The organism is Ideonella alba (assembly GCF_018069875.1).
Classification (GTDB): Bacteria; Pseudomonadota; Gammaproteobacteria; order Burkholderiales; family Burkholderiaceae_C; genus Ideonella; species Ideonella alba.
The window spans coordinates 169,312-226,167 of sequence record NZ_JAGQDF010000002.1 but is presented as its reverse complement, the minus strand read 5'-3'; the positions used below and the strand labels follow the sequence as shown (position 1 = coordinate 226,167).

51 protein-coding genes and 2 tRNA genes (2 of these 53 cut by a window edge) are annotated in these 56,856 nt (G+C 69.8%); 44 read left to right on the top strand and 9 right to left on the bottom strand.

What is annotated here, in order from left to right; genetic code table 11:
- A protein-coding gene (murI, locus tag KAK07_RS04000) for a glutamate racemase (protein ID WP_210853847.1) crosses the window boundary here: on the bottom strand, positions 1-302 show its start. It extends 508 nt beyond the left edge of the window; the window shows 302 of its 810 coding nt (coding positions 1-302); its start codon is at positions 300-302; the stop codon falls past the left edge of the window.
- 240 nt (positions 303-542) lie between these two features.
- Between murI and KAK07_RS03995 the strand changes: the two genes are divergently transcribed.
- From KAK07_RS03995 to KAK07_RS03980, 4 genes are all read left to right on the top strand, one after another.
- Positions 543-1,292, top strand: coding sequence for an electron transfer flavoprotein subunit beta/FixA family protein (locus tag KAK07_RS03995; protein ID WP_210853848.1), 750 nt, complete (start codon positions 543-545; stop codon positions 1,290-1,292).
- 1 nt (position 1,293) lies between these two features.
- Positions 1,294-2,226, top strand: coding sequence for an electron transfer flavoprotein subunit alpha/FixB family protein (locus KAK07_RS03990; RefSeq protein WP_210853849.1), 933 nt, complete (start codon positions 1,294-1,296; stop codon positions 2,224-2,226).
- Positions 2,227-2,325: 99 nt separating this feature from the next.
- Positions 2,326-4,116: an acyl-CoA dehydrogenase gene (locus KAK07_RS03985; protein WP_210853850.1), complete on the top strand. Its 1,791-nt coding sequence runs from the start codon at positions 2,326-2,328 to the stop codon at positions 4,114-4,116.
- Complete coding sequence (locus KAK07_RS03980; protein ID WP_210853851.1) at positions 4,116-5,069, top strand: NAD(P)H-dependent flavin oxidoreductase; 954 nt, start codon at positions 4,116-4,118, stop codon at positions 5,067-5,069. The genes KAK07_RS03985 and KAK07_RS03980 overlap by 1 nt, the downstream gene beginning before the upstream one ends.
- A gap of 13 nt (positions 5,070-5,082) precedes the next feature.
- Here the strand turns inward: KAK07_RS03980 and KAK07_RS03975 are convergent, their stop codons facing one another.
- Positions 5,083-5,424, bottom strand: a complete 342-nt coding sequence (locus KAK07_RS03975; RefSeq protein ID WP_310738549.1) for a hypothetical protein — start codon at positions 5,422-5,424, stop codon at positions 5,083-5,085.
- A 256-nt stretch (positions 5,425-5,680) separates the two neighbouring features.
- Between KAK07_RS03975 and KAK07_RS03970 the strand changes: the two genes are divergently transcribed.
- The 4 genes from KAK07_RS03970 (at position 5,681) to zapE (ending at position 12,588) form a co-directional block, all read left to right on the top strand.
- Positions 5,681-8,536, top strand: coding sequence for a 2-oxoglutarate dehydrogenase E1 component (locus tag KAK07_RS03970; protein ID WP_210859181.1), 2,856 nt, complete (start codon positions 5,681-5,683; stop codon positions 8,534-8,536).
- A 112-nt stretch (positions 8,537-8,648) separates the two neighbouring features.
- The gene (gene odhB / locus KAK07_RS03965) at positions 8,649-9,902 is read left to right on the top strand and encodes a 2-oxoglutarate dehydrogenase complex dihydrolipoyllysine-residue succinyltransferase (protein WP_210853853.1); all 1,254 of its coding nucleotides are present in this window, start codon (positions 8,649-8,651) and stop codon (positions 9,900-9,902) included.
- A gap of 66 nt (positions 9,903-9,968) precedes the next feature.
- Entirely contained in the window at positions 9,969-11,396 is a 1,428-nt protein-coding gene (lpdA, locus tag KAK07_RS03960) for a dihydrolipoyl dehydrogenase (RefSeq protein ID WP_210853854.1), read from the top strand.
- Between the two features lie 94 nt (positions 11,397-11,490).
- The gene (zapE, locus tag KAK07_RS03955) at positions 11,491-12,588 is read left to right on the top strand and encodes a cell division protein ZapE (RefSeq protein WP_210859179.1); all 1,098 of its coding nucleotides are present in this window, start codon (positions 11,491-11,493) and stop codon (positions 12,586-12,588) included.
- Between the two features lie 28 nt (positions 12,589-12,616).
- Here the strand turns inward: zapE and KAK07_RS03950 are convergent, their stop codons facing one another.
- Positions 12,617-13,387 (bottom strand): PP2C family protein-serine/threonine phosphatase, encoded by a 771-nt coding sequence (locus KAK07_RS03950; protein ID WP_210853856.1) that lies wholly within the window; start codon positions 13,385-13,387, stop codon positions 12,617-12,619.
- 44 nt (positions 13,388-13,431) lie between these two features.
- Between KAK07_RS03950 and KAK07_RS03945 the strand changes: the two genes are divergently transcribed.
- Both KAK07_RS03945 and yoaA read left to right on the top strand, forming a co-directional pair.
- The gene (locus KAK07_RS03945; protein ID WP_210802412.1) at positions 13,432-13,635 is read left to right on the top strand and encodes a YdcH family protein; all 204 of its coding nucleotides are present in this window, start codon (positions 13,432-13,434) and stop codon (positions 13,633-13,635) included.
- Positions 13,636-15,612 (top strand): DNA repair helicase YoaA, encoded by a 1,977-nt coding sequence (gene yoaA / locus KAK07_RS03940; RefSeq protein WP_210859178.1) that lies wholly within the window; start codon positions 13,636-13,638, stop codon positions 15,610-15,612. It begins immediately after the preceding gene.
- 27 nt (positions 15,613-15,639) lie between these two features.
- Here yoaA and KAK07_RS03935 read toward each other — a convergent pair whose 3' ends face one another.
- Entirely contained in the window at positions 15,640-16,446 is an 807-nt protein-coding gene (locus KAK07_RS03935) for an outer membrane protein assembly factor BamD (protein WP_210859177.1), read from the bottom strand.
- Between the two features lie 43 nt (positions 16,447-16,489).
- Here KAK07_RS03935 and KAK07_RS03930 point away from each other — a divergent pair, with 43 nt between their 5' ends.
- From KAK07_RS03930 to KAK07_RS03835, 20 genes are all read left to right on the top strand, one after another.
- Positions 16,490-17,437, top strand: a complete 948-nt coding sequence (locus KAK07_RS03930; RefSeq protein WP_375141212.1) for an RluA family pseudouridine synthase — start codon at positions 16,490-16,492, stop codon at positions 17,435-17,437.
- Positions 17,438-17,697: 260 nt separating this feature from the next.
- Positions 17,698-18,411, top strand: a complete 714-nt coding sequence (gene scpB, locus KAK07_RS03925; protein WP_210853859.1) for an SMC-Scp complex subunit ScpB — start codon at positions 17,698-17,700, stop codon at positions 18,409-18,411.
- Complete coding sequence (locus KAK07_RS03920; protein WP_210859176.1) at positions 18,408-20,354, top strand: pseudouridine synthase; 1,947 nt, start codon at positions 18,408-18,410, stop codon at positions 20,352-20,354. The genes scpB and KAK07_RS03920 overlap by 4 nt, the downstream gene beginning before the upstream one ends.
- 89 nt (positions 20,355-20,443) lie before the next feature.
- Positions 20,444-20,869: a nucleoside-diphosphate kinase gene (gene ndk, locus KAK07_RS03915; protein ID WP_210802224.1), complete on the top strand. Its 426-nt coding sequence runs from the start codon at positions 20,444-20,446 to the stop codon at positions 20,867-20,869.
- Positions 20,870-20,894: 25 nt separating this feature from the next.
- Positions 20,895-22,073: a dual-specificity RNA methyltransferase RlmN gene (gene rlmN / locus KAK07_RS03910; RefSeq protein WP_210859175.1), complete on the top strand. Its 1,179-nt coding sequence runs from the start codon at positions 20,895-20,897 to the stop codon at positions 22,071-22,073.
- Positions 22,073-22,888, top strand: coding sequence for a type IV pilus biogenesis/stability protein PilW (gene pilW, locus KAK07_RS03905; RefSeq protein WP_210853862.1), 816 nt, complete (start codon positions 22,073-22,075; stop codon positions 22,886-22,888). Before rlmN ends, pilW begins: the two co-directional genes overlap by 1 nt.
- Positions 22,881-23,756 (top strand): helix-turn-helix domain-containing protein, encoded by an 876-nt coding sequence (locus KAK07_RS03900; RefSeq protein WP_210853863.1) that lies wholly within the window; start codon positions 22,881-22,883, stop codon positions 23,754-23,756. The genes pilW and KAK07_RS03900 overlap by 8 nt, the downstream gene beginning before the upstream one ends.
- 10 nt (positions 23,757-23,766) lie before the next feature.
- Positions 23,767-25,032 (top strand): flavodoxin-dependent (E)-4-hydroxy-3-methylbut-2-enyl-diphosphate synthase, encoded by a 1,266-nt coding sequence (gene ispG, locus KAK07_RS03895; protein ID WP_210859174.1) that lies wholly within the window; start codon positions 23,767-23,769, stop codon positions 25,030-25,032.
- 49 nt (positions 25,033-25,081) lie between these two features.
- Complete coding sequence (gene hisS, locus KAK07_RS03890; protein ID WP_210853865.1) at positions 25,082-26,377, top strand: histidine--tRNA ligase; 1,296 nt, start codon at positions 25,082-25,084, stop codon at positions 26,375-26,377.
- Positions 26,378-26,431: 54 nt separating this feature from the next.
- Positions 26,432-27,109: a YfgM family protein gene (locus KAK07_RS03885; RefSeq protein WP_210853866.1), complete on the top strand. Its 678-nt coding sequence runs from the start codon at positions 26,432-26,434 to the stop codon at positions 27,107-27,109.
- On the top strand, positions 27,106-28,230 hold the full coding sequence (gene bamB, locus KAK07_RS03880) for an outer membrane protein assembly factor BamB (protein ID WP_210853867.1): 1,125 nt from the start codon (positions 27,106-27,108) through the stop codon (positions 28,228-28,230). The genes KAK07_RS03885 and bamB overlap by 4 nt, the downstream gene beginning before the upstream one ends.
- Positions 28,231-28,234: 4 nt before the next feature.
- The gene (gene der / locus KAK07_RS03875) at positions 28,235-29,572 is read left to right on the top strand and encodes a ribosome biogenesis GTPase Der (RefSeq protein ID WP_210853868.1); all 1,338 of its coding nucleotides are present in this window, start codon (positions 28,235-28,237) and stop codon (positions 29,570-29,572) included.
- 97 nt (positions 29,573-29,669) lie between these two features.
- Positions 29,670-29,912, top strand: coding sequence for an RNA chaperone Hfq (hfq, locus tag KAK07_RS03870; RefSeq protein ID WP_210802209.1), 243 nt, complete (start codon positions 29,670-29,672; stop codon positions 29,910-29,912).
- Positions 29,913-29,982: 70 nt separating this feature from the next.
- Complete coding sequence (gene hflX / locus KAK07_RS03865; RefSeq protein ID WP_210853869.1) at positions 29,983-31,188, top strand: GTPase HflX; 1,206 nt, start codon at positions 29,983-29,985, stop codon at positions 31,186-31,188.
- 14 nt (positions 31,189-31,202) lie between these two features.
- Positions 31,203-32,477, top strand: a complete 1,275-nt coding sequence (gene hflK, locus KAK07_RS03860) for an FtsH protease activity modulator HflK (protein ID WP_210859173.1) — start codon at positions 31,203-31,205, stop codon at positions 32,475-32,477.
- 24 nt (positions 32,478-32,501) lie between these two features.
- On the top strand, positions 32,502-33,395 hold the full coding sequence (gene hflC / locus KAK07_RS03855) for a protease modulator HflC (protein WP_210853871.1): 894 nt from the start codon (positions 32,502-32,504) through the stop codon (positions 33,393-33,395).
- The gene (locus KAK07_RS03850; protein ID WP_210859172.1) at positions 33,392-33,598 is read left to right on the top strand and encodes a DUF2065 domain-containing protein; all 207 of its coding nucleotides are present in this window, start codon (positions 33,392-33,394) and stop codon (positions 33,596-33,598) included. The genes hflC and KAK07_RS03850 overlap by 4 nt, the downstream gene beginning before the upstream one ends.
- Before the next feature lie 102 nt (positions 33,599-33,700).
- Entirely contained in the window at positions 33,701-34,864 is a 1,164-nt protein-coding gene (locus KAK07_RS03845; protein WP_210853872.1) for an ATP phosphoribosyltransferase regulatory subunit, read from the top strand.
- 50 nt (positions 34,865-34,914) lie between these two features.
- On the top strand, positions 34,915-36,297 hold the full coding sequence (locus KAK07_RS03840) for an adenylosuccinate synthase (RefSeq protein WP_210854026.1): 1,383 nt from the start codon (positions 34,915-34,917) through the stop codon (positions 36,295-36,297).
- A 38-nt stretch (positions 36,298-36,335) separates the two neighbouring features.
- Positions 36,336-36,857, top strand: a complete 522-nt coding sequence (locus KAK07_RS03835) for a phosphoribosyltransferase (RefSeq protein WP_210802197.1) — start codon at positions 36,336-36,338, stop codon at positions 36,855-36,857.
- Between the two features lie 423 nt (positions 36,858-37,280).
- Here the strand turns inward: KAK07_RS03835 and KAK07_RS03830 are convergent.
- Positions 37,281-37,365: transfer RNA gene (locus KAK07_RS03830), tRNA-Leu, on the bottom strand.
- Between the two features lie 309 nt (positions 37,366-37,674).
- Positions 37,675-37,759 (bottom strand) — tRNA-Leu (locus tag KAK07_RS03825).
- A 112-nt stretch (positions 37,760-37,871) separates the two neighbouring features.
- Here KAK07_RS03825 and rnr point away from each other — a divergent pair.
- Positions 37,872-40,103: a ribonuclease R gene (gene rnr / locus KAK07_RS03820; protein WP_210859171.1), complete on the top strand. Its 2,232-nt coding sequence runs from the start codon at positions 37,872-37,874 to the stop codon at positions 40,101-40,103.
- Positions 40,104-40,148: 45 nt separating this feature from the next.
- Here the strand turns inward: rnr and KAK07_RS03815 are convergent, their stop codons facing one another.
- From KAK07_RS03815 to KAK07_RS03805, 3 genes are read right to left on the bottom strand one after another with little or no spacing between them, the layout of a single operon-like run.
- A complete protein-coding gene (locus KAK07_RS03815; RefSeq protein WP_210859162.1) occupies positions 40,149-41,663 on the bottom strand; it encodes an NAD(P)H-hydrate dehydratase in 1,515 nt (504 codons plus the stop codon).
- Between the two features lie 10 nt (positions 41,664-41,673).
- Positions 41,674-42,969 (bottom strand): FAD-dependent oxidoreductase, encoded by a 1,296-nt coding sequence (locus KAK07_RS03810; RefSeq protein WP_210859160.1) that lies wholly within the window; start codon positions 42,967-42,969, stop codon positions 41,674-41,676.
- Position 42,970: 1 nt separating this feature from the next.
- Positions 42,971-44,389: an amidase gene (locus tag KAK07_RS03805; protein ID WP_210859152.1), complete on the bottom strand. Its 1,419-nt coding sequence runs from the start codon at positions 44,387-44,389 to the stop codon at positions 42,971-42,973.
- A 209-nt stretch (positions 44,390-44,598) separates the two neighbouring features.
- Here KAK07_RS03805 and rpsB point away from each other — a divergent pair, with 209 nt between their 5' ends.
- The 13 genes from rpsB to lpxA form a co-directional block, all read left to right on the top strand.
- Positions 44,599-45,345: a 30S ribosomal protein S2 gene (gene rpsB, locus KAK07_RS03800; RefSeq protein ID WP_210853877.1), complete on the top strand. Its 747-nt coding sequence runs from the start codon at positions 44,599-44,601 to the stop codon at positions 45,343-45,345.
- Between the two features lie 132 nt (positions 45,346-45,477).
- A complete protein-coding gene (tsf, locus tag KAK07_RS03795) occupies positions 45,478-46,371 on the top strand; it encodes a translation elongation factor Ts (RefSeq protein ID WP_210853878.1) in 894 nt (297 codons plus the stop codon).
- Between the two features lie 85 nt (positions 46,372-46,456).
- The gene (gene pyrH, locus KAK07_RS03790) at positions 46,457-47,167 is read left to right on the top strand and encodes a UMP kinase (protein ID WP_210853879.1); all 711 of its coding nucleotides are present in this window, start codon (positions 46,457-46,459) and stop codon (positions 47,165-47,167) included.
- Between the two features lie 11 nt (positions 47,168-47,178).
- Positions 47,179-47,739, top strand: coding sequence for a ribosome recycling factor (frr, locus tag KAK07_RS03785; RefSeq protein WP_210853880.1), 561 nt, complete (start codon positions 47,179-47,181; stop codon positions 47,737-47,739).
- A gap of 34 nt (positions 47,740-47,773) precedes the next feature.
- Positions 47,774-48,472 carry a polyprenyl diphosphate synthase gene (gene uppS / locus KAK07_RS03780; RefSeq protein WP_310738552.1) on the top strand — a complete coding sequence of 233 codons (699 nt, stop codon included), beginning with the start codon at positions 47,774-47,776 and terminating at the stop codon, positions 48,470-48,472.
- A 22-nt stretch (positions 48,473-48,494) separates the two neighbouring features.
- Complete coding sequence (locus KAK07_RS03775) at positions 48,495-49,337, top strand: phosphatidate cytidylyltransferase (protein WP_210859150.1); 843 nt, start codon at positions 48,495-48,497, stop codon at positions 49,335-49,337.
- Positions 49,338-49,351: 14 nt separating this feature from the next.
- Positions 49,352-50,539 (top strand): 1-deoxy-D-xylulose-5-phosphate reductoisomerase, encoded by a 1,188-nt coding sequence (locus KAK07_RS03770; RefSeq protein ID WP_210853882.1) that lies wholly within the window; start codon positions 49,352-49,354, stop codon positions 50,537-50,539.
- Between the two features lie 7 nt (positions 50,540-50,546).
- On the top strand, positions 50,547-51,899 hold the full coding sequence (gene rseP, locus KAK07_RS03765; protein ID WP_210853883.1) for an RIP metalloprotease RseP: 1,353 nt from the start codon (positions 50,547-50,549) through the stop codon (positions 51,897-51,899).
- Between the two features lie 8 nt (positions 51,900-51,907).
- Entirely contained in the window at positions 51,908-54,211 is a 2,304-nt protein-coding gene (bamA, locus tag KAK07_RS03760) for an outer membrane protein assembly factor BamA (protein WP_510602682.1), read from the top strand.
- Positions 54,212-54,225: 14 nt separating this feature from the next.
- Positions 54,226-54,720 carry an OmpH/Skp family outer membrane protein gene (locus KAK07_RS03755; protein WP_310738553.1) on the top strand — a complete coding sequence of 165 codons (495 nt, stop codon included), beginning with the start codon at positions 54,226-54,228 and terminating at the stop codon, positions 54,718-54,720.
- A 14-nt stretch (positions 54,721-54,734) separates the two neighbouring features.
- Complete coding sequence (gene lpxD / locus KAK07_RS03750) at positions 54,735-55,790, top strand: UDP-3-O-(3-hydroxymyristoyl)glucosamine N-acyltransferase (RefSeq protein ID WP_210859145.1); 1,056 nt, start codon at positions 54,735-54,737, stop codon at positions 55,788-55,790.
- Positions 55,787-56,239, top strand: coding sequence for a 3-hydroxyacyl-ACP dehydratase FabZ (gene fabZ, locus KAK07_RS03745; RefSeq protein ID WP_210859138.1), 453 nt, complete (start codon positions 55,787-55,789; stop codon positions 56,237-56,239). The genes lpxD and fabZ overlap by 4 nt, the downstream gene beginning before the upstream one ends.
- 4 nt (positions 56,240-56,243) lie before the next feature.
- A protein-coding gene (gene lpxA / locus KAK07_RS03740; RefSeq protein ID WP_210859137.1) for an acyl-ACP--UDP-N-acetylglucosamine O-acyltransferase crosses the window boundary here: on the top strand, positions 56,244-56,856 show its 5' portion. 164 nt of this gene lie beyond the right edge of the window; the window shows 613 of its 777 coding nt (coding positions 1-613); it begins with the start codon at positions 56,244-56,246; the stop codon falls past the right edge of the window.

Here is a 56,856-nt window from a genome sequence, read left to right as displayed (position 1 = left end):
ACGCCGACCAGGGGCAGCTGCGGGTAGCGCTGCCGCAGTGCGTCGATGGCCCAGGCGGTGGCGGTGTTGCAGGCCACGACCAGCATGGCCGCGCCATGCGCCAGCAGGTGTTCGGCCAGGCGCAGGCTGCGCTGGGCGACGAAGGCTGGATCGCGGTCCCCATAGGGTGCGTGGGCCGAGTCCGCGAGGTAATGCAGCGGGTGCTCGGGTCGCAAGCGGTGCAACGCACGCAGCACCGACAGGCCACCCACCCCCGAATCGAAGACGCCGATGGTGCGGGGCAGGGTGGGCAGGACGGACATGGCGGCCGGCAGTCTAACCGCTGGCAGCGCACCCACGGGTTTTCACCAGGATGGCTTGCGGTGGTGGCTGGCGGACCCTTAAAATAGCACGAACGTTCGATTTAAAAGAGTCAGCCTGAGGGCCGCATTCAGCGAGTTTCCACGAGGGCAACGCCTGCGGAGCGCGCATCGCCCCTAGAATCACTTGGTTTACGTTAACGTCAATTCAACAACCTCGACATCCGACAGGAGCAACGCAGCATGAAGGTACTGGTACCCGTCAAGCGCGTCGTCGACTACAACGTGAAGGTTCGCGTGAAGTCCGACGGCACGGGGGTGGACATCGCCAACGTCAAGATGAGCATGAACCCCTTTGACGAGATCGCCGTCGAAGAGGCGGTGCGCCTGAAGGAAAAGGGCGCCGTGACCGAAGTCATCGCCGTCTCCTGCGGCGTCACGCAGTGCCAGGAAACCCTGCGCACCGCGATGGCCATCGGCGCCGACCGCGCCATCCTGGTCGAGACCGATGCCGAGCTGCAGCCGCTGGCCGTGGCCAAGCTGCTCAAGGCCCTGGTCGACAAGGAGCAGCCGGGCCTGGTGATCCTGGGCAAGCAGGCGATCGACGACGACTGCAACCAGACCGGCCAGATGCTGGCCGCGCTGGCCGACCTGCCGCAGGCCACCTTCGCGTCCAAGGTCGAGGTGGCCGATGGCGCCGCCACCGTCACCCGCGAGGTCGACGGCGGCCTGGAGACGCTCAAGCTGTCCCTGCCGGCGGTGATCACCACCGACCTGCGCCTCAATGAGCCGCGCTACGTCACGCTGCCCAACATCATGAAGGCCAAGAAAAAGCCCCTGGAGACGGTCAAGCCGGCCGACCTGGGGGTGGACGTGACCCCGCGCATCAAGACGCTCAAGGTCTCCGAGCCGCCGCAGCGCGGCGCCGGTGTGAAGGTGCCCGATGTGGCCACCCTGGTGAGCAAGCTGAAGAACGAAGCGAAGGTGATCTGAGATGAGCGTCCTCGTCATTGCTGAACACGACAACGCCAGCGTCAAGGGCGCCACGCTGAACACCGTGACCGCCGCTGCGGCCTGCGGTGGGGATGTGCATGTGCTGGTGGCCGGCCACAACGCCGCCGCCGCTGCGGCTGCGGCCGCGCAGATCGCCGGTGTGGCCAAGGTGCTGCACGCCGATGGTGCGAGCCTGGGCGACCAGCTGGCCGAGGCCGTGGCCGCGCAGGTCCTGGCCATCGCTTCCGGCTACAGCCACATCCTGTTTGCCTCCACCGCCAACGGCAAGAACGTCGCGCCGCGTGTGGCCGCCAAGCTGGACGTGGCGCAGCTGTCCGACGTCACCAAGGTGGTGTCGGCCGACACCTTCGAGCGTCCGATCTACGCGGGCAACGCGATCGCCACGGTGCAGAGCGCCGACGCGGTCAAGGTGATCACGGTGCGCACCACCGGCTTCGACGCTGCTGCGGCCACGGGTGGCTCGGCGGCCGTCGAGACCGTCGCCGCGACCGCCGCCGCGCCCAGGAGCAGCTTCATCGGCCGCGAAATCGCCAAGAGCGACCGCCCCGAGCTGACCGCCGCCAAGATCATCGTCTCGGGTGGCCGCGCGATGGGCAGCAGCGAGAAGTTCAACGAGGTGCTGACGCCGCTGGCCGACAAGCTGGGCGCCGCACTGGGCGCCAGCCGCGCCGCGGTGGACGCCGGCTACGCACCGAACGACTGGCAGGTCGGCCAGACCGGCAAGATCGTCGCGCCGCAGCTCTACATCGCCTGCGGCATCAGCGGTGCGATCCAGCACCTCGCGGGCATGAAGGACTCCAAGGTGATCGTCGCGATCAACAAGGATCCGGAAGCGCCGATCTTCAGCGTCGCCGACTACGGCCTGGAGGCCGACCTGTTCGCCGCCGTGCCCGAGCTGATCAACGCCCTCTGATCCGCGCCTGAGGGGCCGCAGCGCGGCCCTCGCCAACACAGCAAGGGCGCCCGTCGTGGCGCCCTTTCTTTCGCCCCCTGCCTTTCCCGGAGACATCCCATGAGCTACCGCGCCCCCGTCAAGGACATGCTGTTCGCGATGAAGGAACTCGCCAACATCGACGCCATCGCCCAGTTGCCCGGCTTCGAGGACGCGGGCTATGACACCGCCCAGGCCGTGCTGGAGGAGTGCGCCAAGCTCAACGAGGATGTGGTCGCGCCGCTGAACTGGGAAGGCGACATCAATCCCTCGCACTTCAGCGACGGCAAGGTCCACGCCACGCCCGGTTTCAAGGCTGCTTTCGACCAGTACACCCAGGGCGGCTGGCAGGGCCTGCACCACCCGGCGGATGTGGGTGGCCAGGGGCTGCCCAAGCTGATCCACGCCGCCTGCCAGGAGATGGTCAATGCGGCCAACCTGAGCTTCGCGCTGTGCCCCCTGCTGACCGACGGCGCGATCGAGGCCCTGCTGACCGCCGGCTCCGACGAGCAGAAGGCCACCTTCATCCCGAAGATGATCGACGGCACCTGGACCGGCACGATGAACCTGACCGAGCCGCAGGCCGGCTCCGACCTGGCCGCGGTGCGCACCCGTGCCGAGCCGCAGCCCGACGGCAGCTACCGCATCTTCGGCACCAAGATCTTCATCACCTGGGGTGAGCACGACATGGCCGAGAACATCGTCCATCTGGTGCTGGCCCGCGTGGTCGGGGCGCCGGAAGGCGTCAAGGGCATCTCGCTGTTCATCTGCCCGAAGTTCCTGGTCAACGCCGACGGCTCGCTGGGCCCGCGCAACGACGTGCACTGCGTCAGCATCGAGCACAAGATGGGCATCAAGGCCAGCCCCACCGCGGTGCTGCAGTTCGGTGACAACGGCGGCGCGGTGGGCTACCTGGTGGGCCAGGAGAACCGCGGCCTGGAGTACATGTTCGTGATGATGAACGCGGCGCGCTTTGGCGTGGGCGTCCAGGGCCTGGCGGTGTCGGACCGCGCCTACCAGCGCGCCGTGGCCTATGCCCGCGACCGCGTGCAGTCGCGTCCGGTGGACGGCTCGGTGCCGGGCGCTGCGGCCATCATCCACCACCCCGACGTGCGCCGCATGCTGCTGACGATGCGTGCCACCGCCGAGGGCTGTCGCGCGATGTCGCTGGTGGCCGCCGCCGCCTATGACGCCGCGCACCACCACCCCGACGCGGCCGTGCGCCAGCAGAACCAGGCCTTCTACGAGTTCATGGTGCCCCTGGTCAAGGGCTACTCCACCGAAACCAGCCTGGAGGTCACCAGCCTGGGCGTGCAGGTGCATGGCGGCATGGGCTTCATCGAGGAAACCGGCGCCGCCCAACACTACCGCGACGCCAAGATCCTGACCATCTACGAAGGCACCACCGCGATCCAGGCCAACGACCTGATCGGCCGCAAGACCGCGCGCGACGGCGGCCAGACCGCCAAGGCCATCGCGGCGCAGATCGCGGCCACCGAGGAAGCCCTGGCTGCGCGTCCCAGCGCCGACGCGAAGGCCTTCGCCAGGCGCCTGGCCGCCGCGCGCGCCGATTTCCTGGCGGTGGTCGACTTCGTCGCCGGTCAGACCAAGGCCAGCCCCAACGCCGTGTTCGCTGGCAGCGTGAACTACCTGATGCTGGCCGGCAACCTGATGGCCGGCTGGCAGATGGGGCGGGCACTGATGGCGGCCGAAGACCGCCTGGCCGCGGGTGATGATGTGGCCTTCATGCAGGCCAAGATCGCCACTGCGCGCTTCTACGCCGACCACCTGCTGACCCGCACCGCCGGCCTGCGCGAAAGCATCGTCGACGGCCACGCCGGTGTCACCGCCATGGCGCTGGAGGCCTTCTGATGAGCCGCCTGCCTGCCGCGCTGCAACGCGTGCGTCTGCCGGTGATCGGCTCGCCGCTGTTCATCATCTCCAACCCCCAGCTGGTCATCGCCCAGTGCCAGGCCGGCATCATCGGCTCGATGCCGGCGCTCAATGCGCGTCCGGCCTCGCAACTGGATGAGTGGCTGGCCGAGATCACCGAGACCCTGGCGGCCTGGGACAAGGCCCACCCCGACACGCCGGCCGCGCCCTTCGCGATCAACCAGATCGTGCACAAGAGCAATGACCGGCTGGAGCACGATCTGGAGGTCTGTGCGCGCTACAAGGTGCCCGTGGTGATCACCTCGCTGGGCGCGCGCACCGACGTCAACGAGGCGGTGCATGCCTGGGGCGGCGTGGTGCTGCACGACATCATCAACAACGCCTTTGCGCACAAGGCCATCGAGAAGGGCGCCGACGGCCTGATCGCGGTGGCGGCCGGCGCCGGTGGCCATGCAGGCGTCAAGAGCCCGTTCGCGCTGGTCCAGGAGATCCGCCAGTGGTTCGACGGCCCGCTGGCGCTGTCGGGCTCGATCGCCAGCGGCGGCGCCATCCTGGCCGCGCAGGCCATGGGGGCCGACTTCGCCTACATCGGCTCGGCCTTCATCGCCACCGATGAGGCGCGCGCGGTGGACGCCTACAAGCAGTGCATCGTCGACAGCAGCAGCGACGACATCGTCTACTCCAACCTGTTCACTGGGGTGCATGGCAACTACCTGAAGCCGTCGATCCGCGCCGCCGGCCTGGACCCGGAGAACCTGCCCGAGAGCGACCCCTCGAAAATGAACTTCGGCGGCGACGCCAAGAAGGCCTGGAAGGACATCTGGGGCTGTGGCCAGGGGATCGGCGCGATCACCCGTGTCCAGCCGGCCGCCGAACTGGTGGCGCAGCTGGCGCGCGAGTACGCCGCGGCACGCGCGCGCCTGCTGGGCTGAGTGGTCCGGCCGATCAGGCGGCGCGTTCGGCCGCCAGATCGGCATCGCAGCCGCTGGCAGCCCAGATCCAGCGCGCCGCCAGCCGGCGCAAGGCCGGCTCGGCCCAGCGTGGCCACCAGGGCCACACCCGGCGCGGCTGGCTGACCATCGCGCAGCGGTACAGGCGCTGCGCCGCATCCCAGCGCAACGCGCGGCAGCGCCCCTGGCGCCGCCCGCTCACCACGATGCCCAGAGGGCAGGGCGCCCAGGCGCAGCACACCCCGCAGCCATTGCAGGGCTGGCCGATCGCGGGCATGGGCGGGGCCTCGGACCGCAGGCGGATCACGCGTGGCGTGGCGCGGGGGTGGGAATTCACTGACGCATTTTTCGTCCGGACGACCGATTTGTCAGGAAAGTAAAGGGTTTGCGGGCGCGTAATACAGCCCACAACAACAAGTCACGGCGGTGGTACAGTCCCGAATGTGACTTGAACGGTCCTTCTGTGTCCCCTTGCTGGTTATCGAGACAAACCGAGCAAGGCGGGTCGCAATCCGCCAACCGGTGAAGCCGGGCCGCGGAAGGTTGATCAACCCATCGGAGTCCTGGCAACCGGGGCGAAAGGTGAGCGAAAGATGATGCAGCAATACAGGTCGAACTCGTACCTGTTCGGGGGCAATGCGCCCTATGTCGAGGAGATGTACGAAGCCTACCTCGACAACCCGGGCTCCGTGCCCGACAACTGGCGCGCCTACTTCGACGCGCTGCAACACGTCCCCGCCACCGACGGCACCGAAGCCCGCGACGTCGCCCATGCGCCGGTCGTCGAGTCCTTCGCCCAGCGCGCCAAGGCCAACGCCTTCGCCGCCAAGGCCAGTTCGGCCGATCTGGCCGTCGCCCGCAAGCAGGTCCATGTCCAGTCGCTGATCGCCGCGTACCGCAACGTGGGCGCCCGCTGGGCCGACCTGGACCCCCTCAAGCGCACCGAGCGCCCCAAGATCCCCGAACTCGAGCCGGCGTTCTACGACCTGACCGAGTCCGACATGGACATCTCGTTCTCGGCGGCCAACAGCTATTTCAGCAAGGCCGAGAACATGACGCTGCGGGAGATCCTGCAGGCCCTGCGCGAGACCTATTGCGGCACGCTGGGCGTCGAGTTCATGCACATCACCGACCAGACGCAAAAGCGCTGGTGGCAGGAAAAGCTGGAATCGATCCGCTCCAAGCCCAGCTTCACCCCCGAGAAGAAGAAGCAGATCCTCGAGCGCCTGACCGCGGCCGAGGGTCTGGAGCGCTTCCTCCACACCAAGTACGTCGGCCAGAAGCGCTTCTCGCTCGAAGGCGGCGAGAGCTTCATCGCCGCGATGGACGAGGTCGTCCAGCGCGCCGGTGAGCAGGGCGTGCAGGAAATCGTCATCGGCATGGCCCACCGTGGCCGCCTGAACGTGCTGGTCAACACCCTGGGCAAGATGCCCAAGGACCTGTTCGCCGAGTTCGACCACACCGCGCCCGAGGAACTGCCCGCTGGCGACGTGAAGTACCACCAGGGCTTCAGCTCCGACATCGCCACCGCCGGTGGCCCGGTCCACCTGAGCCTGGCCTTCAACCCCTCGCACCTGGAAATCGTCAACCCGGTGGTTGAGGGCTCGGTGCGCGCCCGCATGGACCGCCGCGGCGACAAGGTCGGCGCCCAGGTGCTGCCGGTGCTGGTGCACGGCGACTCGGCCTTCGGTGGCCAGGGCGTCAACCAGGAAACGCTGATGCTGTCCGAAACCCGTGGCTATTCCACGGGCGGCACGGTGCACCTGATCATCAACAACCAGATCGGTTTCACCACCTCGGACCCGCGTGACCTGCGCTCCACGCTGTACTGCACCGACATCGTCAAGATGATCGAGTCGCCGGTGCTGCACGTCAACGGCGACGATCCGGAAGCGGTCGTGCTGGCCACCCAGCTGGCGCTGGAGTTCCGCATGACCTTCCGCAAGGACGTCGTGGTGGACATCATCTGCTTCCGCAAGCTGGGCCACAACGAGCAGGACACGCCGGCGCTGACCCAGCCGCTGATGTACAAGAAGATCGCCCAGCACCCCGGCACGCGCAAGCTGTACGCCGACAAGCTGGCTGCGCAAGGCCTGGGCGAGACGCTGGGCGACGACATGGCCAAGGCCTACCGTGCCGCCATGGACGCTGGCCGCCACACGGTCGATCCGGTGCTCAGCAACTTCAAGAGCAAGTTCGCCGTGGACTGGCTGCCCTACCTGGGCAAGAAGTGGACCGATTCGGCCGACACCGCGATCCCGCTGACCGAGTGGAAGCGCCTGTCCGAGCGCCTGACGACGATCCCCGAGACCGTCAACATGCACCCGCTGGTCAAGAAGGTCTACGACGACCGCGCGGCCATGGGCCGTGGCGAGATCAATGTCGACTGGGGCATGGGCGAGCACATGGCCTTCGCGTCGCTGGTGGCCGCCGGTTACCCGGTGCGCCTGTCCGGCGAGGACTGCGGTCGCGGCACTTTCACCCACCGCCATGCGGTCATCCATGACCAGAAGCGCGAGAAGTGGGACGAAGGCACCTACATCCCGCTGCAGCACGTGGCCGACAACCAGGCGCAGTTCACCGTCATCGATTCCATCCTGTCCGAAGAGGCGGTGCTGGGCTTCGAGTACGGCTACGCCTCGGCCGAGCCGAACACGCTGACGATCTGGGAAGCCCAGTTCGGCGACTTCGCCAACGGCGCCCAGGTGGTGATCGACCAGTTCATCGCCTCCGGCGAGGTCAAGTGGGGCCGCGTCAACGGCCTGACGCTGATGCTGCCGCACGGCTACGAAGGCCAGGGCCCCGAGCACAGCTCGGCCCGCCTGGAGCGCTTCATGCAGCTGGCGGCGGACACCAACATGCAGATCGTGCAGCCCACCTCGGCCAGCCAGATCTTCCACCTGCTGCGCCGCCAGATGGTGCGCCCGCTGCGCAAGCCGCTGGTCATCTTCACGCCCAAGTCGCTGCTGCGGAACAAGGACGCCACCTCGCCGCTGACCGACTTCACCCGCGGCGAGTTCAAGACCGTGATCGGCGAGCAGAACGAGGCGATCGACAACGCCAAGGTCAAGCGCGTGATCGCCTGCTCGGGCAAGGTCTACTACGACCTGGTCAAGAAGCGCGAGGACAAGAAGGCCACCGACGTCGCGATCCTGCGCGTCGAGCAGCTGTACCCGTTCCCGCACAAGGTGTTCGGCGCCGAGCTGAAGAAGTACCCCAACGCCACCGAGATCGTGTGGTGCCAGGACGAGCCGCAGAACCAGGGCGCCTGGTTCTTCATCCAGCACCAGATCCACGAGAACATGCTTGACGGCCAGCGCCTGGGTTACGCCGGCCGCCCGGCCTCGGCCTCGCCCGCGGTGGGCTATGCCCACCTGCACCAGGACCAGCAGAAGGCGCTGCTGGACCAGGCCTACGGCAAGCTCAAGGGTTTCATTCTCAGCAAATAAGCACGACGGCGGACGCCCTCAGGGCGCCGCCGAAGTCCTGGCCTGAGGCGCCTCGCCCGGGCCGGGGCTGGCGGATGCACAGCGTCCCCCGCACCGACACGAAAGACACATCATGGCAATCGTAGAAGTCAAGGTCCCCCAACTGTCCGAGTCCGTGGCCGAGGCCACCCTGCTGCAGTGGAAGAAGAAGCCCGGTGAAGCCGTGGCCATGGACGAGATCCTGATCGAGATCGAGACCGACAAGGTCGTGCTCGAAGTCCCGGCGCCGGCCGCCGGCGTGCTGGCCGCTCACGTGGTGGGCGACGGCGGTACCGTGGTCAGCGACCAGGTCATCGCGCAGATCGACACCGAGGGCAAGGCCGGCGCTGCCGCTGCGCCCGCCGCCGCCGCCCCGGCGCCTGCTGCCGCCCCCGCGGCCGCGCCCTCGGCCGACAAGTCCGGCGTGGCCATGCCCGCCGCCGCCAAGCTGATGGCCGACAACAACCTGGCCGCCGGCTCGGTGGCCGGCACCGGCAAGGACGGCCGCGTCACCAAGGGCGACGTGCTGGGTGCCGTGGCCTCGGGTGCCAAGGCCGCGGTGCCGACCCCGGTGGCCGCGCCGGTGAATGCCGCCGTCGCCAAGCCGCTGCCCGCGGTGGCCGCGCCCACGCTGCAGAACCTGGCCGACCGCCCCGAGCAGCGCGTGCCGATGTCCCGCCTGCGCGCCCGCATCGCCGAGCGCCTGGTGCAGTCGCAGTCGACCAACGCCATCCTCACCACCTTCAACGAGGTCAACATGGCCCCGGTGATGGAGATGCGCAAGAAGTTCCAGGACAAGTTCGAGAAGGAGCACGGCGTCAAGCTGGGCTTCATGAGCTTCTTCGTCAAGGCCGCGGTGGCTGCGCTCAAGCGCTACCCGATCCTGAACGCCTCGGTCGACGGCAACGACATCGTCTACCACGGCTACTTCGACATCGGCATCGCGGTGGGTTCGCCCCGTGGCCTGGTGGTGCCCATCATCCGCAATGCCGACCAGCTGAGCTTCGCCGACATCGAGAAGAAGATCGGTGAATTCGGCCAGAAGGCCAAGGACGGCAAGCTGGGCATCGAGGAGCTGTCGGGCGGCACCTTCTCGATCTCCAACGGCGGCACCTTCGGCTCGATGCTGTCGACCCCGATCATCAACCCGCCGCAGTCGGCCATCCTGGGTGTGCACGCCACCAAGGACCGCGCGGTGGTCGAGAACGGCCAGGTCGTGGTGCGCCCGATCAACTACCTCGCGATGTCCTATGACCACCGCATCATCGACGGCCGCGAGGCCGTGCTGGGCCTGGTCGCGATGAAGGAAGCGCTGGAAGACCCGGCCCGCCTGCTCTTCGACATCTAAGCACTGCCCCCTGATTGAAGCGCCCCGTCCAACGGGGCGCTTCTTCCAAGCTCACCAGGAAGATTCATGTCCAAGCAATTCGACGTCGTCGTGATCGGCGGCGGCCCCGGCGGCTACATTGCCGCCATCCGCGCGGCCCAGCTGGGCTTCAACGTGGCCTGCATCGACGAGTGGAAGAACGCCGCTGGCGGCCCGGCCCCGGGCGGCACCTGCACCAACGTCGGCTGCATCCCGTCGAAGGCGCTGCTGCAGTCGTCCGAGCACTTCGAGCACGCCAGCAAGCACTTCGCCGAGCACGGCATCTCCACCGGCAAGGTCGAGATGGACGTGGCGAAGATGATCGCCCGCAAGGACGGCGTCGTGAAGCAGAACAACGACGGCATCCTCTACCTGTTCAAGAAGAACAAGGTCAGCTTCTTCCACGGCCGCGGCTCCTTCGTGGCGGCCAAGGACGGCGCCTACGAGATCAAGGTCGCCGGCGCTGCCGAGGAAGTGATCGTCGGCAAGCAGGTGATCGTGGCCACGGGCTCGAACGCCCGTCCGCTGCCGGGCGCCGAGTTCGACGAGGTCAACATCCTCTCCAACGACGGCGCGCTGCGCGTGGGTGCGGTGCCCAAGAAGCTGGGCGTCATCGGCTCGGGCGTGATCGGCTTGGAGATGGGCTCGGTCTGGCGCCGCCTGGGCGCCGAGGTCACCATCCTCGAGGCCCTGCCCACCTTCCTGGGCGCCGCTGACGAAGGCGTCGCCAAGGAGGCCTTGAAGGCCTTCACCAAGCAGGGCCTGAAGATCGAGCTGGGCGTGAAGATCAGCGAGATCAAGAACGGCAAGAAGGGCGTCACCGTGTCCTACGCCGACGCCAAGGGCGCCGCCCAGGAACTGGCGGTGGACAAGCTGATCGTCTCGATCGGCCGCGTGCCCAACACCACGGGTCTGAACCCCGAGGCGGTGGGCCTGCAGCTCGATGAGCGCGGCGCCATCGTGGTGGACGGCGACTGCCGCACCAACCTGCCCGGCGTCTGGGCGGTGGGCGACGTGGTGCGTGGCCCGATGCTGGCGCACAAGGCCGAGGAAGAGGGCGTGGCGGTCGCCGAGCGCATCGCCGGCCAGCACGGACACGTCAACTTCGCCACCGTGCCCTGGGTCATCTACACCAGCCCCGAGATCGCCTGGGTCGGTCGCACCGAGCAGCAGCTCAAGGCCGATGGCGTGGCCTACAAGGCCGGCCAGTTCCCGTTCCTGGCCAACGGCCGGGCGCGTGCGCTGGGCGACACCACCGGCTTCGTCAAGATCCTCGCCGACGCCGCGTCGGATGAGATCCTGGGCGTGCACATCGTCGGCCCGATGGCCTCCGAGCTGATCGCCGAGGCGGTGATGGCCATGGAGTTCAAGGCCAGCAGCGAGGACATCGCCCGCATCTGCCACGCCCACCCGTCGCTCTCCGAGTCGACCAAGGAAGCGGCGCTGGCCGTTGACAAGCGCACCCTGAACTTCTGATGCGTCTTCGCCAAGGGTTTGGCGCGGATCCGGCTCTGCCGGTCCGCAGCCAAAGCCCCCTTGGGGGGCAGCGACCGCCAGGGAGCGTGGGGGCATGACGGTTACCGAGCTGTATCACGAGACCCTGGCCGAGCGCGGCTACCAGAGCGACCCGGCGCAGCTGCGCGCCGTGGCCGCGCTGCAGCGCTGCCAGGACGAGTGGGCGGCCTACAAGGCGCGGCGCAGCAATGCCATCACCAAGGCCCTGGTGCGCCCGCCGATCCCGCGCGGTGTGTACATGTACGGCGGTGTGGGGCGCGGCAAGAGCTTCCTGATGGACGCCTTCTTCCAGGCGGTGCCATTGACCCGCAAGACGCGCCTGCACTTCCACGAGTTCATGCGTGAGGTGCACCGCGAACTGCAGGACCTCAAGGGCCTGCAGAACCCGCTGGACGAACTGGGCAAGCGCATCGCCCGGCGCTACCGGCTGATCTGCTTTGACGAGTTCCATGTCGCCGACGTCACCGACGCGATGATCCTGCACCGGCTGCTGGAGTCGATGTTCGCCAACCGCGTGTCGATCGTCACCACCTCGAACTTCCACCCTGATGGCCTGTACCCCAACGGCCTGCACCGCGACCGCATCCTGCCGGCGATCGCGCTGCTGAAGGACAAGCTGGAGGTCATCAACGTCGACAACGGCACCGACTACCGTCAGCGCACGCTGGAGCATGTGCAGCTCTACCACACGCCGCTGGGCGAGGTGGCCGACCAGGCGATGACCCAGGCCTTCGAGGAGCTGGCCGAGGCGCGTGATGAGTCGCCTGTGCTGCACATCGAGCACCGCGAGCTGCGCGCGCGCCGGCGCGCCGGCGGCGTGGTGTGGTTCGACTTCCAGACGCTGTGCGGCGGCCCGCGCTCGCAGAACGACTACCTGGAGCTGGCCAGCCAGTTCCACACGCTGCTGCTGTCGGACGTGCCGCAGATGCCGGTGCGCATGGCCTCGGAAGCGCGGCGCTTCACCTGGCTGGTGGACGTGCTCTACGACCGCCGCGTGAAGCTGATCCTGTCGGCCGCGGTACCGCCCGAGCAGCTCTACCTGGAAGGCCCGCTGGCGCATGAATTCCCGCGCACGGTCTCGCGTCTCAACGAGATGCAGTCGAGGGAGTTCCTGTCGCTGGAGCGGCGCGAGGTGGACACGCGCCTGACCTGAGCGCCCCGCGTGGGCGTCGGTCGGTCTACTACTTGATCGGCTCGACCCGCACCAGCGCCAGCGACAGGTTGTCGCCGGTGCCGCGGGCACGCTGGCGGGCCTTGCTGATCAGCATCTCGCTGGCCTCGCGCGGGTTCAGCGCGTTGACGATGGCGCCAAGTTCCTTGCCACTCAGGTAGTGCCACAGGCCGTCGGAGCAGGCCAGCAGCGCATCGCCCTGGTCGAGGCGCTCAATGCGCTGGATCGCCACCGGCGGGTCCTGCTGGGTGCCCAGGCAGCCGGTCAGCAGGTTGGACTGCGGATGGGTGTTGGCCTGGGCCTCTGTGATCTTGCCCTCGTCGATCAGGCGCTGCACGTAGGAATGGTCGATCGTGCGCCGCACCATCTCGGCGCCCCGGAAGTGGTAGACGCGCGAATCGCCGGCATGCACCGTCCAGGCGCTGCGGTCGGGCATGATCAGGAAGGCCGCCAGCGTGCTGTGCGGCTCTTCATCGGCGGTGATGGCCGTCAGCTTGATCATCAGATGCGACTCGACCACCAGCTGCTTGAGCATCGCCTCGGCATCGTCGTCGGCGGGATTGAAGCGGTCGAAGACCTGGCGGGCGGTCAGCACCACCTGGTCGGCGGCGGTGCGCCCGCCGCTCTTGCCGCCCATGCCATCGGCCACCAGCGCCAGCAGGCAGCCGGCGACCCGGTGGTGCGGAAGGATCTCGACCTGGTCCTGCTGGTAGGCCCGATCGCCCTTGTGCAGGCCGGTCGCTGCGGTCAGCCGGTAGGCCTGGGTGCTGAGGGTGCTCATGGCATGCAATATAAACTGTCAGCAGATATTGCGCCGCCCCCTCGATGACGGAGAACCTCCATTCCCCCCAACGTCGCCTGATCGAGTTGCGCATCGAGCACGCCGATCTGGACAATCTGATCGATCGGACCGACCCGCTGACGCCACTGGACGAGCTGACCCTGCGCCGCCTGAAGAAGCGCCGCCTGGTGCTGCGCGACCAGATTGCGGTGCTGGAGGCCACCCTCGAACCGCCGGAGCCGGCCTGAATGGCCGATCCCGGATTGCCCGCGGCAGTGGCCCAGGCCTTTGCTGCCGACGGGGCCCTGTCGCGCGCCGCGCCAGGCTATGCACCGCGCCAGCAGCAGCTGGAGATGGCGCAGGCCGTCGCCGAGGCCATCGACGCCCAGGGCTGCCTGGTCACCGAAGCCGGCACCGGTGTCGGCAAGACCTTCGCCTACCTGGTGCCAGTGCTGTTGTCGGGCCGCCGCACCCTGGTCAGCACCGCCACCAAGAACCTGCAGGACCAGCTGTTCCTGCGCGACCTGCCGCGCCTGAAGGAGGCGCTGCAGGTGCCGGCCAGCGTGGCCCTGCTCAAGGGACGGGCCAGCTACCTGTGCCGCCACCGCCTGCAGCAGGCGCGCGAGGGCGCCACCTTCGCCGACCGCGGCTCGATCCGCGCGCTGGCCCGCATCGAGCAGTGGGCCCAGGGCACCCGCAGCGGCGACATGGGCGAGCTCGACGGCCTGGACGAGCGCTCCGAGCTGATCCCGCTGGTCACCTCCAGCCGCGACAACTGCCTGGGCGGCGAGTGCCCGGAGTTCGTCAACTGCCACCTGATGAAGGCCCGGCGTGACGCCATGGCGGCCGACGTGGTGGTGATCAACCACCACCTGTTCTTCGCCGACCTGTCGCTGCGCGACAGTGGTGTGGCCGAGCTGCTGCCCACGGTGGACGTGGCGGTGTTCGACGAGGCCCACCAGATGGTCGAGGCCGGCGTGCAGTTCCTGGGCCAGACCCTGGGCACGGGGCAGGCGGTTGACCTGTCGCGTGACCTGGTGGCCGCCGGCCTGCAGCATGCGCGCGGCCTGGCGCCCTGGCAGGAGTTGTCGGCGACGATCGAGCTGGCCGCACGCGAGCTGCGCCTGGCCGCTGCCCAGGGCCTGCCGGAGGTGCGCGCCCAGCTCAAGCGCCGCTGGGACGAGGCCGCCCGCGACGACGCGCTGGGCCCGGCCCTGGACCGCCTGGCCGAGGCGCTGCGCCGCGCGGCCGAGGCGCTGGAGGGCGTGGTCGAGGCGGCGCCCGACTTCGTCCGCCTGCAGGCACGCGCCCGTGAGATGGGCCAGCAGTGCCTGCGCTTCCACCGCGAATGCCCGCCCGAGCGCGTGCGCTGGATCGACCTCACGGCCCACCAGGCCCGGTTGGTGGAGTCGCCGCTGGACATCCGGGCGATGATGGGCGAGCAGCGCGCCGCAGGCTCGCGGGCCTGGGTCTTCACCTCGGCGACGCTGGGTGACGAGCCGGACCTGCGCTGGTTCTGCGAATCGGCTGGCCTGGACGATGCACGCCGCCTGCGGGTGGGCAGCCCGTTCGACTACGCCGCCCATGCGCGGGTGTATGTGCCGCCACGCTTTCCCGCCCCGGGCGAGGACGGTCACCTGACGCTGGTCGGCCGCGCCGCCGCGCACTGCGCCAAGGCGCTGGGCGGCCGCACCTTCGTGCTCACCACCACGTTGCGCGCCCTCAGGGTGGTGGCCGAGGCCCTGGAGGCCGAACTGCAGACCCTGGACGCGCCGCTGCAGGTGCTGGTGCAGGGCAGTGCCGCCAAGCGCACGCTGCTCGAGCGCTTCGGCCAGGGGGGCAGCGTGCTGGTGGGCTCGCAGAGCTTCTGGGAGGGCATTGACGTGCCCGGCGACGCGCTGCAATGCGTGCTGATCGACAAGCTGCCCTTCCCGCCGCCGAACGACCCCCTGGTCGAGGCGCGGGTGCGCCAGCTGAAGTCACAGGGGCGCGATGCCTTCAGCGAGTACTTCATCGCCGAGGCGGCGGTGTCGCTGAAGCAGGGCGCCGGCCGCCTGATCCGCACCGAGCAGGACAAGGGGCTGCTGGTGCTGTGCGACACCCGGCTGCGCGACAAGGGCTACGGGCGCCGCCTGCTGGCGGCCCTGCCGCCGATGACGCCGCTGGACAGCGGCGAGGAGGCCTTGCAGTGGCTGCGCACGCTGGCGGAGGAGCGCGCTGCGTGAAGCGCGCCGCTCAGCCGGCGCGCAGGCTCACCAGAGCTTCCACCAGGGCTTGGCCTGCGCCAGCTCAGGCTGCACGAAGCGGCTGTTCGGGAAGTTGGTGGTCAGCACCCGGCGGGCGTCGTCGCGCAGCTGCGTCAGGCCCAGGCGGTCGTAGGCCTCGACCATGATGAACAGGGCTTCCTCGCCGGCGGGCGCCTGCGGGTAGGCCTGAACGGCCTGCTGGGCGCGGTTGGCGGCCGCCAGCAGCGCGCCGCGACGCAGGTAGTAGCGCGCCACATGCACCTCGTACTCGGCCAGCGAGTTGACGATGTAGTCCATGCGCACGCGGGCATCGTCGGCATAGCGCGAGTCGGGGAACTGCTCGACCAGCTGACGGAAGGACTGGTAGGCGTCGCGCGAGGCCTGCTGGTCGCGGTCGGTCAGCGACTGGCCGGCCAGGAAACCGAGCAGACCCAGGTTGTCGTTGAAGTTGATCAGGCCGCGCAGGTAGAGCGCGTAATCCACACCGGGGCTGGACGGGTGGACCTTGACGAAGCGGTCCAGCGTCGACAAGGCCTTGGCCTTCTCGTTGGTCTTCCACTGGGCGTAGCCGATGTCCAGCTGCGCCTGCTGGGCCAGCAGGGTGCCGGCGGCCCGGCCTTCCACGCGTTCCAGCGTCTTGATCGCCTGGTCCCAGGCGCCGGTGGCCATGTCGTCCTTGGCCTCCGCATACAATTTTTCAGCGGACTTCTTCGCGTCGTCTTCCCGCGGTGTCGAGCTGCAGGCGGCCAGCGCGATCAGGGCCAGGGCCGAGAGAAGGCGTGCCAGGCGGCGCGACGAGAAAGCTGCGGTCATGTTGGAAGGTCTGCGAAGAGGCGGCCGATTATAGGAGGGCTCCTTGGAGCAGACGGGCATCGACGACACCGACCTGGACGGCCAGGCCGAAAGCCGCGCCGCGACGGTGCCGGACGCTGCCCATGGCGACCGCCTGGACCGCTACCTCACCACGCTGGCGCCGGAGTTCTCGCGCAGCCACCTGCAGTCGCTGATCGAGCGGGGGCTGGTGCGGGTCGCGGGCCAGGCCGCGCTGCAGGCCTCGCGCCGGCTCAAGGCCGGCCAGGCGGTCGAGGTGAGGCTGGAGCTGCCCGAGGAAAGCCGCGCCTTCCTGCCGCAGGCCATGGACCTGGCGGTGCTGTTCGAGGACGCCCACCTGCTGGTGCTGGACAAGCCTGCCGGCCTGGTGGTGCACCCCGCGGCCGGCAACTGGACCGGCACGTTGCTCAACGGCCTGCTGGCCCGTGACCCGGCCTGTGCGCAGCTGCCGCGTGCCGGCATCGTGCACCGGCTGGACAAGGACACCTCGGGGCTGATGGTCGTGGCGCGCAGCCTGCCGGCCATGACGGCACTGGTGCGCGACATCGCTGCGCGCACGGTGCGCCGGCGCTACCTGGCGCTGGCCCATGGGCGCGTGGCGGCGGCGCCGTTCAGCATCGAGGCACCGATCGGTCGCGACCCGTCGGCCCGCGTGCGCATGGCAGTGGTGGCCGGCGGCAAGCCGGCGCGCACCGACATCGAGCGCCTCGGACTGCGTGGAGAGATCAGCGCCGTGCGCTGCGCGCTGCACACCGGGCGCACGCACCAGATCCGGGTCCACCTGGCCTCCCAGGGCCATCCGCTGGTGGCCGATGCGGTGTACGGCGGTGCGCCGGCGCTGGGCATGACCCGCCAGGCGCTGCACGCCACCGAGCTGGGCTTTGCACACCCGATCGACGGACGGCCGATGCGCTTCGAGTGCGCGCCGCCGGCCGACTTTGCCCAGGCCTGGCAGGCCGTGGTCTCTGGCTGAGCACCGCGCCTGCGTCACATCGCGCCACGCGAAGCGCGCTACAATCAGCGCCCAAGCCCCCCGAGAGTGGGGCGGTCCGATCGGCCCGGCCGACACTGACCGCCCGGTCTGCCGCGTAGGCAGGTCCATGCCGGCGGGCTGCCTGAACCCCAGTCACGCGTCTGTCCGATGTCGGACATCGGTGTCCGACTTGCCACCGGGGTCCGGCCCTGACCGCCTGACGCGCCGTGGCACCCCGCCGGCGCCCGACACATGTGTCCATGAATACCCAGGATGCCAAGCGCGTTCTAGAAACGGCGCTCATCTGCGCCAACCAGCCGTTGTCCATGCGCGACCTGCGCGCGCTGTTCAACGACCAGGTCGGCGCCGACACCCTGCGCCAGCTGCTCGATGAGCTGCTGCGTGACTGGGCCGGTCGCGGCGTCGAGCTGGTGGCCCTGGCCAGTGGCTGGCGCTTCCAGAGCCGTCCCGAGATGCGCGAGTACCTCGATCGGCTCAACCCCGAGAAGCCGCCGCGTTACTCGCGCGCCGTGCTTGAAACCCTGGCCATCATTGCCTACCGACAGCCCGTGACCCGCGGCGACATCGAGGACATCCGCGGCGTGGTCGTCTCCAGCCAGATCCTCAAGCAGCTCGAGGACCGCCACTGGGTCGAGGTGATCGGACACCGCGATGGCCCCGGCCGTCCGTCGCTGTACGCGACGACGCGCCAGTTCCTCGACGACCTCGGCCTGGACAGCCTGGATCGCCTGCCTGCGCTCGATGGGCCGCTGTCGGCCCAGACGCTGGCGCCCCTGACCGGCGAGCAGGTGGATCTGCTCGACGAACAACCCGAACTGCCACTGGACGAGGCCCCCGAGACCCCGTCCCCCGCGCCCGCCGACCCCGGCGAGCAGCCCCCCCTCACGACGGCGCCGCCTGCGGACGCCGAACTGCCCCAGGCCGACGTGCCGAAGGACCCCAGCGAGCCATGAGCAACGACGCGCAAGAACCCACCGTTCCCGACGAGCCCACCGAGGCCCCGAAGCCTCGCCGGCGCACGCGCAGCGCAGCCGCACCGGCCAGCGACGCCGTCGCCCCCGCAGCGGCCGCTGAGGCACCGGCTGCGGACGCCGAGGCCTCGGCGCCTGCCAAGCCCGCCCGGGCCCCGCGCAAGCCACGCAAGTCGGCCGCCGCCGCGGCCGATGCCGGCGAGGCCAGCCAGGCCGCTGCACCAGCCCCCGCTGCCGCTGAGGCTGCGCCGGTCCCGGCGGCACCTGCGCCTGCGCCTGCACCCGTCGCGCCTGTGCCCGCCGCCGTGCGGGCCGACGAGGGTGGCAACGACGCGGGTGACGGTCCGAATGAGCGCCAGGGCGATGGCCAGGACGACGGTGCCGGCGAGGGGGGCGAGGACGGCGGCAGCCGCCGCAACCGCCGCCGCCGCGGCCGCCGCGGCTCGCGCCGGGGCGAGGGGGAGGGCGAGAACAGTGCCGCTGCGGCGCCGGCCGCCGACGCGGCTCCCGCTACGCCAGGGGTCGACAGCACCGAGGTCTTCGCCAGCGTGCTGGCCGGCGAGTTCGATGCCACGACCGACCAGCCGCTCGCCGAGCCGGCGCCGTCCCCGGCGGAGCCCGAAGCCGCTGCGCCGGCCGAGCCTGCCGACGACAAGCGCGTGCTGGCCCCGGACGCCGACGCGCCCAAGCTGCACAAGGTGCTGGCGCAGTCCGGTGTCGGCTCGCGCCGAGACATGGAGCAGGCCATCGAGGCCGGCCGGGTCGAGGTCAATGGCGAGCCCGCCCATGTGGGCATGCGCATCTCCTTCGGCGACCGCATCACGCTCGATGGCAAGCCGGTGAAGGTGCGCATCGCGCCGCCGCCGGCGCGTGTCATCGCCTACCACAAGCCGGTGGGCGAGGTCGTCACGCTGGATGACCCGCAGCAGCGCCCCACGGTGTTCCGCCGCCTGCCGCGCCTGCAGCACGGCAAGTGGCAGTCGGTGGGCCGACTCGACATCAACACCGAAGGCCTGCTGCTGTTCACCACCTCGGGGGACCTGGCCAACAAGCTGATGCACCCGCGTTTCGGCGTCGAGCGCGAGTACGCGGTGCGCGTGCTCGGCACGCTCGAGAACGAGGCCCGCGACCGCCTGCTGGCGGGCGTCGAGATCGAGGGCCAGACGGCGTCCTTCGTGTCGATCGCTGACGGTGGCGGCGAGGGCGTGAACCACTGGTACCGCTGCGTCATCACCGAAGGTCGCAACCGCGAGGTGCGCAAGCTCTTCGACACCGTGGGCCTGACCGTCAGCCGCCTGATCCGCATCCGCTACGGCAGCGTGGTGCTGCCGCGCGGGCTCAAGCGCGGTGACTGGGTGGACCTGTCCGGCGACGACCTGCGCCTGCTGCGCCGCCTGACCGACCAGCCGCGCGATGGCGGCCGCCCCAGCCAGCCGTCCCGCGGCCCCGACAACCGCCAAGGCGGCAAGGGCAAGGGCGGCGGCGCGCCGCAGGGTGGCGGGCAGAACCGCAACGCGCAGCAGCAGCAACAGCAGCAGCAGCGCCGCCAGCGCGAGGAGCGCCCCGATTACGACGAGGACCGCGAACCGGGCGACCCGAGCCGCATCCCGAACCCGCTGCAGCAGACCTTCGACCGCCGCCAGGTGCAGCGCGAGCGTCAGCCCTCGCGCGAGATCGACTACGAGAACTTCATCCCCAACCCGCTGCAGCAGACCTACGACAAGCGCTTTGTCCAGGGCGATCGTGGCCTGGGGGGCGGCAAGCGCGGCAAGCCCGGTGGCAAGGGTGGTGGCGGTGGCCAGGGCGGCCAGCCCGACCCGATGCGCACCTCGGTGGGCTACATCGGCGCCGACGCCTTTGCCAAGAAGCTGCAAGGCCGCGGAGGCGGCGGCAGCGGCAGCGGTGGCGGCCGTCGCCGCCGCTGAACACGCTGTTACAGCACTAGAATCAAGGGCTTTGCCCATTCCCGTTGCCGCGCGTGGCGCGGTACACCATTGACTCCAAGGAGCGCCTCATGGCCATCGAACGTACCCTCTCGATCATCAAGCCCGACGCCGTCGCCAAGAACGTCATCGGCCAGATCTACTCGCGCTTCGAAGGCGCCGGCCTGAAGATCGCCGCCGCCAAGCTGGTGCACCTGTCGCGCGCCGATGCCGAGCAGTTCTATGCCGTGCACAAGGCCCGTCCGTTCTTCAAGGACCTGGTCGACTTCATGATCTCCGGCCCGGTGATGATCCAGGTCCTGGAAGGCGAGAACGCGATCGCCAAGAACCGCGAACTGATGGGCGCCACCGACCCCAAGAAGGCCGACAAGGGCACGATCCGCGCCGACTTCGCCGACTCGATCGACGCCAATGCCGTGCACGGCTCCGACGCCGCCGAGACGGCCGCCGTCGAAGTGGCCTTCTTCTTCCCCGGCATGAACGTCTACCAGCGCTGATTTCAGCGCCGGGCGGGCACGACGCGTGAGCAAGGTCAACCTGCTCGACTTCGACCTCGACGGGCTCGCCGCCTACTGCGAGTCCCTCGGGGAGAAGCGCTTTCGTGCCGTCCAGCTGTTCCGCTGGATCCACCAGCGGGGCGCGGCCGATTTCTCGGCCATGACCGACCTGGCCAAGTCTTTGCGCAGCAAGCTCGAGGGCGTGGCCGAGGTCCGTGACCTGCCCGTGGTCTCCGAGCATGTCTCCGCCGACGGCACCGTCAAGTGGCTGTTCGATGTCGGCGCCGGCAATGCGGTCGAGACCGTCTTCATCCCCGAGGACGACCGCGGCACGCTGTGCGTGTCCTCGCAGGCGGGTTGCGCCGTGGGTTGCCGGTTCTGTTCCACCGGTCACCAGGGCTTTTCGCGCAACCTCGCCACCGGCGAGATCCTGGCCCAGCTGTGGCATGCCGAGCGCAGCCTGCGCGTGCGCCTGGGCCTGGGCACGGGCGAGCGTGCCATCACGAACGTCGTGATGATGGGCATGGGCGAGCCGCTGCAGAACTACGCCGCGCTGGTGCCGGCGCTGCGCGTGATGCTCGACGACCACGGCTACGGCCTGTCGCGCCGCCGTGTCACCGTGTCCACCTCCGGGGTGGTGCCGATGATCGACCGCCTGCGCGAGGACTGCCCGGTGGCGCTGGCCGTCAGCCTGCATGCGCCCTGGGATGCGCTGCGCGACGAGCTGGTGCCACTGAACCGCAAGTACCCGCTGGCCGAACTGATGGCGGCCTGCCAGCGCTACCTGAGCGCGGCCCCGCGCGACTTCGTCACCTTCGAGTACTGCATGCTCGACGGCGTCAACGACAGCGACGAGCACGCCCAGGCCCTGCTGGCGCTGGTCAACGGCCGCGGCGCACAGCGCGTGCCCTGCAAGTTCAACCTGATCCCGTTCAACCCCTTTCCCGCGTCCGGTCTGACCCGGTCGCCGCGCGAGCGGGTGACCGCCTTCGCCAAGCGCCTGCAGGATGCGGGCGTGGTGACGACCATCCGCAAGACCCGTGGCGACGACATCGACGCCGCCTGCGGCCAACTGGCCGGCGAGGTGCAGGACCGCACCCGGGCCCATGAACGCATGAAGCGCCAGCCGGTCACCTGGATCAGCGCCGCCAACCCATCCCCATCGTTCCCCTCGGCCGCCCCGGGTGGCCCGGAGCCTCACTGATGAAGCCACGTCGCCCTGGTGTGAAGTCCCGTGTCGGCGCCGCGCTGGCTGTGCTGGCGCTGCTCGCGGGCTGTGCCAGCCCGGCGCCGGAGCGCAATCGCACGCCCGACCCCGTGCCCGACGCGCCACCCAAGGCCGATGCGGCCCGTCTGTCGCAGACCCGCCTGGAACTGGCCGCGGCCTACTTCCAGCGGGGCCAGAACGCCACCGCGCTGCAGGAGATCAAGGCGGCGCTGCAGGCCGATCCGAACCAGGTGCCGGCCTATGGCCTGCGCGGCCTGATCTATGCCGCCATGGGCGACGCCGGCCAGGCCGAGGAGAGCTTCCGGCAGGGCCTGCGCCTGTCCTCGCGCGACCCGGACACGCTGCACAACTACGGCTGGTTCCTCTGCCAGGAGCGGCGCTTTGCTGAAGCCGACCAGCAGTTCGCGCTGGCAGCCCAGGTGCCGGCCTACCCGGACCTGGCCCGCACGCTGCTGGCCCAGGGCATCTGCCAGGCCCGTGCCCAGCGCTGGCCCGAGGCCGAGCGCTCGCTGGCCCGCTCCTATGAACTGGACCCGTCCAACCCCGCCACCGGCTTCAACCTCGCCGATGTGCTGTTCCGCCGCGGCGAGCATGAGCGGGCCCGTTTCTACGTGCGCCGCGTCAACCAGATCGATGACCAGGTGACCGCGCAATCGCTGTGGCTGGCGCTGCGCATCGAGCGCCAGCTGGGCCAGGCGGGCCAGGTCGATCAACTCGGCAGCCTGCTGAGCAGCCGTTTCCCGAACTCGCCCGAGGCCGGCCTGTACGAGCGGAGGCGCTTCGATGACTGAGCCGCGCGACGCCGGCGACACCCAGCCGCTGTCCGGCAGTGCCGGCGCATTGCTGCGCGCGGCACGCCAGGCACAGGGCATGCACATCGCCGTGCTGGCCACGCACCTGAAGGTCTCGCCGCGCAAGCTCGAGGCGCTGGAACAGGACCGCCACGACGAACTGCAGGGCCCCACCTTCGTGCGCGCCCTGGCCCAGGCGGCCTGCCGGGCCTTGAAGATCGACCCGGCGCCGATCCTGGCGCTGCTGCCGCCCGCCGGCCAGCGCACGCTGGACGATGTGGGCGGCGGTCTGAACGCGCCGTTCCGCGAGCACGGCATGCGCCGCGACCCGACGCTGGAACTGGACGCCAAGGGCAAGGGCGTGCTGGTCACCGTGCTGGTGCTGCTGGTGGGCGCGGCCCTGATGTGGTTGGTGCCGCGCCAGCCCGCCAACCCGGAGGGCGCCACCGCGGCCGCCTCGGCGGCGGCGGTCGATCAGGTCCTGGGGGCGGCCTCGCAGGTCGTCGCGGCACTGACGCCCGCTTCGGCGCCGGCCTCCACGGCCACCGTGTCCGCCATCGCCTCCGCCCCGGCGGCGGCCGCCAGCGTCGCGGCCGTGCCGCCGGCGCCGGCCGCCCCGGTGCTGGTGCCCGACCACCTGCTGCAGGTGCGCGCCACGGTGGAGTCCTGGGTCGAGGTGCTCGACGGCAATGGCCAGGCCATGATCTCGCGCACCCTGCAACCGGGTGAATCCGTGGACCTGGATGGGGCCTTGCCACTGCGTGTCAAGATAGGCAATGCCGTCGGCACCGAGCTGCGTTTCCGCGGCCAGCCGGTCGATCTGGCCGCCGCCACGCGCGACAACGTGGCCCGCCTTGAACTGAAGTGAATCCTGCCCCATGAGCGAAGCACCCGACCAGCCCGTCACCCAAGCCAGCCCGGCGCCGCGGCGCAGCCGCCAGGCCCGCGTGGTCTGGGGCGAGCGCGTGGTCACCGTCGGCGGCGATGCACCGGTGCGCGTGCAGTCGATGACCAACACCGACACGGTCGATGTCATCGGCACCGCGATCCAGGTCAAGGAGCTGGCGATCGCCGGCTCCGAGATGGTGCGCATCACGGTCAACACGCCGGAGGCGGCCGACGCCGTGCCGGCGATCCGCGAACAGCTCGACCGCATGGGCATCGACGTGCCCCTGATCGGCGACTTCCACTACAACGGCCACCGCCTGCTGACCGAGCACCCGGCCTGCGCCGAGGCACTGTCCAAGTACCGCATCAACCCCGGCAACGTGGGCAAGGGCGAGAAGCGTGACCGCCAGTTCGGCCAGATGATCGAGGCCGCCTGCCGCTGGAACAAGCCGGTGCGCATCGGCGTCAACTGGGGCAGCCTGGACCAGGAACTGCTGGCCCAGATGATGGACGACAACTCGCGCCGCACCCAGCCCTGGGACGCCAAGCAGGTGATGTACCAGGCGCTGATCCAGTCGGCGCTGCAGTCGGCCCAGGCCGCGCGCGAGATGGGCATGGACCCGAACCAGATCATCATCAGCTGCAAGGTCAGCGGTGTGCAGGATCTGATCTCGGTCTACCAGGGCCTGGCCCAGCGCTGCGACTACCCGCTGCACCTGGGCCTGACCGAGGCTGGCATGGGCACCAAGGGCACGGTGGCCTCGGCCACGGCGTTGTCAGTGCTGCTGCAGCAGGGCATTGGCGACACCATCCGCGTGTCGCTCACGCCGCAGCCGGGCGAGGCCCGCACGCAGGAGGTGGTGATCGCGCTGGAGATCCTGCAGGCGCTGGGCCTGCGCAGCTTCAACCCCAGCGTCACTGCCTGCCCGGGCTGCGGCCGCACCACCAGCACCACCTTCCAGGAGCTGGCCAAGCAGATCGACGACTTCCTGCGTGCCCAGATGCCCGTCTGGCGTAGCCAGTACGCCGGCGTCGAGAACCTCAAGGTCGCGGTGATGGGCTGCATCGTCAACGGCCCTGGCGAAAGCAAGCATGCCGACATCGGCATCAGCCTGCCGGGCACCGGCGAGGCGCCAGCCGCCCCGGTTTTCATCGACGGCGAGAAGGCGCTGACCTTGCGCGGCGACAACATCGCCGCCGAGTTCCACGCCATCGTCGAGAACTACATCCGCCAGCGCTTCGGCCACGCCGCCTGACGCTGCCTGTCACCCACCGGCGGGCGCCTCGGGCGCCCTTTTTTCCAAGATGAGCGAGACCCTCAAGGCCGTCAAGGGCATGAACGACATCCTGCCGCCGGAATCGGCGCGCTGGGAGTGGCTGGAAGCCCGCATGCGCAGCGTGCTGCAGCGCTATGGCTACCAGAACGTGCGCACGCCCATCGTCGAGCCCACGGCGCTGTTCGTGCGCGGCATCGGCGAGGTGACCGACATCGTCGAGAAGGAGATGTACGCCTTCGAGGACCGGGCCGACAAGCACGGCCAGGCCGAGCACCTGGCGCTGCGTCCGGAGATGACCGCCGGCGTGGTGCGGGCGATGATCGAGCACGCCTTCCTGCGCGAGGGCGGCCGCAGGCTCTACTACTTCGGCCCGATGTTCCGCCGCGAGCGCCCGCAGAAGGGCCGCTACCGCCAGTTCCACCAGATGGGCATCGAGGCCCTGGGCTTTCATGGCCCCGATGTGGACGCCGAGGTCATCCTGCTGGGCGCGCGCCTGCTCAAGGAGCTGGGCCTGGTCGACGGTGAGCATGTGCGCCTGGAGCTGAACTGCCTGGGCGAGCTGAGCGAGCGCCGCGCCCACCGCGAGGCCCTGATCGCCCATCTTGAAGCGCACAAGGACCTGCTCGACGAGGACGGCCAGCGCCGCCTGTACACCAACCCGCTGCGCGTGCTTGACACCAAGAACCCGGCGCTGCAGGACATGGCCAATGCCGCACCCAAGCTGCTGGACTTCCTGGGCGAGGCCTCGCTGGCGCACTTCAACGGCGTGCGCGCCATCCTGGATGCCGCGGGCATCCGCTACACGATCAACCCGCGCCTGGTGCGCGGCCTGGACTACTACAACCTCACCGTCTTCGAGTGGATCACCGACAAGCTCGGCGCCCAGGGCACGGTCTGTGGCGGTGGACGCTACGACGGCCTGATCGAGCAACTGGGCGGCAAGCCCACCCCGGCGGTGGGCTTCGGCATGGGCCTGGAGCGCATGCTGCTGCTGCTGGAGGAGGTGGGCGTGGCGCCCGCCGCGCCGGTGCCCGACGCCTACGCCATCGTGCCCTCGGCCGAGGGCCTGCCGCGGGTGATGGTGGCACTCGAAGCGCTGCGCGAGGCCGGCCTGTCGGTGGTGCTGCACCCCGGCCAGTCCAGCATGAAGTCGCAGTTCAAGAAGGCCGATGCCAGCGGTGCCCGCTTCGCGCTGATCTTCGGTGCCGACGAGCTGGCGGCCGGCCAGGTGGCGGTCAAGCCGCTGCGTGACGCTGCCGCCGAGCAGCAGCTGCGCCCGCTCGACGCGGTGGCCGACTGGGCGCCGTCGCTGCGCAACGCATAATCGCTGACTTCGGCGCCAGCCTGTGGCCGCGCCTTTCTTGTTGACACATCCACGATGGCAAGCAATCTCGACCTCCAGGAACAGGAACAGCTCGACGAGCTGAAGGCGTTCTGGAAGCAATACGGCAACCTCATCACCTGGCTGATCACGCTGGTGCTGGCCGGCATTGCCGGCTTCAACGGCTGGAACTACTGGCAGTCCAAGCAGGCGGTGGGCGCCGCCGGCATGTTCGGTGAGCTCGAAGCGGCCGCGCAACGGGGCGATGCCGACGCCACCACGCGCATCTTCGGCGACATGAAGGAGCGCTTCGGTGGCGCCGAACTGACCCGCCAGGGCGCGCTGCTGACCGCACGCGTGCAGGCCGACAAGGGCCAACCCGACGCCGCGATCGCCAGCCTGGGCTGGCTGGCCGAGCAAAGCGGCAGCGAGGGCCTGGGCCCGGTCGCCCGCCTGCGTCTGGCCGGTCTGCTGATCGACAAGAAGTCCCTGGACGACGCGCTCAAGCAGCTCGATGCGGTCACCGACGAGGCCTACAAGGGCCTGGTCCAGGACCGCCGCGGCGATGTGCTGATGGCCCAGGGCAAGAAGGACGAGGCCGTGGCCGCCTGGCAGGCCGCCTGGAAGGCGCTGCCCGAGGAGCAGCAGTACCGCCGCATCGTCGAAGCCAAGCTCGATGCCCAGGGCCGCGCGCCGGCCCCGGCCGCGTCGGCGGCGTCGGAGGCCACCCAATGAGCGCGATGTGGACGCGTGCCGCCCGCCTGGCGGCCCCGGCGCTGGCCCTGTGGCTGGCGGCCTGCTCGGCCGACAAGCCGACACCGGCGGCGCTGCAGCCGATCACGCCCACGATCGCCGGCCGCCAGGTCTGGTCGACGCAGATCGGCAGCGTCAGCTTCCCGCTGCAGGTGGCGGTGCGCGCGGGCCAGTTCGTGGTGGCCTCGGATGACGGCACCGTGGCGGCGCTGGACGCTGCCACCGGGCGTGAGCTGTGGCGTGCCCAGGTCGGCGCCCGCCTGTCGGCCGGCGTCGGCAGCGATGGACGGTTCGCCGCCGTGGCCACGCGCGACCAGCAGCTGGTGCTGCTGGACGGCGGCGCCCAACGCTGGAGCGTGCCGCTGGAGGCGGGCGTGGTCACGCCGCCGCTGGTGGCGGGTGAGCGCGTCTTCGTGCTGGGCGTGGACCGCGCGGTGCATGCCTTCGACGCGCTGGATGGCCGCCGCCTGTGGACCTTCCGCCGCCCGGGCGACCCGCTGATGCTGGCCCACCCGGGCCTGCTGGCGGCCTGGCAGGACACCTTGCTGGTGGGGCAGGGCGCCCGCCTGGTGGCGCTGGACCCGCTCAAGGGCAGTCTGCGCTGGGAAGTGGCCGTCACCAGCCCGCGCGGCACCAACGAGGTCGAGCGCCTGGCCGACCTGGCCGGACCGGCCTCGCGCGTGGGCGACAGCTTCTGCGTGCGCGCCTTCCAGAACGCGGTGGGCTGCGTCAACGCGGCCACCCGCTCGCTGCAGTGGTCGCAGAACGGGGGCGGCCAGAAGGCGATCGGCGGCGACGCCAGCATCGTCGTCGGCGCGGATGCCAGCGACCGTGTCACCGCGCGTCAGCGCGCCGGTGGCGGTCTGGCCTGGACGTCTGAGCTGCTGCTCAACCGCGGCCTGAGCGCGCCGGTGGTGGCCGGCCCGGCGGTGGTCTTCGGCGACTTCGAAGGCCAGCTGCATTTCCTGGCCAAGGACACCGGCGCGCCGCTGCTGCGCCTGCCCACCGATGGCGCGCGCATCGCCGCGCCGCTGGTGCTCTCCGACACCAACCTGCTCGCGGTCACCGCCAAGGGCGGGGTTTTCGCCTTCCGGCCGGAATGAGGCCGTGAAACCTGTTCTCGCGCTGGTGGGCCGCCCGAATGTGGGCAAGTCCACGCTGTTCAACCGCCTGACGAAGAGCCGCGACGCGATCGTCGCCGACTTCGCCGGCCTGACCCGTGACCGCCACTATGGCGACGGGCGGCTGGGTTCGCGCCATTTCATCGTGGTCGACACCGGCGGCTTCGAGCCCGACAGCACCACCGGCATCGTCAAGGAAATGGCCCGCCAGACCCGGCAGGCCGTGGCCGAGGCCGACGTGGTGATCTTCGTCACCGACCTGCGCTCGGGCCTGTCGGCCCAGGACGCCGACATCGCCCGCTACCTGCGCCAGGCCAACAAGCGTGTGCTGCTGGCGGTGAACAAGGCCGAGGGCATGCAGGAATCGCCGCTGCTGGCCGAGTTCCATGAACTGGGGCTGGGCGAGCCGCACCCGGTGTCGGCGGCGCACGGCCAGGGCATCCGCAGCCTGCTGGAGGCCGCCCTCGAGGACATCCCGGAAGACGACGACGCCGACGACGAGGACGAGGCCGACAAACCGATCCGTCTGGCCGTGGCCGGACGGCCCAACGTGGGCAAATCCACGCTGATCAACACCTGGCTGGGCGAGGAGCGCCTGATCGCCTTCGACATGCCCGGCACCACGCGCGACGCGATCCGCGTGCCGCTGGAGCGCGACGGCCGTCGCTACGAGCTGATCGACACCGCCGGCCTGCGCCGCAAAGGCAAGGTCTTCGAGGCGATCGAGAAGTTCTCGGTGGTCAAGACACTGCAGGCCATCGCCGACGCCAGCGTGGTCGTGCTGATGGTCGACGCCACCCAGGGCGTCAGCGAGCAGGACGCGCACATCGCCGGCTATGTGCTGGAGTCGGGCCGCGCCGTCGTCATTGCGATCAACAAGTGGGACGCGGTGGATGCCTACCAGCGCGAGCAACTGGCCCGCTCGGTGGAGACGCGCCTGGCCTTCCTGAAGTTCGCGCCGATCCTGCACATCTCGGCCATCCGCCGCCAGGGCCTGGGCCCGCTGTGGAAGGCGATTGCCGATGCCCACGCCTCGGCCCACTGCAAGATGCCCACGCCGGTGCTGACGCGCCTGCTGCACGAGGCGGTGGAGCACCAGGCGCCCAAGCGCGCGGGCACCAGCCGGCCCAAGCTGCGCTATGCCCACCAGGGCGGCATGAACCCGCCGGTGATCGTGATCCACGGCAACGCGCTGGAGCACGTCACCGACGCCTACAAGCGCTTCCTCGAAGCGCGCTTTCGCGCCCACTTCAAGCTGGTCGGTACGCCCCTGCGCATCGACATGAAGCACTCCACCAACCCCTTCACCGACAAGAGCGCCTGAGGCCGGGAACCTTCCCCGGGCCGGATGCTCCGACAGGGTCTGTCGCCCTGTGATAAGGTGCCAGCTTTCCAACTTCTTCCAACACGGAGCCAATATCGTGAGCAACAAAGGGCAACTTCTACAAGACCCGTTCCTGAACCTGCTGCGCAAGGAGCATGTTCCGGTCTCGATCTACCTGGTCAACGGCATCAAGCTGCAGGGCCACATCGAGTCCTTCGACCAGTACGTGGTGCTGCTGCGCAACACCGTGACCCAGATGGTCTACAAGCACGCCATCTCCACCGTCGTGCCGGGCCGGGCCGTCAATTTCCACCCGGCCGATCAGGGCGACGCCCACTGAGCCCGCTGAACAGGGCCGGCGCCGGCCAACCGGCCGCGCCGCTCGCCGACCCCTCCCACCCGAGCGCGCCTTGAGCAAGCACGGCACGCCCCAGGACGTCGACAGCAATCGCGCCGTTCTGGTCGGCGTCGACCTGGGCCCCGGCGCCTCGTTCGACCCCACGCTTGACGAGTTGCAGTTGCTGGCCGAATCGGCCGGTGACCTGACCGTGGCCAAGGTGCTGGCCAAGCGCCGCTCGCCCGATCCGGCGCTGTTCGTCGGCTCGGGCAAGGCCGACGAGATCAAGGAACTGGTGCTGGTGCATGGCGCCCATGGCGTCATCTTCGACCAGGCGCTCTCGCCAGCGCAGCAGCGCAACCTGGAGCGCCACCTGGGCGTGCCGGTGGCCGACCGCACGGCGCTGATCCTCGAGATCTTCGCCCAGCGGGCGCAGAGCCACGAGGGCAAGCTGCAGGTCGAGCTGGCCCGGCTGCAGTACCTGTCCACGCGGCTCGTTCGCCGCTGGAGCCACCTGGAGCGTCAGCGCGGCGGCGTGGGCCACCGCGGTGGCCCGGGTGAGGCCCAGATCGAGCTGGACCGCCGGATGATCGGCGACCGCATCAAGCAGCTCAAGGAGCGGCTGGAGAAGGTCAAGCGCCAGCGCGGCACGCAGCGCCGCGCGCGTGAGCGCAGCGGCACCTTCCGCGTCTCGCTGGTGGGCTACACCAACGCCGGCAAGTCCACGCTGTTCAATGCGCTGACCAAGGCCCGTGCCTACGCTGCCGATCAGCTGTTCGCCACGCTGGACACCACCACCCGCTCGCTCTACCTGGGCGAGGCGGGGCGTGCCGTGTCGCTCTCCGACACCGTGGGCTTCATCCGCGACCTGCCGCACAAGCTGGTCGAGGCCTTCCGTGCCACGCTGCAGGAAGCGGCCGATGCCGACCTGCTGCTGCACGTGGTCGACGCTGCCAGCCCGTTGCTGGCGGAGCAGCGGGCCGAAGTGGAGCGCGTGCTGGAGGAGATCGGCGCCGAGGGCATTGCGCAGATCCTGGTCTACAACAAGGCCGATCTGCTGCCCGAATCCCAGCAGCCGCGCCAAGTCTGCGATGAGCTGGAACTGTCGGCGGGTCTGCGGGTCCCACGCGTGTTCATCAGCGCCCGAACAGGGCAGGGCCTGGACCAGCTGCGCCGCCTGATCGCGGCGCAGGCGGTGCCACCCGACAGCCCTGATCGCAGCGTCGTGAGCCAGTTGCCGGACGGCACCGCGGTGCCGGCCACACCCCCTCAACACTAGAGACAACAATCACCATGGATGAGCCCCTGCACACCGAGCGAATGAGCGCGTCGGCAGCACCGCGGCGACACCCCCTGCGCGCACGCCTGGCCGCTGGGCTGGCCAAGGGCTGGCGCCTGCTGAGCAATGGCCGCAACGACGGCCCGCCGGACCTCGACGAGCTCTGGCGCGACTTCAACCGCAAGCTCTCGGGCCTGTTCAGTGGCAAGGGCGGTGGCGCCCAGCCGCCCGAGGATCCGCCCAACTTCTCGCCCGACATGAAGGGTGCCGGTGTCGGCGTCGGCCTGATCGCCGGCGTGGTGGCGCTGATCTGGGCCGGCAGCGGCGTGTTCATCGTGCAGGAAGGCGAGCAGGCGGTGGTCACCACCTTCGGCCGCTACAGCAGCACGGCCGGCGCCGGCATCCAGTGGCGCCTGCCCTACCCGATCCAGTCGCACGAGACGGTGCGTGTCACGCAGCTGCGCTCGGTCGAGATCGGCCGCACCTCCACCGTGCCCGCCACCGGCCTGCGCGACTCGTCGATGCTCACCCAGGACGAGAACATCGTCGACATCCGCTTCACCGTGCAGTACCGGTTGAAGGACGCGCGCGCCTTCCTGTTCGAGAACGCCAGCACCGAAGAGGCCGTGGCCCAGGCCGCTGAATCGGCGGTGCGCGAGATCGTCGGCCGCAGCAAGGTCGACTCGGTGCTCTACGAGCGCCGCGACGCGATCGCCGCCGACCTCGTCAAGTCGATCCAGCAGCAACTCGACCGCCTCAACGCCGGCGTGGCGATCGCCAACGTCAACCTGCAGAACGTGCAGGTGCCCGACCAGGTGCAGACCGCCTTCGACGATGCCGTCAAGGCCGGCGCCGACCGCGACCGCTTCAAGAACGAAGGCCAGGCCTACGCCAGCGACGTCATCCCCAAGGCCCAGGGCACGGCCGCACGCCTGCGTCAGGAGGCCGAAGGCTACAAGGGCAGGGTGGTGGCGCAGGCCGAGGGTGATGCGCAGCGCTTCAACTCGGTCTACACCGAGTACCAGAAGGCGCCGGCCGTGACCCGCGACCGCCTCTACATCGACACCATGCGCGAGGTCTACAGCAACGTCACCAAGGTGATGACCGACAGCCGCAGCGGCTCGAACCTGCTGTACCTGCCGCTGGACAAGCTGGTCCAGCAGAGCGCTCCGGCCGCCGCGGCGGCCACCGCCCCGGCGGCCCAGCCTGCACCGGCCGCCACCGAGAGCACCACCGTGGATGTGCGCAACCGCGACAACGCCCGCAGCCGCGACCGTGAAGGCCGCTGATCCGGACTGCCACAGGGACACACCATGAACCGAATCGCCAGTATCGTCGCCGCGGGCCTCGTCCTTCTGATGCTCGCCGCCTCCACCCTGTTCGTCGTCGACCAGCGCAAGGTCGCCGTGATCTACGCGCTGGGCGAGATCAAGGAAGTCATCGCCGAGCCGGGGCTGCAGTGGAAGCTGCCGCCGCCGTTCCAGAACGTGGTCTTCCTCGACCGCCGCATCCAGACCCTGGACAGCCCCGAGAGCCGTCCGATCTTCACCGCCGAGAAGAAGAGCCTGGTCATCGACTGGCTGGTGAAGTGGCGGATCGCCGATCCGCGCCAGTTCATCCGCAACAGCGGCCCCGACCTGCGCAACCTGGAGGCCCGGCTGGGCCCGGTGGTGCAGGCCGCGTTCAACGAGGAGATCACCAAGCGCACTGTCGGCGGCGTGCTGGCCGGCGAGCGCGAGAAGATCATGAACGATGTGCGCCAGCGCCTGGGTGACGAGGCCAAGAGCTTCGGCATCGAGATCGTCGATGTGCGCATCAAGCGGGTCGACTTCGTCGCCAACATCACCGACGCCGTCTACCGCCGCATGGAGTCCGAGCGCAAGCAGGTGGCCAACGAGCTGCGCTCGACCGGCCAGGCCGAGGGCGAGAAGATCCGCGCCGACGCTGACCGCCAGCGCGAGGTGATCCTCGCCGAGGCCTACCGTGACGCCCAGAAGATCAAGGGCGAAGGCGACGCCAAGGCGTCTGCACTCTATGCCGACGCCTTCGGGCGCGACCCGCAGTTCGCCCAGTTCTACCGCAGCCTCGAGGCCTACCGCGCCAGCTGGCGCAACAAGTCCGACGTGATGGTGGTCGATCCGGGCAGCGAGTTCTTCAAGGCGATGCGCGGCACCGGCGCCGCAGCACCGGCGGCGCCGCGCAAATGACGCCCGACGGCGGCAGCTGGACCGACTGGCTGTGGCCCGCGCTGGGCCTGATGCTGGTGCTCGAGGGCCTGATGCCGCTTCTGCACCCGCAGGGCTGGCGCGAGGTCTTCCGGCGCGTGCTGGCGATGCAGGATGGCCAGATCCGCTTCATCGGTCTGGCCAGCATCGCGATCGGGGCGCTGGTGCTCTGGCTGAGCAGCTAGGGCCTGTTCGCAATCCCTTCCGGTCGTGTGAACAGGCGCCTTGGCTGGCGCCGGGCCCGGGCGACGCGGGTACAATGCCGTTTTTAACCCGGTCGCCGTTTCATGTCGTCTGCCTGGCTGCTGCCTGAGCACATCGCCGATGTCCTGCCCGCCGAGGCGCGGCGCATCGAAGAACTCCGCCGCCAGTGGCTGGACCTGGCCCGCAGCTATGGCTTCGAGCTGGTCATGCCGCCGATGCTCGAGCACCTGGACTCGCTGCTCTCTGGCACCGGCCGCGACCTCGACCTCAAGACCTTCAAGCTGGTCGACCAGCTCAGCGGCCGCACGCTGGGCCTGCGTGCCGACGCCACGCCTCAGGTCGCCCGCATCGATGCCCATCTGCTGAACCGCCAGGGCGTCACCCGTCTGTGCTACTGCGGCCCGGTGCTGCACACCCGGCCGTCGGGCCTGCGCGCCACGCGCGAGCCGCTGCAACTGGGCGCCGAGATCTACGGCCATGCCGGCCTGGAAGCCGACCTGGAGGTGCAGGAGCTGGCCCTGGATGGTCTGCACGCCGCCGGCGTGCGCGACCTCACCATCGACCTGGGCGATGCCCGCGTCGTGCGCTCGGTGCTGGCCGGTCTGCCGCTGGGCCCGGCCGAACTGGAGGCGCTGGTCACGGCGCTGAGCGTCAAGGACCAGCCCACGCTGCGCGCGCTGTCGGCCGGCTGCCCGGCCGAGGCCCGCGAGGCGCTGGCGATCCTGCCCGACCTGTACGGTGGCGAGGAGGTGCTGGCCCAGGCGGCCGAGCGCCTGCCCAAGCGCAGCCAGATCAGCACCGCGCTGGGCGACCTGGCCTGGCTGGCCGGCCATGTGCGTCAGGCCTTCCCGGATGTTCGCCTGGGCTTCGACCTGGCCGACATGAACGGCTACGCCTACTACAGCGGCATCCGCTTCGCGGTCTATGGCCGCGGCTCCACCGATGCGCTGGCCCGCGGCGGCCGCTACGACGAGGTGGGCGCGGTATTCGGCCGCAACCGCCCGGCGGTGGGCTTCAGCCTGGACCTGAAGGGTCTGGCCGAGGTGTCCCGCGCCGCCCGCACCGAGGGCGCGATCCGCGCCCCCTGGGGCGAGGCCGAGGGCCTGCGTGCCGCGGTGCGCAGTCTGCGCCGCCAGGGCGAGACCGTGGTCTGCGCACTGCCGGGCCATGAGCACGAGGCCCAGGAATTCGAATGCGACCGCGAGCTGATCGAGGTCGACGGACGGTGGGTCCTGCGCGCGCTGTGAATGCGCCGCGGACCGTCCCCACAGAATCTTCAAGCATGACGAGCACAGCGATGCAACAAGGCTCCACCGCGCGCGGGCGCAATGTCGTCGTCGTCGGCACCCAATGGGGTGACGAGGGCAAGGGCAAGCTGGTCGACTGGCTGACCGAAAGCGCCCAGGGCGTGGTGCGCTTCCAGGGCGGCCACAACGCCGGCCACACCCTGGTGATCAACGGCGTCAAGACGGCGCTGCACCTGATCCCCAGCGGCATCATGCGCCCCGGCGTGCGCTGCTACATCGGCAATGGCGTGGTGCTGTCCGCGGCCAAGCTGCTCGAAGAGATCGCCGGGCTGGAGAAGGCCGGTGTCGAGGTGCGTTCGCGCCTGCGCATCTCCGAGGCCTGCCCGTTGATCCTGCCCTTCCACGCCGCACTGGACGTGGCGCGCGAGGCCGCGCGGGAGCAGGGTGGCACCGAGAAGATCGGCACCACCGGTCGCGGCATCGGCCCGGCCTACGAGGACAAGATCGCCCGCCGCGCGCTGCGCGTGCAGGACCTGAAGTATCCCGAGCGCTTTGCGGCTAAGCTGCGCGAGCTGCTGGCGCTGCACAACCACGTGCTGACCAGCTTCCTGGGCTCACGCGGCTTCACCTTCCCGGAAGCCATGCGCCCGTACATCGCCAACGGCGAGGTGCAGTTCCAGGTCGTCTACGACGAGGCGATGCGCCACGCCGAGGAACTCAAGCCGATGATGGCCGACGTCTCGCGCGAGCTCAACGCGGCGCACATGGCTGGCCAGAACCTGCTGTTCGAGGGTGCCCAGGGCACGCTGCTGGACGTCGACCACGGCACCTACCCCTACGTCACCTCCAGCAACTGCGTGGCGGGCAATGCGGCGGCCGGCTCCGGCGTCGGCCCGGGCCTGCTGCACTATGTGCTGGGCATCACCAAGGCCTATTGCACACGCGTCGGTGGCGGCCCGTTCCCCACGGAGCTGGACTGGGAAGTGCCGGGCACGCCGGGCTACCACATGAGCACCGTGGGCGCCGAGAAGGGCGTCACCACCGGTCGTTCGCGCCGCTGCGGCTGGTTCGACGCCGCGCTGCTCAAGCGCTCGGCCCAGGTCAACGGCCTGTCGGGCCTGTGCATCACCAAGCTCGACGTGCTCGATGGTCTTTCCGAGCTGAAGCTGTGCACCGGCTACCGTCTGGACGGCGAGGACATCGACCTGTTGCCGATGGGCGCCGACGAGATTGCCCGCTGCGAGCCGATCTACGAGACTCTGCCTGGCTGGACCGAGACCACGGTGGGCGTCACCGAACTCGACAAGCTGCCGGCCAATGCGCGCCGCTACCTGAACCGCATCGAGGAAGTCACCGGCGTGCCGATCCACGTCATCTCGACCAGCCCCGACCGCGACCACACCATCCTGCTGCGCCAGCCCTACCAGGCCTGAGCGGCACCTCCCCACCAACCGACCACGCTGGAGACCCCATGCTCACCGACGACGGCAAGCACCTGTACGTGTCCTGGGACGAGTACCACCTGCTGACCGAGCGCCTGGCGCTCAAGATCCACAACAGCGGCTGGGCCTTCGATCAGATCCTGTGCCTCGCCCGCGGCGGCATGCGCCCCGGCGACATCCTGTCGCGCGTGTTCGACAAGCCGCTGGCGATCATGAGCACCAGCAGCTACCGCGCCGAGGCGGGCACGATCCAGGGCCGCCTGGACATGGCCAAGTACATCACCATGCCCAAGGGCGAACTGGCCGGCCGCGTGCTGCTGGTGGACGACCTGGCCGACTCGGGCGTCACCCTCAAGGCGGTGGTTGACCGCCTGCGTGGCATGCCGGCCATCACCGAACTGCGCTCGGCGGTGATCTGGACCAAGGCGGTGTCGAGCTACACGCCCGACTACTACGTCGAGGCGCTGGCCACCAGCCCCTGGATCCACCAACCCTTCGAGGAGTACGACGCACTGCGTCCCGAGGGCCTGGCCAAGAAGCTGTCGGTCTGAAGCATCAACGAGAAGGGGCCTGCGGGCCCCTTCGTCATGGCACCGCCGCGATCGGCCTGCGGTCGGTCGCACCGGAAGCAAAAAAGGCCAGCACTTCCGTGCTGGCCTTTGCATGCCTGGTGCCCAGGAGAGGACTCGGTCACACGGGCGCGACCCCGGCCGGGCCTGCATGCCCGGCCTTTCTCGTCCTCGCGCAAGGCCCGCAGTGGGCCTTGCTTCCTGTCCCCCAAGCAAAAAAGGCCAGCACTTCCGTGCTGGCCTTTGCATGCTTGGTGCCCAGGAGAGGACTCGGTCACACGGGCGCGACCCCGGCCGGGCTTGCATGCCCGGCCTTTCTCGTCCTCGCGCAAGGCCCGCAGTGGGCCTTGCTTCCTGGCCCCCAAGCAAAAAAGGCCAGCACTTCCGTGCTGGCCTTTGCATGCTTGGTGCCCAGGAGAGGACTCGAACCTCCACGCCTCTCAGCGCTAGTACCTGAAACTAGTGCGTCTACCAATTCCGCCACCTGGGCATGTCTGCGTTGAAGACTTTCGTCATCAGCAGAGCCTTGAACTATAGCATGGATTTCAAGCGACTTGAAACGCGCATCCACTTTTCGAGCGGCACCGCGACCAGCGTCGCGCCCATGCAAAAAGGCCAGCACTCTCGTGCTGGCCTTTTGTATGCTTGGTGCCCAGGAGAGGACTCGGTCACATGGGCGCGACCCCGGCCGGGCCTGCATGCCCGGCCTTTCTCGTCCTCGCGCAAGGCCCGCAGTGGGCCTTGCTTCCTGGCCTCCAAGCAAAAAAGGCCAGCATGTGCATGCTGGCCTTTGTATGCTTGGTGCCCAGGAGAGGACTCGAACCTCCACGCCTCTCAGCGCTAGTACCTGAAACTAGTGCGTCTACCAATTCCGCCACCTGGGCTTCGTCGAGACGGCAACGCTCTTTGGTGAGAACATCGCGTATCAGCGAAAGATAGGACTATACCATCAAGACAAAGATCATTTCAAGCAGCGACAAGCTGCCGGGCGTCACCATGACCGAGATTGAAGGCACGGTGAACGGACACCGCGACGGGCACGGCTTCGTGCAGCGCGACGACGGCGAACCCGATCTGTACCTCTCGCCGCAGGAGATGCGTGCGGTGCTGCACCGCGACCGCGTGCGCGCCCGCATCCTGCGCTTCGACCGCAAGGGCCGCCCGGAGGGCCGTGTCGTCGACATCATCGAGCGGCGCAAGACGCCGATCATCGGCCGCCTGCTGCACGAGGGCGGCAGCTGGATCGTCGCGCCCGAGGACAAGCGCTACGGCCAGGACATCCTGATCCCGAAGAACGCCGCGGCCAATGCGCGTGCCGGCCAGGTGGTGTCGGTCGAGCTGACCGAGCCGCCGTCGATGTACTCGCAGCCGGTGGGCCGCGTGGCCGAGGTGCTGGGCGAGATCGACGACCCGGGCATGGAGATCGAGATCGCGGTGCGCAAGTACGAGGTGCCGCACCGCTTCTCGCCCGAGGCCCTGGCCCAGGCGGCGGCCTTGCCCGACAAGCTGCGCGCCGCCGACCTGAAGCACCGCGTCGACCTGCGCGATGTGCCGCTGGTGACCATCGACGGGGAGGACGCGCGCGACTTCGACGACGCCGTCTACTGCGAACCGCATGTCCAGGGCAAGGGCAAGAAGGCCAGCAAGGGCTGGCGGCTGCTGGTGGCCATCGCCGACGTCAGCCACTACGTCAAGCCCGGCGAAGCGCTGGACGACGATGCCTTCGAGCGCGCCACCTCGGTCTACTTCCCGCGCCGGGTGATCCCGATGCTGCCGGAGAAGCTGTCCAACGGCCTGTGCTCGCTGAACCCCGAGGTGGATCGTCTGAGCATGGTCTGCGACATGCTGGTCAGCGCCGAGGGCGAGGTCACCGCCTACCAGTTCTACCCGGCGGTGATCTGCTCGCATGCGCGGCTGACCTACACCGAGGTGGCTGCGGCGCTGCTCAACAGCCGCGGCCCTGAAGCCACGCGCCGCGCTGCGCTGATGCCGCAGCTGCTCGACCTGCTCGATGTCTACCGCGCGCTGCTGAAGGCCCGCGCCCAACGTGGTGCGGTGGATTTCGAAACCACGGAGACCCAGATCGTCTGCGACGACAACGGCCGCATCGAGAAGATCGTGCCGCGCACCCGCACCGAGGCGCATCGCCTGATCGAGGAGGCCATGCTGGCCGCCAACGTCTGCGCAGCGGACTTCATCGCCGGCGCTGAACATGCGTCGCTCTACCGCGTGCACGAGGGGCCTACGCCCGAGAAGCGCCAGACCCTGCAGAACTACCTGCGCGCGCTGGGCCTGGGCCTGTCGGTCAGCGATGACCCCAAGCCGGGCGAGTTCCAGGCGATCGCCGCCGCCACCAAGGACCGCCCGGACGCGCAGCAGATCCACACCATGCTGCTGCGCTCGATGCAGCAGGCGATCTACACGCCGGCCAACAGCGGCCACTTCGGCCTGGCCTACCAGGCCTACACCCACTTCACCAGCCCCATCCGTCGCTATCCGGACCTGCTGGTGCACCGGGTGATCAAGGCCATCCTGCAGTCGCGCCGCTACCACCTGAGCACCGGCGAGCTGGTGGGCGCGCCGGTGCGCAAGGGCGGCAAGCCGCCGCGTGGCCAGGCCGCCGAGCTCGAGCGCTGGGAGCAGGTGGGGGCGCATTGCAGTGCCAACGAGCGCCGTGCCGACGAGGCCTCGCGCGATGTCGAGGCCTGGCTGAAGTGCCGCTACATGCGCGAACGCCTGGGCGAGGAGTACTCGGGCACCGTCAGCGCGGTCACCACCTTCGGCGTCTTCGTCACGCTGGACGCGTTGTACGTGGAGGGCCTGGTCCACATCACCGAACTGGGCAGCGAGTACTTCCGGTTCGACGAGGCGCGCCAGGAACTGCGCGGCGAGCGCAGCGGCCAGCGCTATGCGGTGGGCGCGCGGGTGCGGGTGCAGGTCAGCCGGGTCGACCTGGACGGCCGGCGCATCGACTTCCGCATGGTGCGCGAGGGCGAGTCCGACCGCCTGCTGGCCAAGGGCCGCCCGACGGGCAAGGAGCGCCTGGCGCCGCTGGAGCGCGTGGAGGCCGAGGACCGGGTGCAAAAGCGTGCCACCAAGGCGGCCAAGGCGCGCCAGTCGCCCACGGGCCGTACTGGCGCGGGCAAGGCCAAGTCCAAGACCTCGCCGCGGCAGGACGCTGCCTCGGGCAAGACCAGCAGCCGGCGCAAGGCGACCCGGCGGCGCTGAGATGAGGCGATGAGCGGCTGACCCGCTCCGCCGGTCGGCGCGGTGTCAGGCGGCGTCGGCCGTGCTGGCCAGCATCGCCTCGATCAGCGAATCGGCGATCAACACATGCGGGCCGGCGCGGTCGGCCGCCAGGCCGTGGCGCCAGACGGCCTCGCGGGCCGCACGGGCGGCCGCGTCGGTGGCGTCGCCCAGCGCCGCCCAGCGTCCGCCCAGCCAGCCTGCGAGCACATCGCCGGTGCCGGCGCTGGCCAGCCGGGCGTTGCCGGTGGCGTTGATCCACGGCGGACCCTCCGGCGTGGCGATGACGCTGCCCGAGCCCTTGAGCACCACCACCGCGCCGAAGCGCCGGGCCAGCGCCCGTGCGGCCGCCAGGCGGTCGGCCTGCACGGCACGCGTGCTGCTGTCCAGCAGGCGCGCGGCTTCCAGCGGGTGGGGCGTGAGCACGGTTGGGCGGGCAGCGTGGCCGCGGGCCACCAGGGCGGTGGCCAGCGCGGGCTCGGCGGCGACGGCGTTCAGTGCGTCGGCGTCCAGCACCAGCCGCGCTGCATGGCGGATCGGTGCGGGCAACTCGGCGCCCATGTCGCTGCCGCCGCCGCAGCCGGCCACCACGGTGGCCGCGGCCAGCCGCTCGGGCTGGCGCAGCGCGTGGGTGTCGCGGTGCATCAGCGCGGCTGGCGCGCCTGGCAGGGCGTGGACCGCGGTATCGGCCAGCGTGGCCAGATAGACCCGGCCAGCGCCGGCTGCCAGCGCCGCGCGGGCCGCCAGCACCGCCGCGCCTTGCATGCCCGCAGCACCACCCAGCACCCACAGGTCGCCGAACGCGCCCTTGTGTCCGGCATGGGGCCGCGGCGGCAGGCGCCGGGCCTCGTCGGCGCCCAGCAGCAGGGCATCCGGCGCGGCGCCGTCCAGCGTGGCGCCCAATGTCGACCACCAGATCTCGCCAGCATGGTCCCGGCCGTCGGCGGTGAAGAGGCCCGGCTTGAGCGTCAGCAGCGACAGCGTGGCGCTGGCGCGCACGCCATGTTCACCCAGGGTCTGGCCGCTGTCGGCGGCCAGGCCGGTGGGCAGGTCCAGCGCCAGGATCGGCGCCTGGCAGGCGTGCAGCGCATCGATCAGCGCAAGCACGGCCTCGCCGGGCGGGCGATCCTGGCCCAGGCCCAGCAGGGCGTCGACCGCCAGGTCCACCGCACCAGGGGCGGGTGCGTCCCCGAAGGTCACGCCAGCCTGCACGGCCTGGGCCAGCGCACGCTGTGCATCGGCCGGGACGGTGCCGCGACCGCTCAGGTGCGTGACCGTGACCTGTCGGCCCAGCTGGTGCAGGCAGCGCGCCATCACCAGGCCGTCGCCACCGTTGTTGCCGGGGCCGCAGGCCACCCAGACGCGTCGCGCGTGCGGCCAGCGGGCCAGGGCCAGACGGGCGGCATCGGTGCCGGCGCGCTGCATCAGCGTGAAATCACCCGCGCGGGCGCAGGCCTGGGCCTCGATCGCCCGGGACCCCGCCAGTCCGTGCAGGGGCGCAGCGGTGGTACCGGGAAGGACGAGGCGCAGGTCGACGGCCATGCCGCCGAGCTTAGCGCAAGCGCTCCATCGCGAAGGGCGCCGGATCGACCGGCGCGGCCTGCTGGCCGATCTGCGCCGCCAACTGCAGGGCCGCGCCGCAGGCCAGGGTCCAGCCGCTGGCGCCATGGGCGGTGTTGAGCCACACGCCGGGCACGCCGCTGGGGCCGATCACCGGCAGGCCGTCGGCCACCGCCAGGCGCGGGCCGCACCACTCCAGACTGCGGCTGGTGTGGGCGGCGCCCGGGAACCAGTCGTCCAATGCGCGGTACAGACGCCGCATGTCGGCCGGGTGCGGGCGGCCCAGTTGCACACCGGGACGGATGCTGCCCGCCACGCGCACGCGGTCGCCCTGGCGCGCAATGCTGATCTGTTGGCGCTGGTCCAGGATGGCGGCGCGCGGCGTGGGATCGAGCAGGCCGTCTTCCAGCCGCAGCGGCGCGGTGAAGCTGCAGGCACTGTGGACCACCGCTGGCAGGCGAACGCCCAGCGACTGCAGCAGGGCCGGGGCGCCCTGCGCCGCGCACAGCACCACCGCGTCGACGCTGAGCGACGATACCGTCTCACCGGTGCGTCCCGCCGGCACCGGATCGCGTGACTCGGCCAGGCTGAGCTGCAGCGGGCCGCCGCCCAGGCCGCTGGACAGGCCGGTGAGCTGGTGCTGGAACAGCCAGCGCACGCCCAGGGCCTGCGCTTCGGTCTTCAGCTGGTGGACGAACTGCCGGCTGTTGGCCGCAGCATCGCCCGGGAAGTGCAGGGCGGCTTGCAAGCCTGGCTCGGCGCTCAGGCCCGGCTCGATCGCCCGCGCGCCGTCGGCATCGACACAGTGGTGCACCACCCCTTGTTCGCCCAGCCAGTCCAGACCGGCGCGCATCTGCGCCAGCTCGCGCTCCGAGCGCAGCAGCACCAGCAGGCCGTCGGCGTGTTCGCGGGCCAGTCCCAGGCGCAGCGTCAGCTCGTCCAGCCGGGCGCGGCTCAGGCGCGAGAGGGCCAGCATCGCCGAGCGGCTGGCCGCCATGTGCGGCGAGCGGCGGTGCTGGCGCTGGCGCCACCAGGGCGACCACACCGACGGGCGCAGGCCTTGCCAGCCCCAGCCGCCGGCCTGCACCGGCGCCAGCGGCCGGGTGGGCAGGCCCGGCGCCTGCCAGGCGGCGGTGTAGGCGCCGGCCAGCAGCCCGCCGTTGGCGAAGCTGCCCTCGGCGGCCACCCCGGCGTGGCGGTCGACCACGGTGACCTGGTGACCCGCCGCGGCCAGTTCGAACGCGCTGCACACGCCGGCCAGGCCGGCGCCGATGACGGCCACATGCATGTCAGCCTCCGTGCCCGGCCAACGCGGCCTCGGCGTCCAGCGCCAGGCACAGCAGAGCGTCATCGCGGCCGGCGCCGGCCCACAGCATCAGACCCACCGGCATCTCGCCGGGCGCCTGGCAGGGCAGGCTGATCGCACAGCCATCGAAGAGATTGACCAGCGAGGGATTGCGCAGCAGCGCAGCATTGGTGCGGTGGAACACGTCGTCGTCAGACAGCAAGGGCGCGCTCGGCGGCGCGAGCAGCGGGACGGTGGGGCTCAGCGCGGCGTCGAAGCCGTTCAGCGCCGATTGCAGCGCGTCGATCCAGGCCCGGCGGGCGCGGCACAGGTCGAGGTAGTCGTCGGCCGACACGCCAGCACCGCGCAGCAGCCGGGTCAGCACCCGCGGGTCGTAGCGCGCAGCGTCATGGGCCAGGCGGTGGCGGTGCCAGGCGTGGGCCTCGACCGCCGCCAGGCTGAAGGCGCCTTGCAGGGCCGCGCCGTCGGGCAGCAGGGGGCAGCGCAGGGATTCGATCCGCGCGCCGGCGGCTGAGAGCCGCGTCAGCGCGGACTCCAGCGCACGGGCCACGGGCGCTTCCAGGCCGTCAAGCATCAGGTCCTGGGGCAGGGCCAGCCGGCTGCCGGCCAGGCGTGCCGCCGTGCGGTCGACGCGGCGCGCGGCCAGCACCTCGTGCACACGGACCGCCCCGTCGACATCGGGCGTCATCGCACAGGCCGTGTCCAGGGTGTCGGACAGCGGGATGCAGCCGTCGCGTGGCACCAGGGACTGGGTGGACTTGTAGCCCACCAGGCCGCACAAGGCCGCAGGAATGCGGATCGAGCCGCCGGTGTCGCTGCCCAGCGCGGTCATGCAGGCGCCCAGCGCCAGCGCCTGGGCGCCCCCACTGGTCGAGCCGCCAGCGATGCGCGGCGTGGCGTCCAGCAGCGCGGTCACCGGGTTCGTCGGCGTGCCGTGGTGCGGGTTCTGGCCGACACCGGAGAAGGCGAACTCGGTGCAGTTGTGGTGGCCGATCAGCACGGCGCCGGCCGCGCGCAGCCGGGCCACGGCGCCCGCATCGGCGGTCCGGGCGGCGGGCCAGCCGCTCAGCGCCGAGCTGCTGCCATCCAGCACCACCGAGCCGCCGGTGGCGGGCTGACCGGCGACGTCGAACAGGTCCTTGACGCCCAGCACCAGTCCGGCCAGCGGCGGCAGCGCCTGGCCGCGGCCGCGCTGCGCGTCCAGCGCATCGGCCTGGGCGCGGGCCGGTGCCGTGAAGAGGCGCAGGTGGGCCTGCGCCGCGTCAGGGGAGGCTGCGCGCGCCAGGTGGTGTTCCAGCAGGTCGCGGCAGCTCAGGCGGCCCTGCGGGATCGGTTCGAGCATCCGGGCCAGGCCGGGGGCGCTGCGGGATGCTATACTCTGCGGGTTTATCTGGAGGACCATGGGGTGCGATGCATCGCGCGGCGTCCAGACAAGCCGGGCCGAGAGTCTCGTCGTGAGGTTGGTGAAAGGCGTTTGCCTTGCACCGCCGGACGGGGCGGCCCGATTCGCGAACCCGACCCATCCAGGTGTCGCTGCAAGCAGGTGTGACGAGGTGTCAACCCATGCAGCGATTCGTGTCGGGATTCTAGACCCAACCTTCGGAGTGACCTATGTCCGTGTCGATGCGTGAAATGCTGGAAGCCGGTGTCCACTTTGGCCACCAGACCCGCTTCTGGAACCCCAAGATGGCCCCGTTCATTTACGGCCATCGCAACAAGATCCACATCATCAACTTGGAGAAGACGCTTCCCAAGTTCGAAGAAGCCATGAAGTTCGTGCGCCAGCTGGCCTCCAAGCGCGGCACGATCCTGATCGTCGGCACCAAGCGCCAGGCGCGCGAAGTGGTGGCCGCCGAGGCGCAGCGCGCCGGCATGCCCTACGTTGACCAGCGCTGGCTGGGCGGCATGCTGACCAACTTCAAGACGGTCAAGGGCTCGCTGAAGAAGCTCAAGGACATGCAGGCCCAGAAGGACTCTGGCGCCGAGATGCGCATCAAGAAGGAAGCCCTGATGTTCGACCGCGAGCTGGCCAAGCTCGAGAAGGACATCGGCGGCATCCAGGACATGAACGCGCTGCCCGACGCCATCTTCGTGATCGACGTGGGCTTCCACAAGATCGCCGTGGCCGAAGCCCAGAAGCTGGGCATTCCGGTGATCGGCGTGGTCGACACCAACCACTCGCCCGATGGCGTGGACTACGTGATCCCCGGCAACGACGACTCGGCCAAGGCCGTGGCGCTGTACGCCAAGGCCGTGGCTGACGCCGTGCTGGAAGGCAAGGCCAACGCCACCACCGAGCTGACCCAGGCCGTGGCCGCCGACGGCGACGAGTTCGTCGAGGTCAACGAGCAGGCCTGATGCTCCCGGCGCCCTCGGGCGCCGTCGTGAAGCAGGGGCTGTCACAGCCCCTTTTTCACACCCCCCACCGAACACTGAAGCAAACCCGCGGCGGGCGCCCAAGGCACCGCCGCCAGCAACGGAGAACACACGATGGCTGCTATCACCGCCGGCATGGTTGCCGAACTGCGCGCCAAGACCGACGCCCCGATGATGGAATGCAAGAAGGCGCTGACCGAGGCCGAAGGCGACCTGGTCAAGGCCGAGGAAATCCTGCGCGTCAAGCTGGGCACCAAGGCCGGCAAGGCCGCGTCGCGCGTCACCGCCGAAGGCGTGGTCGCCTCGGCGATCGACGGTACCGTGGGCGCCATGATCGAGGTCAACTGCGAGACCGACTTCGTCACCAAGAACGACAGCTTCCTGGCCCTGGCCCAGGGCGCCGCCGCGCTGATCGCCAAGCACAACCCGGCCGACATCGCCGCCCTGGGCGCGCTGGCCTACGAGCAGGACGGCTTCGGCCCGACCCTGGAAGACGTGCGCAAGGGCCTGGTCGGCAAGATCGGCGAGAACATGTCTTTCCGCCGCTTCAAGCGCTTCGAGGGCAGCGCCCTGGCCGGCTACCTGCACGGCACCCGCATCGGCGTGGTGGTGGAGTTCGACGGTGACGCCGTCGCCGCCAAGGACGTCGCCATGCACGTGGCCGCGATGAAGCCGGTCGCGCTGACCTCGGCCGACGTGCCGGCCGAGCTGATCGAGCGCGAGCGCTCGGTGGCCGCCGCCAAGGCCGCCGAGTCCGGCAAGCCGGCCGAGATCGTCGCCAAGATGGTCGACGGTTCGGTGCAGAAGTACCTGAAGGAAGTCTCGCTGTTCGACCAGGTCTTCGTGAAGGCCGCCGACGGCAAGCAGACAGTGGGCGCCTACGTCAAGTCGGCCAACACCACCGTCAAGGGCTTCACCCTGTACGTGGTGGGTGAAGGCATCGAGAAGAAGGTCGACGACTTCGCGGCCGAGGTGGCTGCCCAGGTCGCCGCCGCCAAGGGCGCGTAAAGCGCCGCCGCCGGGCGCCGCTCACAAGGGGGTGCCCGGCTACACTGTTTTTCCTGCTGACCGACGCCTACAAGGACACCCCTGCATGCCCGCCTACAAGCGCATCCTGCTGAAACTCTCCGGCGAGGCCCTGATGGGCGATGACGCCTACGGCATCAACCGCGCCACCATCGTGCGCATGGTGCGCGAGGTGCAGGAGGTGACCCAGCTGGGCTGCGAGGTGGCGGTGGTGATCGGCGGCGGCAACATCTTCCGCGGCGTGGCCGGCGGCTCGGTGGGGATGGACCGCGCCACCGCCGACTACATGGGCATGCTGGCCACGGTGATGAACTCGCTGGCCCTGGCCGACACGATGCGCCTGGAGGGCATGACGGCCCGCGTGATGTCGGCCATCTCGATCGAGCAGGTGGTCGAGCCCTATGTCCGCCCGAAGGCGCTGCAGTACCTGGAAGAGGGCAAGGTGGTGATCTTCGCCGCCGGCACCGGCAACCCCTTCTTCACCACCGACACCGCCGCCGCGCTGCGCGGCGCCGAGATCGGTGCCCAGGTGGTGCTCAAGGCCACCAAGGTTGATGGCGTCTACACCGCCGACCCCAAGAAGGACCCCAGCGCCACGCGCTACACCAACATCAGCTTCGACGAGGCGATCGCGAAGAACCTGCAGGTGATGGACGCCACCGCGTTCGCCCTGTGCCGCGACCAGAAGCTGCCGATCAAGGTGTTCTCGATCTTCAAGCCCGGCGCGCTCAAGCGCGTGGTGCAGGGCGAGGACGAGGGCACGCTGGTTCACGTCTGAGGATCACGACCATGACGATTGCCGACATCAAGAAGAACGCCGAGTCCAAGATGGCCAAGTCCGTCGAGGCGCTCAAGAGCGACCTGCAGAAGGTCCGCACCGGTCGCGCCCACCCGGGCATCCTGGACCAGGTCCATGTGGACTACTACGGCTCGATGGTGCCGATCAGCCAGGTCGCCAACGTCAGCCTGCTGGACGCCCGCACGATCAGCGTCACGCCCTGGGAAAAGGGCATGGGCGCGAAGATCGAGAAGGCCATCCGCGAGTCCGACCTGGGTCTGAACCCGTCGGCCCAGGGCGACCTGCTGCGCGTGCCGATGCCCGCGCTGACCGAGGAGCGCCGCAAGGAGCTGACCAAGGTCGTCCGCCACGAGGGCGAGAACGCCAAGGTCGCGGTGCGCAACCTGCGCCGCGATGCCAACGACCACCTGAAGAAGCTGCTCAAGGACAAGGAGATCTCCGAGGACGACGAGCGTCGCGCCCAGGACGATGTCCAGAAGCTGACCGACAAGGTGGTGGCCGAGATCGACAAGCTGGTCCACGCCAAGGAAGCCGACATCCTGGCCGTCTGACGTGGCCGCGCACGATCCCGCCGTCCCACGGCACGTGGCCATCGTCATGGATGGCAACGGCCGCTGGGCCAAGAAGCGCTTCATGCCGCGCGTCGTGGGCCACAAGGCCGGCATGGACGCGCTGATCCGGGTGGTCGACCACTGCCAGAAGCGCGGCGTCGAATACCTGACCGTCTACGCCTTTTCGTCCGAGAACTGGAAGCGCCCCGAGGACGAGGTCTCCGGCCTGATGAACCTGGTGCTGGTCGGCGTGGCCAAGTACCTGGGCAAGCTGGCCAGCCAGGGGGTGCGGGTGCGCATCGTCGGCGACCGCAGTGCGGTGTCCGAGAAGGTCCGAGCCGCCTGGAACCAGTCCGAAGCCGACACCGCGGCCAACACCGGCCTGGTGCTGACCGTCTGCTTCAACTACGGCGGCCGCTGGGACATCGTGCAGGCCGCGCGCCGGGCGATGGCCGAGGGCCTGGCACCGGAGCAACTCACCGAAGAGGCGCTTTCGGCCCGCATGTCGCTGGCCTACGCGCCCGATCCGGACCTGTTCATCCGCACCGGGGGCGAGCTGCGCGTCAGCAACTACCTGCTGTGGCAGATCGCTTACGCCGAGTTCCATTTCACCGACTGCCTGTGGCCCGATTTCGACGAGCACGAAGTCGATCGCGCCCTGGCCGCCTTCGCGGGCCGTGACCGCCGTTTCGGTGGGGTCAAGACCGCCGGTTCCACTCCCTCGATCGCCTGATCGACCACCGGGTCTGTTGTCCATGCTGCTGCAACGCGTGATCACCGCGCTGGTTCTGCTGGCGCTGCTGTTGCCGGCACTGCTGGCGCCGGTGGCCTGGCCCTTCGCCCTGCTGACCCTGGTGCTGATCGGCGCTGGCGGCTGGGAATGGGGTCGGCTCAACGGCCTGGCCTTCGCCCCGTCGCTGGGCCTGGGTGCGCTGGTGACTGCGCTGTGCGGCCTGGCCTGGTCGCAGGGGCTGGTGCAGCAGGTGCCCCCGGCCGTGTGGTGGCTGGCCACCGCCTGCTGGGTGCTGGGCGGCTCGCTGGCGCTGGCCAAGGGGCCCACGGCCTGGCCGCAGCTGTCGCAGGGGCTGCGCCTGGTGATCGGCGTGGTCGTGCTGTGTGCGGCCTGGCTGGCGCTCAGCGCTGGTCGGGCGCGCGGTCTGGAGTTCCTGCTGTCGGTCTTCTGCGTGGTCTGGATGGCCGACATCGCCGCCTACTTTGGGGGTCGCCGCTTCGGCCGGCGCAAGCTGGCGCCGGCGATCAGCCCGGGCAAGAGCTGGGAGGGTGTCTGGTCGGGCATGACCGGCGTGGCGCTGCTGGCCGTGCTGTGGCTGGCGCTGTCGCCCGCGCGGGCTGGCGTGGCACCCAGCATCTTCGAAACCATCCAGCAGCGCCTGGGTTGGCCCGGCCTGGTGCTGGGCATCGTCTTCCTGTGTGCGCTGAGCGTGATGGGCGACCTGATCGAGTCGCTGGCCAAGCGCGCCGTGGGGGCCAAGGACTCGAGCCGCCTGCTGCCGGGGCATGGGGGTGTGCTCGACCGGGTCGACGCGCTGCTGCCCACGCTGCCCGCCGCGATGGCCCTGGCCTCGCTGGCGCCCTGAACGAGGATCCACCGATGAAACGACTCCAGCTCTGCATCCTCGGCGCCACCGGCTCGATCGGCACCAACACGCTGGACGTGGTGGCGCGCCACCCCGACCGGTTCGAGGCCTTTGCGCTGACCGGCCATGCCCGCGTCGAGGAGCTGCTGGCCCAGTGCCTGCAAGTGGCGCCGCGCTTTGCCGCAATGTCGGACAGTGGCGCCGCGGCCGAGCTGCGCCGCCGCCTGCGCGAGGCCGGCAGCCGCACCGAAGTGCTCGATGGCCCACAGGCCCTGGTCGAGCTGGCCGCCCACCCCGAGGTGGATGCGGTGATGGCCGCCATCGTCGGCGCCGCCGGCCTGCCGCCCTGCATGGCGGCAGCGCGCGCCGGCAAGCGCCTGCTGCTGGCCAACAAGGAAGCCCTGGTCGTGGGCGGCGCAGCCTTCATGGCGGCGGTGGCCGAAGGCGGCGCCACCTTGCTGCCGATCGATTCCGAGCACTCGGCCATTTTTCAGTGCCTGCCCCAGGACCGCTCGGTCTGGAAGCAGCGCATCGACCACATCGTGCTGACCGCCTCGGGCGGCCCGTTCCGCCAGCGCGACCGCGCCAGCCTGGCCCAGGTCACGCCGGAAGAGGCCTGCGCGCACCCCAACTGGGTGATGGGTCGCAAGATCTCGGTCGATTCGGCGACGATGATGAACAAGGCCCTCGAGGTCATCGAGGCACGCTGGCTGTTCGACCTGACACCCGAGCAGATCCGGGTGGTGATCCACCCGCAAAGCATCATCCACTCGATGGTGGTGTGCCGCGACCAGTCGGTGCTGGCGCAACTGGGCACGCCGGACATGCGGGTGCCCATCGCCTTCGGCCTGTCCTTCCCGGAGCGCATTGAATCCGGCGCGTCGGCGCTGGACCTGCTGTCGCTGCGCGCACTGGAATTCGAGGCGCCCAGCCCCGAACGCTTCCCGGGCCTGTTCCTGGCCTGGGAGGCGCTGCGCGGCCCCGAGGGCAGCACCGCCGTGCTCAACGCCGCCAACGAGGAAGCCGTGGCGGCGTTCCTGGACCGGCGCCTGGCCTTCGACGGCATCCACCGCATCAACCAGGGCACGCTGGAGCGCGTGACCCCGGCGCTGCCGCCGCAGGCTGCGGTGGAAGAACTGCTGGCGCTGGACCAGCGCGCCCGCCTGGCGGCACGGGAACTGATCGCCCGCGCGGCGCTCTGACCTGTCGATGACCACGGTTCTGGCCTTTCTCGTCACGCTGGGCGTGCTGATCGCCGTCCATGAGTGGGGCCACTTCCAGGTGGCCCGCTGGTGCGGCGTGCGGGTGCTGCGCTTTTCGATCGGCTTCGGCCGCGTGATCTGGCGCCGCCAGCGCGACGCCTCGTCCACCGAATACACGCTGTCGCTGCTGCCCTTGGGCGGCTATGTGCGCATGCTCGATTCGCGCGAGGGCCCGGTCCCCGAGGCCTGGCGCGCCCAGGCCTTCGACCAGCAGCCGCTGCGCTCGCGCGTGGCCATCGTCGCCGCCGGGCCGCTGGCCAACCTGCTGCTGGCCGCGCTGCTGTTCACGGCCACGCACTGGATCGGCACCCGGGAGCCCGCGGCCTACCTGGCCACCCCGCCGGCGGCGGGCCTGGCGGCGCAGGCCGGGCTCCAGCCGGGCGACCGCGTGGACGCGGTCATCGACGACGACGAGCGGCTGGAGATCCGATCGCTCACCGATCTGCGCTGGCGCATCACCCAGGCCGCCGCCGAGCACCGCCCGCTGCAGCTGGAGGTGACCGATGAGCGCGGCAACCACCGCCGCGTGCTGACACTCGCGCTGGACCGGCTGCAGGGCCACGACCTGGACGCCGCCACCTGGCGCCAGATCGGCCTGCCGGGGCCCTGGACCGACCCGGTGATGGGCACGCTGGTGGCCGGCGGACCGGCCGAGCAGGCCGGTCTGCGCCAGGGCGACCGCGTGCTGCGGGTGGACGACGTGCCGGTGGCCGACGGCGCGGCGCTGCGCGAGCGCATCCGCCAGGGCGCCGGACAGCCGATGCGCTGGACGATCGACCGCAGCGGCGTGGTGATGCAACTCGAGGTGCAGCCACGGCGGGTGGAAGAGGGCGGCCAGGTCTTCGGCCGGATTGACGCCTACATCGGCGAGCCGCCGCAGATGCTGACCGTGCGCATGGGGCCGATCGAAGGCGCGCTGCGAGGTGTTCGCCAGGTGCTGGAAACCGCCCAGCTGAGCCTGAAGATGCTGGGGCGGATGCTGATCGGCGAGGCGTCGGTCAAGAACCTCAGCGGCCCGCTCACGATTGCCGACTACGCCGGCCAGACGGCGCGCGTCGGCCTGACCGAGTTCCTGGTCTTCCTGGCCAACGTCAGTGTGGGCCTGGGCGTGCTGAACCTGCTGCCGCTGCCGATCCTGGATGGCGGACACCTGATGTATTATCTTTTCGAGGGCCTGACCGGTCGTCCGGTCACGGATGTCTGGTTGCGCAGGCTGCAGCGAGGCGGCGCCGTGGTGCTCCTGCTGATGATGTCCATCGCCCTGTCCAACGACGTGGCCCGCTTGCTGGGCCTGCATTGACTCCTCCGATGCCACTTCCTTTCCTGACGAGCCGGCTGCGCCCGGTGCCGGCTGGTGTGACCATGGCGCTCGCCGCCATCGTGGCCCCCGCCTGGGCTGCCGAGCCCTTCCAGATCGAAGACATCCGCATCGAGGGTCTGCAGCGCGGCGACCCCGGCAGCGTGTTCAATGCGCTGCCCTTCCGGGTCGGTGACAGCTACAACGACGACAAGGGTTCCGCCGCGCTGCGGGCCCTGTTCGCCACCGGACTGTTCAAGGACGTGCGCCTGGACATCGACGGCAAGGTCGTGGTGGTGGTGGTCGACGAGCGCTCGCTGATCGCCACCGTCAGCTTCAGCGGTCTCAAGGAGTTCGACAAGGACACCCTGGCCAAGGCGCTGAAGGACAACGGCATCGGTGAAGGCCAGCCCTTCGACAAGGCGGTGATCGACCGCGCCGAGCAGGAGATCAAGCGCCAGTACCTGAGCCGCAGCTTCTACGGCGCCGAGGTCACGACCACCGTCACCCCGATCGAGCGCAACCGCGTCAACATCGCCTTCACCGTCAGCGAAGGCGACATCGCCAAGATCCGCGAGATCCGCATCCTGGGCACCCAGGCGGTGTCCGAGTCCACGCTGCTGGACCTGCTGGACCTGACCACCGGGGGCTGGCTCACCTGGTACACCAAGTCGGACCGCTACGCCCGCACCAAGCTCAACGCCGACCTCGAGAAGATCCGCTCCTACTACCTGAACCGCGGCTACCTGGAGTTCGACATCAAGTCGACCCAGGTCACGATCTCGCCGGACAAGCAGGACATCTCGATCACGGTCACCGTTGACGAAGGCCAGCCCTACGTGGTGACCGCGGTCAAGCTGGACGGCGAGTTCCTGGGCCGCGACGGCGATTTCCGCGACCAGATCCAGGTGCGCCCGGGCCAGAACTACCGCGGCGAAGAGGTCACGGCCACCGTCAAGGCCTTCAGCGAGATCTACGCCGCGTACGGCTATGCCTTTGCGCGCGTCGAGCCACGCACCGAGATCGACCGCAAGACCGGCCAGGTGGTGGTGGTCTTCCAGGGCCAGCCCGGCCAGCGCGTGTATGTGCGCCGCGTCAACGTGGCCGGCAACACCGTCACCCGCGACGAGGTCATCCGCCGCGAGTTCCGCCAGTTCGAGTCCGCCTGGTACGACGGCGCCAAGATCAAGCTCTCGCGCGACCGCGTCGAGCGCCTGGGCTTCTTCGAGGAAGTCACGATCGACACCAACGAGGTGCCCGGCGCCCCGGACCAGGTGGACCTGGTGATCAACGTCACCGAGAAGCAGACCGGCACGCTGCAGCTGGCCGCCGGCTTCTCGCAGTACGACAAGCTGTCGCTGTCGGCCTCGGTGCGCAAGGAGAACATCCTGGGCTCGGGCAACTACCTGGGCGTGGACGTCAACACCAGCAAGTCGCAGCGCAACCTGCTGATCAGCACCGTCGACCCGTACTTCACCGACGACGGCGTGTCGCGCGCGCTGGACCTGTACTACCGCACCTCCAAGCCGCTGAACAGCCTGGGCGACGCCTACCAGCTGGCCACGCCGGGCATGGCGGTGCGTTTCGGCGTGCCCTTCACCGAGTACGACACCGTCTTCTTCGGCCTGGGCGTCGAGCAGACCATCATCGGCACCTCCTCGGGCGTGCCCAACAGCTACTACACCTACCGCGAGACCTTCGGCGCCTACTCCACGTCGTTCCCGCTGACCATTGGCTGGGCCCGCGAGGAGCGCGACAACCCGATGGTGCCCACCAAGGGTCGCTACCAGCGCGTCAACGTCGACATCAGCCTGCTGGGCGACGTCACCTACGCGCGCCTGAATGGCCAGTACCAGCAGTACTTCGCGATCACCAACAAGCTGACGCTGGGCATCAACGGCGAGCTCGGCCTGGGCTACGGCCTGCGGGGCAAGCCCTACCCGCTGTTCAAGAACTTCTATGGCGGCGGTCTGGGCTCGGTGCGGGTCTTCGACCAGGGCTCCTTCGGCAGCGTCGACATCACCGGCGCCTATGACGGTGGTCCCAAGCGCCTGAACCTCAACAGCGAGCTCTACCTGCCGGTGCCCGGCAGCGGCAATGACAAGTCGCTGCGCGTCTTCGCCTTTGCCGACGCCGGCAACGTCTGGCGCCTGGGTCAGCCGCTGTCGCTGCGCGACCTGCGTGCCTCCGCCGGCATCGGCGTGAGCTGGGTGTCCCCGGTGGGCCCCTTCAAGCTCAGTTGGGGGACACCGATTCGCTCCTTCAGTGGCGATAAAATCCAACGCTTCCAGTTTCAGATCGGAACGGCTTTCTGATGATGACCTCTCCCGTGAAATCGCTGCTCGCCGCATCGGCGCTGGCGCTCTCGTTCGCCGCCGCCCAGGCCCAGGAGCTGAAGATCGGCTACGTGAACGGCGAACGCGTGCTGCGCGAGGCATCGCCCGCCAAGGCCGCCCAGGCCAAGCTCGAGGCCGAGTTCAAGAAGCGCGAAACCGAGCTGAACGACACCGGCAACAAGCTGCGCCAGGCTTTCGAGAAGCTCGAGAAGGATGGCCCCACGCTGTCCGAAGCCGAGCGCACCCGCCGCCAACGTGACCTGGCCGAGCAGCAGCGCGACTTCGAACGCAAGCGCCGCGAGCTGCTGGAAGACCTGAACCAGCGCAAGAACGAGGAACTGGCCGCGGTCAGCGAACGCGCCAGCAAGGTCATCAAGCAGATCTTCGAGACCGAGAAGTACGACCTGATCCTGCAGGACGTGGTCTTTGCCGGTCCGCGTGTCGACATCACCAAGAAGGTGATCGACGCGCTCAACGCCGGCAAGTGACACCGCGGCAGGGCATGACGGCGACGTCAGGCGCCCTGTCGACCATCCGCCTGGCCGAGATCATCGGCGACCTGGGCGGTGAGCTGCATGGCGATGCCGACCGCTGTGTCGCGCGCATCGCCTCCCTCGAGAACGCCGGTCCGGCGGATCTCAGCTTCGTCGCTCAGGCCCGGCTGCGGCCGCTGCTGGAGCGCAGCGCCGCCGGGGTGCTGGTGGTGCGCGAAGACCTGCGCGAGGCCGCACTGGCCCGCGGCGCCGCGGTCATCGTCACCCCCGATCCCTACCTCTACTACGCCCGCCTGACCCGCTGGTTCGCCGCGCGACGGCGTCCGGTGGTGGCGGCCGGTGTGCACCCGAGCGCCGTGATCGGCCGCGGCGTCGAGCTGCACCCCAGCGCGCACGTCGGCGCCCAGGCGGTGATCGAGGACGGCGCGCGGATCGCCGCCGGTGCCGTGATCGGCCCGCAGTGCCTGGTCGGTGCCGACGCGGTGCTGGGCGAAGGCACCCGGCTGATCGCCAGTGTGCGCTTCGGCGCGGGCTGCGTGATCGGCGCGCGCGGCACGCTGCAGCCCGGTGCGGTGATCGGCTCCGACGGCTTCGGTTTCGCACCGCACCAGGGCCGCTGGGAGAAGATCGAGCAGCTGGGCAGCGTGGTGATCGGCGACGACGTCGACATCGGCGCCAACACCTGCATCGACCGCGGTGCGCTGGACGACACCGTGCTGGCCGATGGTGTCAAGCTCGACAACCTGATCCAGATCGCTCACAACGTGCGCATCGGCGCCCATACCGCGATGGCCGGCTGCGTCGGCGTGGCCGGCAGTGCCCGCATCGGCGCGCACTGCACCTTTGGCGGCGCCGCCATGGTGCTGGGTCACCTGGAGATCGTCGACCACGTGCATGTCAGTGCCGGCAGCTTCGTGATGAGCTCGCTCACCAAACCGGGCCAGTACAGCGGCGTGTTCCCCATCGACGACAATGCGTCCTGGGAAAAGAACGCAGCCACGCTGCGCCAGTTGCACACCCTGCGAAGCCGCCTTCGCGCCCTTGAAAAGAAGATCGAACCATGAGCGCTCCCGTGATGGACATCCACCAGATCCTCAAGCGGCTTCCGCACCGCTATCCGTTCCTGCTGGTGGATCGCGTGACCGAGCTCGAGAAGAACAAGCGCGTCCTGGCCCTGAAGAACGTGACGATGAACGAGCCCTTCTTCATGGGCCACTTCCCGCACCGTCCGGTGATGCCGGGCGTGCTGATCCTGGAAGCCATGGCGCAGGCGGCGGCGCTGCTGTCCTTCGCCTCGATGGACACCGACCCGGGCGACGACACCGTGGTGTACTTCGCCGGCATCGACGGCGCGCGCTTCAAGCGCCCGGTCGAGCCCGGCGACCAGCTCTTCCTGGAAGCCACCATCCTGCGTGCCAAGGCCGGCATCTACAAGTACAGCGCGCGTGCCCTGGTGGGCGGCGAACTGGCCGCCGAGGCCGAGTTGATGTGCACGATGCGCAAGATCGCCTGAGGCCATGACCCGGATCCATCCGACCGCGCTGGTCGACCCGGCGGCCGAGCTGGACGACAGCGTCCAGGTGGGCGCCTACACGATCATCGGCCCGCAGGTGCGCATCGGTGCCGGCACCGTCATCGGGCCGCACTGCGTGATCGAGGGCCGCACCACCATCGGCCGCGACAACCGCTTCTACCAGTTCGGCTCGATCGGCGCGATGCCGCAGGACATGTCGCATGGCGGCGAGGTGACCGAGCTGGTGATCGGCGACCGCAACACGGTGCGCGAGTTCTGCACCTTCAACACCGGCACCTTCAAGGAGCAGGGTGTCACGCGGGTGGGCGACGACAACTGGATCATGGCCTATGTGCACCTGGCCCACGACGTGCGCCTGGGCAGCCACACGGTGCTGGCCAACAACGTCACGCTGGCTGGCCATGTGCACGTGGGTGACTGGGCGGTGATCGGTGGCCTGACCGGCGTGCACCAGTGGGTGCACGTGGGCGCGCACGCGATGATCGGCTTCCAGGGCCACGTGGCCCAGGACGTAGCGCCGTTCATGACCGTCGATGGCAACCCGCTGGCCGTGCGTGCGGTCAACCTGACCGGCCTGAAGCGCCGCGGCTTCAGCG

Excerpts from the sequence above, each read along its gene's own strand:
- KAK07_RS03995 (WP_210853848.1), top strand. The coding sequence starts at position 543 with ATGAAGGTACTGGTACCCGTCAAGCGCGTCGTCGACTACAACGTGAAG.
- KAK07_RS03990 (WP_210853849.1), top strand. The coding sequence starts at position 1,294 with ATGAGCGTCCTCGTCATTGCTGAACACGACAACGCCAGCGTCAAGGGC.
- KAK07_RS03985 (WP_210853850.1), top strand. The coding sequence starts at position 2,326 with ATGAGCTACCGCGCCCCCGTCAAGGACATGCTGTTCGCGATGAAGGAA.
- KAK07_RS03980 (WP_210853851.1), top strand. The coding sequence starts at position 4,116 with ATGAGCCGCCTGCCTGCCGCGCTGCAACGCGTGCGTCTGCCGGTGATC.
- KAK07_RS03970 (WP_210859181.1), top strand. The coding sequence starts at position 5,681 with ATGATGCAGCAATACAGGTCGAACTCGTACCTGTTCGGGGGCAATGCG.
- odhB (WP_210853853.1), top strand. The coding sequence starts at position 8,649 with ATGGCAATCGTAGAAGTCAAGGTCCCCCAACTGTCCGAGTCCGTGGCC.
- lpdA (WP_210853854.1), top strand. The coding sequence starts at position 9,969 with ATGTCCAAGCAATTCGACGTCGTCGTGATCGGCGGCGGCCCCGGCGGC.
- zapE (WP_210859179.1), top strand. The coding sequence starts at position 11,491 with ATGACGGTTACCGAGCTGTATCACGAGACCCTGGCCGAGCGCGGCTAC.
- KAK07_RS03950 (WP_210853856.1), bottom strand. The coding sequence starts at position 13,387 with ATGAGCACCCTCAGCACCCAGGCCTACCGGCTGACCGCAGCGACCGGC.
- KAK07_RS03945 (WP_210802412.1), top strand. The coding sequence starts at position 13,432 with ATGACGGAGAACCTCCATTCCCCCCAACGTCGCCTGATCGAGTTGCGC.
- yoaA (WP_210859178.1), top strand. The coding sequence starts at position 13,636 with ATGGCCGATCCCGGATTGCCCGCGGCAGTGGCCCAGGCCTTTGCTGCC.
- KAK07_RS03935 (WP_210859177.1), bottom strand. The coding sequence starts at position 16,446 with ATGACCGCAGCTTTCTCGTCGCGCCGCCTGGCACGCCTTCTCTCGGCC.
- scpB (WP_210853859.1), top strand. The coding sequence starts at position 17,698 with ATGAATACCCAGGATGCCAAGCGCGTTCTAGAAACGGCGCTCATCTGC.
- KAK07_RS03920 (WP_210859176.1), top strand. The coding sequence starts at position 18,408 with ATGAGCAACGACGCGCAAGAACCCACCGTTCCCGACGAGCCCACCGAG.
- ndk (WP_210802224.1), top strand. The coding sequence starts at position 20,444 with ATGGCCATCGAACGTACCCTCTCGATCATCAAGCCCGACGCCGTCGCC.
- pilW (WP_210853862.1), top strand. The coding sequence starts at position 22,073 with ATGAAGCCACGTCGCCCTGGTGTGAAGTCCCGTGTCGGCGCCGCGCTG.
- KAK07_RS03900 (WP_210853863.1), top strand. The coding sequence starts at position 22,881 with ATGACTGAGCCGCGCGACGCCGGCGACACCCAGCCGCTGTCCGGCAGT.
- ispG (WP_210859174.1), top strand. The coding sequence starts at position 23,767 with ATGAGCGAAGCACCCGACCAGCCCGTCACCCAAGCCAGCCCGGCGCCG.
- hisS (WP_210853865.1), top strand. The coding sequence starts at position 25,082 with ATGAGCGAGACCCTCAAGGCCGTCAAGGGCATGAACGACATCCTGCCG.
- KAK07_RS03885 (WP_210853866.1), top strand. The coding sequence starts at position 26,432 with ATGGCAAGCAATCTCGACCTCCAGGAACAGGAACAGCTCGACGAGCTG.
- bamB (WP_210853867.1), top strand. The coding sequence starts at position 27,106 with ATGAGCGCGATGTGGACGCGTGCCGCCCGCCTGGCGGCCCCGGCGCTG.
- hflK (WP_210859173.1), top strand. The coding sequence starts at position 31,203 with ATGGATGAGCCCCTGCACACCGAGCGAATGAGCGCGTCGGCAGCACCG.
- hflC (WP_210853871.1), top strand. The coding sequence starts at position 32,502 with ATGAACCGAATCGCCAGTATCGTCGCCGCGGGCCTCGTCCTTCTGATG.
- KAK07_RS03850 (WP_210859172.1), top strand. The coding sequence starts at position 33,392 with ATGACGCCCGACGGCGGCAGCTGGACCGACTGGCTGTGGCCCGCGCTG.
- KAK07_RS03845 (WP_210853872.1), top strand. The coding sequence starts at position 33,701 with ATGTCGTCTGCCTGGCTGCTGCCTGAGCACATCGCCGATGTCCTGCCC.
- KAK07_RS03840 (WP_210854026.1), top strand. The coding sequence starts at position 34,915 with ATGCAACAAGGCTCCACCGCGCGCGGGCGCAATGTCGTCGTCGTCGGC.
- KAK07_RS03835 (WP_210802197.1), top strand. The coding sequence starts at position 36,336 with ATGCTCACCGACGACGGCAAGCACCTGTACGTGTCCTGGGACGAGTAC.
- rnr (WP_210859171.1), top strand. The coding sequence starts at position 37,872 with ATGACCGAGATTGAAGGCACGGTGAACGGACACCGCGACGGGCACGGC.
- KAK07_RS03815 (WP_210859162.1), bottom strand. The coding sequence starts at position 41,663 with ATGGCCGTCGACCTGCGCCTCGTCCTTCCCGGTACCACCGCTGCGCCC.
- KAK07_RS03810 (WP_210859160.1), bottom strand. The coding sequence starts at position 42,969 with ATGCATGTGGCCGTCATCGGCGCCGGCCTGGCCGGCGTGTGCAGCGCG.
- KAK07_RS03805 (WP_210859152.1), bottom strand. The coding sequence starts at position 44,389 with ATGGTCCTCCAGATAAACCCGCAGAGTATAGCATCCCGCAGCGCCCCC.
- rpsB (WP_210853877.1), top strand. The coding sequence starts at position 44,599 with ATGTCCGTGTCGATGCGTGAAATGCTGGAAGCCGGTGTCCACTTTGGC.
- tsf (WP_210853878.1), top strand. The coding sequence starts at position 45,478 with ATGGCTGCTATCACCGCCGGCATGGTTGCCGAACTGCGCGCCAAGACC.
- pyrH (WP_210853879.1), top strand. The coding sequence starts at position 46,457 with ATGCCCGCCTACAAGCGCATCCTGCTGAAACTCTCCGGCGAGGCCCTG.
- frr (WP_210853880.1), top strand. The coding sequence starts at position 47,179 with ATGACGATTGCCGACATCAAGAAGAACGCCGAGTCCAAGATGGCCAAG.
- KAK07_RS03775 (WP_210859150.1), top strand. The coding sequence starts at position 48,495 with ATGCTGCTGCAACGCGTGATCACCGCGCTGGTTCTGCTGGCGCTGCTG.
- KAK07_RS03770 (WP_210853882.1), top strand. The coding sequence starts at position 49,352 with ATGAAACGACTCCAGCTCTGCATCCTCGGCGCCACCGGCTCGATCGGC.
- rseP (WP_210853883.1), top strand. The coding sequence starts at position 50,547 with ATGACCACGGTTCTGGCCTTTCTCGTCACGCTGGGCGTGCTGATCGCC.
- bamA (WP_510602682.1), top strand. The coding sequence starts at position 51,908 with ATGCCACTTCCTTTCCTGACGAGCCGGCTGCGCCCGGTGCCGGCTGGT.
- lpxD (WP_210859145.1), top strand. The coding sequence starts at position 54,735 with ATGACGGCGACGTCAGGCGCCCTGTCGACCATCCGCCTGGCCGAGATC.
- fabZ (WP_210859138.1), top strand. The coding sequence starts at position 55,787 with ATGAGCGCTCCCGTGATGGACATCCACCAGATCCTCAAGCGGCTTCCG.